This is a genomic window from Bradyrhizobium sp. IC3123, from assembly GCF_020193625.1.
GTDB lineage: Bacteria > Pseudomonadota > Alphaproteobacteria > Rhizobiales > Xanthobacteraceae > Bradyrhizobium > Bradyrhizobium yuanmingense.
The window spans coordinates 1-52,768 of the sequence record NZ_JADYVF010000025.1 but is presented as its reverse complement, the minus strand read 5'-3'; the positions used below and the strand labels follow the sequence as shown (position 1 = coordinate 52,768).

The window sequence follows — 52,768 nt, the reverse complement described above, 5'->3', positions numbered from 1 at the left end:
CCCCGAGGCCGCAGATCGAGGCCGCCCTGCCCCCGCCGCCACCGCCGGTGAAGCCGGTTGATCCCGTTCCTGCGCCGAGCACGGACGGTGGGCCGAGCGCTGCCGCCCTGGCTGACGATCCCACGATCAAGAGCCTGACTGCCAAGATTGCCGCCAACCCTGACGACGTGAACGCGCTGTACCGCCGCGGCCAGGTTTATGCCAGCAAGGGCGCCTACAGCCTCGCCATCAAGGATTTCGACGACACCCTCCGGATCAATTCGAAGGACGTCGAGGCCCTCAACAACCGCTGCTGGACCCGCACCGTGGTCGGCGACCTCCAGGCCGCGCTGAAGGATTGCAACGAGGCGCTGCGGCTGCGGCCGAACTTCGTCGATGCACTGGACAGCCGCGGGCTTGTCAATCTCAAGTCGGGCGCGGTGAAGAATGCGATCGCCGATTTCGACGCGGCCCTGAAGATCAACCCGCGCCTGACGTCCTCGCTCTACGGACGCGGCCTTGCCAAGCAACGCAACGGCTCGGCCCAGGAGGGGGCGCTGGACATCGCCAATGCCAAGGCGATGGATCCGAACATCGTTCAGGAATTCGCAAGCTACGGAGTGCGCTAGTATTTTTTTGAGTCGGGCCCCCGTCCAAGGCTCGAACCTTGAACAGCCCTGGGAAGACCAATGGGCGGATGCCGCAACAGGCTTTTTCGGGGGCGTGTTGCTTGAATTTTGAGAGCACGTGAGCTGGCTGCGCAGGAGGGACTGGGAATGAGATCGGCTGCAAATTGGCTTACCGCGATTCTGTCCATCATCACCGTCGGCGCCGCGCTGTCGCTGCCGACCTCGGCCGCATATGCGGGCGATGACGGCAACAGCAAGAATGTCACCGAGGACGAGATCGTCCGCGCGCTGGCGCCGGCGCCGAAGAAGCCCTTGACGCGCGGCCTCTCGATCGGTCCGCAGACCGCCCCTGCACCGAGCGCGACCGACTCCAAGCTGATCCAGTCGGTGCGCGGCCGCTCGACGCGTTCGCTGTCGTCGACCGAGCGCGAGGAAATCGCCTTGGCCGCCAAGGACAAGCCGAACATCGATCTCGAGATCACGTTCGACTACAACTCCGCCAATATCAGCGCCAAGTCGCTGCCCTCGGTGCAGGCGCTCGGCCGCGCCTTGACCAGCCCGGATCTGAAGGGCTCGACCTTCGTGGTCGCCGGTCATACCGACGCCGCCGGCGGCGAAGCCTACAACCAGGACCTCTCGGAGCGTCGCGCCGATTCGATCAAGCGCTACCTGGTCGAGAAGTACAGCATCTCCGCGACCGATCTCGTCACCGTCGGCTACGGCAAGAGCAAGCTCAAGGACCCGAACCAGCCGCTGGCGGAGGCCAACCGGCGCGTGCAAGTCGTCAACATGGAAAACAAGACCACCGCATCGAAGTGAGCACGACGAATCCATTGCCAGTGACAAGTCGTGATGTCGTGTAAGGTCTCGTTTCCAAAGCGCGTCCCGCAGCCTTGCGGGACGCCGCTTCATGTCAGAAAAGCGCTCCGTTTGGGCCTCGCGCGGATGGCCGTGAGCCAGGTCAGGATGATCCGGCGATGAATTTGACTGAATATCTCAAGCCGGCCGGAACCGTGCTGTTCGTCGCCGCGCTCGGCATCGGCTATTATCTGTTCGAGCATCGCAAGCGTCCCGAGCCGAAGGAGACGCAAAGCGAGGCGCTCGTCATCGTGACGAAGTCAACCAATGCCTGCTTCTCCGATCTGGTGCGGGTGACCGGCTTCTTCGTACCGCGCCGCGAGGCGGTGGTCGTTGCCGATCAGGAAGGCTCCAGGGTCACCGACCTCCTGGTCACCGAGGGCACGATCGTCGCCGACAATCAGGAGCTAGCGCGCCTGACCGCGCCGCCGCAGATTCCGGGCCAGCCGCAGCGGCCCGGCCCGCAAGGCCCGATCTCGCTGAAAGCCCCCGCGCCGGGCCTTGTCACCGAAGTCCGCACCATCGTCGGCGCGCCGGCCTCGCCGCAGGCCGGTCCGATGTTCCGCATCGCCGTCAACAACGAGATCGAGCTCGACGCCCAGGTTCCGGCGGTGCACATGTCCAAGCTCACCTCCGGCGCCACCGTGCGGATCAGCCGCGACGATGCGCCCGACCTGATCGGGCGGGTCCGGCTGGTTGCACCCGAGATCGACCGCGCCACGCAACTCGGGCGGGTCCGCATCAGCGTCGCCAACAACCCCTCGCTCAAGGTCGGCGTGTTCGCTCGCGCCTCGATCGACGCCAAGCGAAGCTGCGGCGTCTCGATCCCGAAGACCGCGATCGATCACCTCACGGTGCAGGTCGTCAAGGGCAATGTCGTCGAGACACGCAAGGTGCGGGTCGGATTGTCGTCCGACAGCGCGACGGAAATCCTGGAAGGGCTGCAGGTCGGCGAAATCGTCGTGGCCGACGCCGGCTCTTCGCTCCATGACGGCGACCAGATCAAGACCATGTTCGCCGATGAACTCGATCGCACGCGGGTACGCTGATGGCTCTCAATATCTCGGCATGGTCGATCCGTAATCCGCTGCCGTCGGTCGTCTTCTCCATCATCCTGCTGGTGCTGGGTTGGGTGTCCTTCACCAAGCTTGCGATCACACGGCTGCCCTCGGCCGACATCCCCGTGATCTCGGTGGCGGTGTCGCAGTTCGGCGCCGCACCGGCCGAACTGGAATCCCAGGTCACCAAGACGGTTGAAGACGCGGTCTCCGGCGTCGAGGGCGTCAGGCACATCACCTCGTCGATCACCGATGGCCTGTCGGTCACCACGATCCAGTTCGCGCTCGAGACCAACACCGATCGCGCGCTCAACGACGTCAAGGACGCGGTGACGCGCGTGCGCTCCAACCTGCCGCAGAACGTCACCGAGCCGCTGATCCAGCGCGTCGACGTCATCGGCCTGCCGATCGTGACTTATGCAGCGATCTCGCCCGGCAAGACGCCGGAGCAGCTCTCCTATTTCGTCGACGACGTGGTCAAGCGCGCGCTGCAGGGCGTGCGCGGCGTCGCCCAGGTCGAGCGCATCGGCGGCGTCGAGCGCGAGATCCTGGTCTCGCTGGATCCCGATCGCCTGCAGGCGATGGGCCTGACCGCGGTCAATGTCAGCCAGAGCCTGCGCGGCACCAATGTCGACGTCGCCGGCGGCCGCGCCGAGATCGGCAAGAACGATCAGGCGATCCGCACGCTCGCCGGCGCCAAGACGCTTGGCGATCTCGCCGGCACCATGATCCCGCTGTTCGGCGGCGGCGAGGTCCGGCTCGACGATCTCGGCACCGTCACCGACACCATCGCCGACCGCCGAACCTTCGCCCGCTTCAACGGCGAGCCGGTGGTCGCGCTCGGCATCAAGCGCTCCAAGGGCGCCAGCGACGTGAAGGTGGCCGAGGCCGTGCAGAAGCGCATCGATGCGCTGAAAGCCGCCTATCCCGACGTCGACCTGAAGGTGATCGACACCTCGGTCGAATACACCAACGGCAATTACCACGCGGCGATCTCGACCCTGTTCGAAGGCGCGATCCTCGCCGTGATCATCGTGCTCTTGTTCCTGCGCGACCTGCGCGCCACCATCATCGCCGCGATCTCGCTGCCGCTGTCGATCTTCCCGGCGTTCTGGGCGATGGACCTGCTCGGCTTCTCGCTGAACCTCGTCAGCTTCCTCGCCATCACGCTCTCGACCGGCATTCTTGTCGACGATGCCATCGTCGAGATCGAGAACATCGTCCGGCACATGAACATGGGCAAGTCGCCCTACCGGGCCGCGCTCGAGGCCGCCGACGAGATCGGCCTCGCCGTCATCGCGATCTCGCTGACCATCATCGCCATCTTCGCGCCTGCGAGCTTCATGTCGGGCATTGCCGGACAGTTCTTCAAGCAGTTCGGCATCACCGTTTCGGTGCAGGTGTTCTTCTCGCTGCTCGCCGCGCGCTTCGTCACGCCGGTGCTGGCCGCCTATTTCCTCAAGCACAGCACGCACGAGGAGCCGCCGCCCGGCCTCATCCTGCGCTCCTATCACCGCATCGTGGCCTGGTCGGTGAAGCACTATTTCGTCACGGTGCTGATCGGCCTCGGCGTCTTCGCCGCCTCGATCTGGAGCATCACGCTGCTGCCGCAGGGCTTCCTGCCGGCCCAGGACAGCGCGCGCTCGCTGCTTGCGCTCGAGCTGCCGCCGGGCACCCAGCTCGCCTACACCGAGAAGGTCACCGAGGACATCGTCGCGCGCCTGCGCAAGCGGCCCGAGGTCAAGAGCATCTTCGTCGACGGCGGCCGCGTCCCGCCGGGCACCCAGGAGGTGCGCCGCGCCGCCCTGATCATCAATTACACGCCCAAGGACAGCCGCGACATCACCCAGCGCGAGCTCGAATTCTCCATCAGCCAGGAGCTGGAGAACGTTCCCGATATCCGCTTCTGGTTCCTGGACGAGAACGGCCTGCGCGCGATCTCGCTGGTGGTGACCGGCGTCGACCCCAACATCGTCAACAACGTCGCGAGCGAGCTTGCGACGCAGATGAAGCGCATTCCCACCATCGCCAACGTCATCTCCGAAACTTCGCTGGAGCGCCCCGAACTGCGCATCGAGCCGCGCGCCGATCTCGCCGCACGGCTCGGCGTCTCCACCGAAAGCCTGTCGCAGACCATCCGTGTCGCCACCATCGGCGACGTCGGACCGGCACTCGCCAAGTTCGACGTCGGCGACCGCCTGGTGCCGATCCGCGTGCAGCTCGAGGACGCCGCCCGCGGCGATCTGAAGACGCTGGAGCAGCTCCGCGTGCCGCTCGGCGAGCGCGGCGAGAAGGGCGGCGTGCCGCTTTCGGTCATCGCCGACGTCAAGCTCGACCAGGGTCCGACCAGCATCGGCCGCTACGATCGCGAACGGCAGGCGACCGTTGCCGCCGACCTCGTCGGCTCCGCCGCGCTCGGCGATGCCACCAAGAAGATCTACGACCTGCCGGTCATGAAGACCCTGCCGAAGGGCGTGAAGGTCTCGCCCTCGGGCGATGCCGAAAGCCTGAACGAATTGTCCGAGGGTTTCGCGACCGCCATCACGGCGGGGCTGATGATGGTCTATGCGGTGCTGGTGCTGCTGTTCGGCACCTTCCTGCAGCCGATCACCATCCTGTTCTCGCTGCCGCTCTCGATCGGCGGCGCGATCGCGGCCCTGCTCGTCACCGGCAAGCAGCTCACCACGCCGGTGTGGATCGGCATCCTGATGCTGATGGGCATCGTCACCAAGAACGCGATCATGCTGGTGGAATTCGCCATCGAGTCCATCAAGGCCGGCACGCCGCGCGAGGAGGCCATGATCGACGCCGGCATGAAGCGCGCCCGTCCGATCGTGATGACCACGATCGCGATGGCCGCGGGCATGATGCCGAGCGCCCTGGCCGTCGGCGCCGGCGGCGAATTCCGCTCGCCGATGGCGCTCGCGGTGATCGGCGGCCTGATCTTCTCGACCCTCCTGTCGCTGGTGTTCGTGCCCGCGATGTTCATGGTGATGGACGATTTCGGCGCCCTGATCTGGCGCTTCGCCAAGCGGCTGATCGTGCACAGCGAGGATGCGGAGACGGACCATCATGGGGCTGCGGAGGCGGAAGCCAGGCCGGCGGTGACGAGCGTCGCACGGCCCGCGGCGGAGTAGGGTCCACGCCGCTTGGAAGCCCACGGTGGCGCAAGTCGTTTGCGTCCGCTAGCCTATGGCATGGCCTTCGCGCATCACGATGGACCCTGCCGTCTGCACTGGCAAAGCTTGCATTCGCGGGCTGCGTTTTCCGGTTGCGCGGCTGCTCGGCCTGCTGGCGGCCGGCGAGACGCGCGAATCGATCCTCAATGAATATCGGTATCTCGAGCGCGAGGACATCGATGAGGCACTGCGATACGCGGCGTTCCTCGCCGAGGATCTAGCCGTCGATCTGTCTCCACTCGCCGAGCAAGAGTGAAACTGCTCGCCCTACTCGTTCCGCGCGATCGCGGTCAGCTTGGTCATGTTCCGCAGCAGGATCCGGCCGCGCTGGAGATCGAGGATCGCTTCCTTGCGCCAGGCCTGGAGCTGGCGGTTGACGCTTTCGCGGGCGGCGCCGACGAAGACGCCGAGCTGCTCCTGCGAGATATGGACCTCGGAACCGAAATCGGCGGCGAGCGCGCAGAGCCGCCGCGCCAGCCGCACCGGCAGCGGCTGCAGCATGGATTCTTCCATGCGCTCGCTCTGCCAGCGGATGCGCTGGCACAGCAGCGCGATGATCTTGATCGCGACCTTGGGCTCGCGCTCGAGGAAGCCGAGGAAGTCTTCGCGCCGCAGCACGAACAATTCGCTGGCCTCGCCCGCGGTCGCGTCCGCCGTCCGGTTCTGGCCGTCCAGCACCGCGACCTCGCCGAACAGGTCGCCCGGCCCCATGAAGTTCAGCGTCAGCCGGCTGCCGTCGGCGGCGCCGGTCTCGATGCGGACCTGGCCGCGGCGCACGCCGAACAGCGCATTGCCGGGATCGCCCTTCTGGAACAGCACCTCGCCGCTGGCCAAATGCTGGGTGTGGCAGAGATTAGACAGCCGCTGGAGCTCGTCTGCGCCAAGATCGGCGAACATCGGGTTCATCTTCAGGATGACCGCAAATTCGGCCTGCTTGCTCATGTCAATGTCCTTGTGAACGTGCTGGTCATCGTCTCTTGGCAAATCGTCTTGGCAAATCGCTTGAAACCATCAACCTCAGGATCGCGTAAAACAGCGCCGGAGAAGTGTGTCATAAGTCACATAACTTTGCAGCACCCCCTGACTATTTTTACGCGCTTGGAGCCGCTTCCCGTCCGGGGATAAACTCCGGGCGCAAAGGACGGGTGATCGGCCGGGTTCGGCGCGGATTGTCCGTTGCTGGAAAGTCGACATGAGAGCATTGAAATTCGTCGGCGGGGCTTTGGCCGCCGTCATCGTCGTGATCGCACTTCTGCTCGTGGTCGGGATCCCCTCGGGCTTCCTGACCTCGACGATCGCCTCGCGCCTCGAGAGTGCGACCGGCTATCGGCTGTCGATCGACGGCACCACCAAGATCAGCCTATGGCCGACGCTGAACGTCACGCTGAACGACCTCACGCTGGCCGACCCCAAGGACCGCAGCGGCATCACGCGCCTGACGATCGATCGCGTGCAGGCCGACATGTCGCTCGTGAGCGTGTGGTCCGGCAGGCCCGAGATCAGCGAGCTCGTCGTCACCCATCCCGTGCTCTACCAGCCGCTGCTCCGCGAACGCCTGCCGAATGCAGCCGCGCCTGCGAAGCCGCTCGCGCTCGACACCAAAGGCGCCACCATCGACCGCATCAAGGTCACCGACGGCGAAGTGGCATTCTCGCGCCTGCGCGACCGTGTCGAGGGCCGCATCAGCGCCATCAACGCCGACGCGACCCTGGACCGCGACCGCAAGGTCAATATCACCGGCACCGCGCGCGTCGGCGATCACCCGACCAAGTTCGACATCAAGGCGGCCTCGCCGGCCGAACGGCCGGCGTTTCATGTGGATTTCGCCATCGATATGCCCAGCGTGCTGAAGTCCCAGCTCACCGGCCAGGCCGAGATGCGGCTGAGCGGCAATGTCGTGATGATCAACGGCGTGAACGGCAGGCTCGGCGATGGCGCCTTCAATGGCTGGGCTTCCGTCGACATCGCGAGCAAGCCGCTGGTCAAGGTCGATCTCGACTTCCATCGGCTCGCCATGCCGCTGGCGAAATCGCCGGAAGGCGTGTCCGGGCAGCCCTGGAGCAATGCGCCGATCGACGTCTCGGGGCTCAACTATGTCGATGCGCAAGTGCGGATCTCCGCCAACGAGGCGGTGATCGGCGATGCGCGCATTGCGCCGCTGGCGCTCGACGCCAAGCTCGCCGGCGGCGTGCTGAAGGCCGGCACGGCCAATCTCGGCGCCTATGGCGGCCAGGTCTCGGGCGAGGTGATCCTGGACGCGACGACCGGCGCGCCGAGCTTTGCCATGCATTCCGACCTCGTCGGCGTGCGCGCGCTGCCGCTGCTCCAGAGCCTTGCCGAGTTCGATCGCATCGACGGCAAGCTGCAGGCCAAGCTCGCCCTGCGCAGCGCCGGCAACAGCCAGCGCGCGCTGATGGCGAACATGCAAGGGACGGCCTTCGTCAATTTCCAGGACGGCGCCATCCGCGGCATCAATGTCGCGCAGATGATCCGCTCGCTGACGACGAGCACGCTCTCCGGCTGGCAAGGAAACCAGAATGGAAACCAGAACGGAAACCAGGACCCGAGCCAGGAGCAGAGCACGGATCTGTCGCAGCTCTCGGCCTCCTTCCGCATCGACAAGGGTCAGGCGGTGACGACCGATCTCAACCTGATCGGGCCGCTGGTGCGCGTCACCGGCGCCGGCACCATCGCGCTCGACACCAAGATGATGGGCTTTCGCGTCGAGCCGAAGCTCGTGATGACGACCGAAGGCCAGGGCCGCACCTCCGAGCCGGTCGGCTTCGGCATTCCCGTGATGATCCAGGGCTCCTGGTCGCAGCCGCGGATCTATCCCGACATGGCCGGCATGCTGGACAATCCCGACGCCGCCTATGCCAAGCTGCGCGAGATGGGCAAGGGCCTGTTCGGCCCCGACGGCGCCGGGCTCGGCAACATCCTGGGCAGCCTCGGTAGTAACCTTGGTCTTGGTGGCGCCGCCGCGCCGGGCAGTGGCAATGCAACCGGCAATGCCAATCCGCAAGGCCAGCAACCGGGGCAGAACAATCTGCTTGGCGGCCCGCTCGGGGAGGCGATCGGCAATCTGATCCAGCAGGGTCTCTCCAGCGGCGCGGGGAGCGGCACTGGCACCGGCACCGGGCGCAACCGCAGCCTGCCGGCAACGCCCTCGACGCCGGCGCCGCAGGCCTCCCCTGCGGCCCCCGCCCTGGAGGATCCGCCGGCCGCGCAGCAGGACAGTCAGCCAATGAACGACGTGCTGCGGCAGCTCTTCAACCGCTAAGCTCCCTCCTTCGAACAGATCGGGCTGCGACCATCGCCGCCCGTCCACCTGCCCAGGAGGCCACAGGGGGTAACCACACCGGCCGGTCCCCGGCCGCGCGACGGCCCTTCGGTCCAAATTGTGCTAGAACGGCTTGGAAGGGCCTGTACGGCCCATAGCGCGCAGCGTCAGTGGCGGCGCGAGAGGATCGGGATGGCAGGAGCGAACGACAAGACACGATCTCTGCGCGAGGGCCTGTTCGCCAAATACGTCGTCTCCCTCGTCGGCCTCGTCGTGTTCGTCCTTGCCGTCAACGGGGCGATGGAGACCTGGATCTCCTACCGCGCGACGCGGACACAGCTGACCGACGGCCTGGAGGACAAGGCGCAGGCGGCCGCCCGGCGCATCGAGCAGGCGATTTCCGAGCTCGACCGCCAGATCAGCTGGGTGACGCGCGCGAGCCAGGACACGCTGGAGAAGCGCCGCGCCGACTATGCGTCGCTGCTGCACCAAGTCTCGGTCGTCAACCAGCTGTTCCAGCTCAACGGCGACGGCCGCGAGGTGCTGCGCGTCTCCAGGCAATCGACCACGACCGGCGGCAATGCCGACCTCTCCCGCGACGTGCGCTTCACCGACGCCGTCGCCCGCGGCGTCACCTACGCGCCGGCCTGGTTCGCCGACCGGACGCCGTTGATGTCGATCTCGGTGGCGCATTCCGGCTTCAATGCCGGCGTCACCGTGGCCGAGATCGACCTCGGTTTCCTCTCCGACTTCCTGTCCGACGCGCAAGTCGGCAAGGCCGCCTTCGCCTATGTCGTCGATCCGCGCGGCCGGGTGCTGGCGACGTCATCGAAAGGGCCCGAGATCGGCAAGGACCTCTCCAAACTGCCGCAGGTGGCGGCCGCGATCGCGCCCGGCCACGAAGCCGAGACGTCGGGCACCGACTTCAACGGCCATGCGGTGATGAGCGCCGCGAGCATCGTGCCGAAGCTCGGCTGGAGCGTGCTGTTCGAGCAGCCGACCACGCAGGCCCTGATGCCGATCCGCGACCAGCTGGTGCGCATCGCGCTTCTGATCGGCATGGGCCTGATGGTCGCGATCCTCGCCGGCACGCTGCTCGCCCGCCGCATGATCATCCCGATCACGGCGCTGCGCGACGGTGCGCATAAGCTCGGCGAAGGCGATTTCAGCCACCGCATCGACGTGCACACCTCCGACGAGCTGGAAGACCTCGCCGGGCAGTTCAACCGCATGGCCGACCAGATCCAGGAGACCTATTCGAACCTGGAGAGCAAGGTCGAGGAGCGCACCCGCGATCTCGCGCAGTCGATCCACGAGCTCAAGGTGCTGGAGGAGGTCGGCCGCGCGGTGGCCTCCTCGCTCGATCTCAACGCGGTGCTTGCAACCATCGCCGCCCGCGCCATCGAGATCACCCGTGCCGATGCGGTGCTGATCTACGGCTTCGACGCCGAGACACGCCGCTTCAACCTGGTCGAGGCCAACGGCATCGACAAATCCGCCGAGGGCGCGCATGTCACCATCGCCCAAGGCGGCAACATCCTGAGCGATGCCGCCGACAGCGGCGAGCCGATCGCGCTGGCCGAGCTCGGCGATGCCGCCGAGCAGCCGCTGCGCGAGGCCGCGCTCGCGGCCGGCTTCAACTCGGTGCTGGTGGTGCCGCTGATCGACCAGCAGGGCACGCTCGGCTCGCTCGTGGTACTGCGCCGCGCCACCGGGGCGTTCGCGCCCAGCATCATCGGCCTGATGCGCACCTTCGCCAACCAGGCCGTGCTGGCGATGCGCAATGCGCAGCTGTTTACCGAGGTCGACCACAAGAGCCACGCGCTGGAGGCGGCGAACACGACCGTGCGCGCGCAAGCCGACAAGCTCCGCGAGCAGACCGAGCAGCTCAAGGACTGGAACAAGTCGCTGGAGGAGCGCGTCCGGACCCAGCTCGGCGAGATCGAGCGCATCCGCAAGCTCGAGCGTTTCCTGGCGCCGCAGGTGGCGCAGCTGATCGCCTCCTCCGACAGCCCCGAGGGGTTGCTCACCAGCCAACGCCGCGAGGTCACGGTGGTGTTCTGCGACCTGCGCGGCTTCACCGCGTTCACGGAGGCGACCGAGCCGGAAGAGGCGATGAACGTGCTGCGCGAATATCACGCCGCGCTTGGCCAGCTGATCTTCAAGTACGAGGGCACGCTCGACAAATATGCCGGCGACGGCGTGATGATCCTGTTCAACGCCCCGATCCAGTTCGAGGACCACACCAAGCGCGCTGTGAAGATGGCGGTGGAGATGCGCGACACGATCGGCCCCCTGACCGAGCGCTGGCGCAACCGCGGTCATAGCCTCGGCTTCGGCATCGGCGTCGCGCTCGGCTATGCCACGCTCGGCCAGGTCGGCTTTGAGCAGCGGCTGGAATATGCCGCGATCGGCAGCGTCACCAACCTCGCCTCCCGCCTCTGCAGCGAAGCCAAGCCCAACCAGATCGTGGTCAGCCGCCGCGTCTACGGCATGGTCGAGCCTTTCGTCGAAGCCCGCGCCCTCGACGATCTCCAGCTCAAGGGCTTCAATCACCCCGTGCTGGCGATGGAGATCCTGAGCTGGCGCGAGGAGGTGGAGAACGTGGTGGATGCGGCGGCGGTGCGGCGAAGGGGGTAGCCGCAAACAAAACTGCGAAAACAACCCCATGCACAGTAGGCAGGGGCTTTGGGATAAATGACTTACGGCAGGCCGCGTGCCGCGCAATTTGACACGTCGGGCAAAACACCGGCAGATTGGCAGCATCCCAGCTCCCTCTCACGAACCACATCCCTCCTCCCCGCGACCAACCATCGCCTCAACGGCGAGGCGGACTTCGTGGGAGACGATTCGTGACGCTTGCCCTGCCTTCGCGTGCCTATGATTTGCAGATGCTGGACCGGCCCGCGGATCGCGCGCGTGATCAGGGCTGGGTGTTTGGGCTGCCGCCGGGCATTGCATCCGAGCAATGGCCGCTCGATCCCGTCACCGGCTATCCCTTGATGCACGGCTTCACGCTAAAGCTGCCGGAGGATTACCGGGTGCATGGCGCGGACATCGTCGCGTTGTCGTTCTTCGCCACGGCGCCCGATCACAATGACGGCGGCGCGCCCGACGATCCCGAGATTCGCGAGGCGGTGCTGGCGCGGCCGTCGCATCCGCGCCTGTCGCGCATGACCGACATTCTCGACTACGCCTATGCCGCGCTGCTCTTGACGAAGGCCGAATATGACGGCGCGTTCGCCGCGCCGCCGGCGCCGCTTGCGCTGGCAACGGTGGAGCGGCCGCGCTGGCTCGATGTCGGCGGTGCCAGCGCCTTCTTCGAGGCCGCACCTAGCTACGCCAAGAAGATGTTTGCAGCCCCGCCGCGTGCCGATCTCAGCGAGACGCGCGCGATCGCGCTGTCGCCGCGCGCTGATGATCCCAACGCCGGCAAGGGCCCGCAGGATGAGCACGTGCGCGAAAATCCGCCGACCGGCTATCAGCCATATTACTACTATGTCGGCGGCAAGCCGGGCCGCGACAATTTCCGCCTGCACGACTGGGCCAAGGATCACGCCCACAACCACCTCGGCGGCACCATGCGGCCCTGCCAGGCCGTGCCGGAGATGAGCCCGTTCTATATCGAGTTCGAGGAATATTTCGGCGGCTACAATTTCGGCGGCGGCAACGCGCAGCTCGACTTCAAGGACATGAAGTTCGACTGGGCGTGCGGGTGATCATGGAAGCCGCGCAAGGATCCGGACTTTGCGATGATGCGAGCGTTCACGGAGCCATGCCGAGGAACGGATTGACGATGGTGAGCCCGCCGATGCTGCGGCCGTGCTGAAGGTCCCAGAATCACCGCTGTCAAAGAACGCGATCACCGCTCGTTCGCCTCGTCCCGATCGAATTTGTAGCCGGCGGGCAAGGCCGCCCAATTGCGCGCCTCCATGTTCTCGATCGCACGCCGACGCTGCTCCGCCTTGGTCTCGATTTCGATCGCGCCTTTGCGAGTGGCCACGATATCGATTTCGTCGCCCTCCTTGAGGCCGAGTTCATCAACTAGCGCTTTGGGCAGGCGCACTGCGAGGCTGTTGCCCCATTTGGAAACCAGCACCAGCACCCTCCGTGATGTGCATCCCTATCTGCATATCATAGGGAGATATGATGGCATTCCAAGCTGGCGTCCCCTCACGCCCCTCGCTTTGGCCCGATCGCCTCGAATCCGGCCTTTTGCTCGTCGCTGAGATCGGCCTGGAAATCGTCGAGCGCGTCGGCGATGGCGCCGACGGCTTGCAGCATGGTCTGCAGCCGCGTCTTCACGGCGGCGAGGCGGGCCTGCGGGGTTGCGGCCGGCTCGGTCGGGCAGGCGCTGAGCGTCTGCATGGTGCGGAGCGTGGTGTCCTGCAGCACCTCGAAGCGGGCGCGGGCGACCTCGTCGAGTTGGAGCGTGGTGGCGATGTCGGCGGCGGGCCATTGCTGCTGGAGCAGCTGCTCGTATTGGCGCTGGGCGTTCTCGTCGGAAACAGGATCGTAGTCCGCCTGGCAGGCCTTGGCCGCCTGCGCGTCCTTGGAAGCGTTCTTATCAGCGTTCTTGCTCGCGTTCTTGATATCGTTCTTGTCAGCGTTTTTGGACTGGTAGGACGCCAGCGCGGCGCGACGCTCATTGGCTAAGGCGTTGAGCCGGGCTTTCTGGTCGTCATTGAGCAGGCCGACGAATTTCGACAACGGCGCTTCCATGGTGTCGATGGCCTTGATCATGGCCTCGACACGCTCGCGCATCAGGCCGAGGCGCTCCGCCGCATTCCCTGGCGTTTGCGCCGGGCAGGCGGTGCGGATGGTGTCGCGCGCGGCAAGCCAGGCGGATGAGAGTTCGTCGAGCGCGGTGCGCTGAGCTTCGTTCGGCGCAACGGCGCTCGCGACGCGCTCGACCGGCAGGCCGCCGGTGTCGCTGGCCTCGCACAGCGTCTCCGCGGTCGGGACCTTTCGCGCGCGACGGCCTTGCGGCACGGTGTAGGCGGCAAGCTCGGTGGCGGCATAGGGCGTGAACAGCGCGGCGTAGATATCGCCGTAGCCGTAGAGCGAGAGGCTGGTGGTGTCGCCGAAGACGATCGCATTGGTGAGATCGTCATGGGCGAACGGCCAGAACACCGGGCCGACCCAGCCATAGCTGCCATCGGGATGACGCCACCAGCCCTGCGGGCGGCGGCCGCCTTGCCAGCCCGCCAGCGCAGCCTGCGCCGTGAGGGCCGCACGCATCACGTAAGGGTTCGACAGCTGGCTGCGGTCGGCCCCGCGCGGGTCCTGCGACCTCAGCGCCGCGGAGCGGTAGCGGCCGCCGCGCACCGCCATGCGGGAATGGCGCAGGCGCGACAGGCCGATCACGTGGCCGACGGCGAAGCGCGCAACCCCAACCGGACCGCCGCGCAAGCCGAACTGCGCCTCGGCTCTGTCAGGCAGCAGCACTGCTGCAACCACCAGGATCGCGCCAGCCAGCGCCAATCCCATGCGTCCCGGCATGATCGTTGACCTGACGACCAATTTGGCCAGGTCTTGTTTGGCCACGTCTTGTTTGGCCACGACTTGTACGGCCACGTCTTGGCCCTCCCACCCGCGCCAAGTGCGCAATGCGTCGCATCACGAAGACGCGCGAGGGAACCGAATGTTCCAGAGAGACACAGGACAATGCGTCGCAACGCGCCGGCCGTGCCGTGTCACTCCGCCTTTTGCGGCATCACGAAGGTCTGGCCGGGATAGATCAAGTTGGGATTCTGGATCTTGTCGCGGTTAGCGTTGAAGATCACGGCGTAGCGGGAACCGTCGCCGTAAGCGAGCCGGCTGAGCGCCCACAGGCTATCGCCGCGGGCGATGATCCGGCTGCCGCCGGCCTCGGCCGGCGCGGCGGTGAGCGCCTCCGCCGGCGAGGCCGATGCAACCACGGTGGCCCTCGGCGCCTGCGCGAAGGCCTTGGGTTTCGGCGCGCCGATCAGTTTCGGCCGGGCCGCTTGCTTCTCAGGCACCGACGCCAGCCGCGGCGAGGCCGACGGCAGCGCGGCGACGACATCCGATTTGTCGTCGGGCTTCTCGGCCGGCTTGGCCTCCTGCTTCGCAACCGGCGGCATGCGCACGGGCGGCGGCGCCGCCGCGGCGATTGTGACCGGCATGGTCCGGCCGGATTCGGTGACCGTGCCGTCCGGCGCCCTGGCGCGGAGCGTCAGGTCATATGAGCCGGCCGGCAGCTGCGGCGGGGTCATCACGAATTGGCCCGAGGCGTCGGCGACCACGCTGTCGAGCGGCTTGCCGTCGCGCAGCAGCTCGACCCGCGCACCCGGCGTGGCGCGGCCGGCAATCACCGCCGCCTCGCCGTGATCGTCGATGCGGGCGACGTCGAAACGGGGGCCGGCATCTGCAGCCGGCGCCGGCGGCTTGACCGGCACGAGGTCACCGAGCGCGACCACCTGCTTCTGGGTCTCGGCCAGCGCGCCCGCCTTCGGCTCGGGTGCAGGCGGCGCGCTGTCGACGAACTTCGGCTGTTCCGGCTTCAGCTCTGGCTTGGATTCAGGCTTGGACTCAGGCTTGGACTCCACCTTGGGCTCGACCTTGGCTTCAAGCTTGGGCTCGACCTTAGCTCCGACCTGGGGTTCGACCTTGGCCTCCGGCTTGGCGGCGACGGTGACCTTCGTCCCATCAGGCAGCAGGCGGCGCAGCTCGGTCGGGCCGATCACCAGCGCGGTGCCGACCAGCGCGAGCAGACAGAAGGCAATGAAGGCCTTGGAGGCGGTGATCATTTGAAAAGGACCTTGGGTGGCAAATCAGCCGAGGCCGGCAAGGTGCGCCGATTTGGCTGCCGCAGCAAGACTGTCGATAGGATTATGCTTCCGTCCAGGCGCGCGGGATGAACCGGCGCGACCACGCGGGTGTCCAAGTATCAAGGCCGCCTGGCGGCATTCTTCAAGGGAATTCCTCCCGTGACCGTATTCTCCCGTGCCGCGGGATCCCTAGCGGTTGCTCTGACGCTGGCCGCTGCACCCGCTTTGGCCGCCTCCGGCCCGCCGCCCGGCTTCACGCTTTCCGACGATGCCGATCTCGCCTTCACCTCGCCCGACGGCGCCACCAGGCTCGAGCAGTATATGAAGGAGGGCGAGGATTTCGACATCAAGTGGCAGGTCTGGGCGCGACGCGGCGGGGAGATGCGCGAGCTGAAGCCCGAGCAGGGTTATCCGGCCGGCTTCCGTTTCACGGCCGACTCGCGATGGCTGGTGCGGATCCAGAAGACGGGCTCGGGCGAGCAGGACCTCTTTCTCTATCATTTGGAGAACGGCGCCTTCGTGAGCGCGACCAAGACGTCGCTCGGCGATCTGGCCTGGGCCTACTTCCGCAGCCGGCCCGACACCAAGAGCATGAAGCTCGACTATCACATCACGGCGAATCTGGTGAAGGGCACCGAAGATGCGTATCGCTGGCTCGGCGTCGACTGGACCAACAACCGCTATCTCCTGATCTCGCTGTCGGGCGAGACGGACAAGCATCCGAAGAACGTCGCGGTGAAGGGCCTTGCGGATTGGAAATGCCGCTATGATCTCGAGACCGGCAAATTCGATGTGCCGAAGATGTTCGCCAAGGGCAACGCGGAAGCCTTGAAGTGGAAAATCAGGCGCTGAAGGTCCTGCGGTCTCGCCGCGGTCTCCTGTACGATGGAACCAACCCTCTGATTCCATTCCGATTCATATTTTCCTAACCGTCAATGGTAACCGGGTCTTGTCGGTTTTGCTGCATCTTGCATCCCACGGGAGGGCTGGATGGGCGCATCGATCCGATGGACCGCGCGAACGCGCGCGTTGCTCCGCCGTTGGCGCGGAGCGCCGCTGACGTGGCTGATCGCCGGCGGCTTCGTGCTGATGCTTGCGACCGCCATCGGCACCGCGCTCACGGTCGACCGTTTCCGGCAGAATGCCATCGAGAGCGGTCGCGACAGCCTTGAAAACGCCGTCCGCATGCTCGCCCGGCATTTCGACCGGCAGTTCGAGGACTTTGCGGTGCTGCAGAAGAGCATCATCGCCGAGCTCGAGAGCCACGGCATCCAGTCCGCCGAAATCTTCCGCAGCGAGATGGGCACGCTCGCCGTGCATGAGGTGCTGCGCGCGAAAGCCAGCGGCTGGTCCGACGTCGCCGGCGCCAATGTGTTCGATTCCAGGGGCGTGCTGATCAACTCGTCGCGGCAATGGCCGGTCGCCGATATCTCGATCGCCGATCGCGGCTATTTCGCCCGTCTCAAGGACGATCCGGCCGCACAGGAGGAGGTGGAGGTCGTGCCCGGCCGGTTTGGCAACGGACCGGCGATCGTGTTCGCGCGGCGCATCTCCGGCCCGCACGGCGAATTCCTCGGGCTGGTCTCGCGCGCGATCACGCCCGAGCAGCTCGAATCCTTCTTCGCCTCGACCGGGCTCGGCGAGGATTCCTCGATCGCGATGCACCACCAGAACGGCCAGCTGCTCGCCCGCATTCCACACGTCGAAGCGATGATCGGGCAGAACTTCCGCACCGGCACGCCGGAGCAAATGGCGGTGTTCGAGCGCACCTTCGTCACCACCCAGCTCGCAAGCCCGATCGACGGCAAGGACCGCATCGTCGCCTCGCGCCTGCTCACCGGCGAGCCGCTGGTCGTGGTCGCGACCAAGTCGCTCGATGCGACGCTGGCGACCTGGCGCACGCAGACGAAATTCTTCGTCACCATTGCCGCGCTGTCGATCGGCCTGTTGGTGCTCACGCTGTTTCTGATCTTCCGCCAGGTGACGCACCGCCTGTCGCTCGAGAAGCAGCGGCTCGACATCGCGATGAACACGATGACGCAGGGCCTGTTGATGTTCGATCAGGACGAGCGGCTGATCGTCTGCAACCGCCGCTACATCGAGATGTATGGGCTCTCGGTCGCCGTGGTGAAGCCCGGCGTCCACTTCCGCGACGTGATCCGGCACCGCCGGGACACCGGCTCGTTCGAGGGCGACATCGATGCCTATTGCGACGACATCCTGAGCAATGTCGGCCGCACCAAGAGCGCGATCGTCGAAACCGCCGACGGCCGCCTGATCGAGATCAAGAACCAGCCGGCCGCTGCCGGCGGCTGGCTCGCCACCCATGACGACGTCACCGAGCGCATCCGCGCCGACGAGCGCATCGCCCATCTGGCGCATTACGACGCCCTCACCGATCTGCCCAACCGCGTGCTGCTGCGCGGGCATCTGGAACGCCGCGTCGCCGAGCTCGCGCAAGGCAAGCCATTCGCGATCCTCTATATCGACGTCGACGAGTTCAAGGGCGTCAACGATTCGCTCGGACACGAGGTCGGCGACGAACTGCTGCGCCAGGTGGCGAACCGCCTGCGCGCCTGCGTCAGCGGCAACGACATGGTCGCGCGGCTGGGCGGCGACGAATTCGCCATCGTCAAGGCCGGCACCTCCGATCCGGCCGAGCTGACGGCACTGGCGGAAACCATCCTCAAGGCGTTGCGCGCACCGGTGGATTGCAGGGGGCACGAGGTTCCGACCGATGCCAGCATCGGCATCGCCGTCGCGCCCGATCACGGCGACAATCTCGACGATCTGCTCAAGCGCGCCGATCTGGCGATGTATGCGGCGAAGTCGGAAGGCCGCCGCACCTTCCGCCTGTTCGTGCCCGAATACGACGCCAAGGCGCGGCAGCGCCGCCAGCTCGAGCTCGATCTGCGCCAGGCGCTCGCACGCGGCGAGTTCGAGGTGCACTACCAGCCGCTGGTCGACCTCACCGCCAATGTCGTCACCGGCTGCGAGGCCTTGCTGCGCTGGCGCCATCCCGAGCGCGGCATGGTTTCGCCGGCGGAGTTCATCCCGGTCGCCGAAGACACCGGCCTGATCGGCGAGATCGGCGAATGGGTGCTGAAGCAGGCCTGCGTCGAGGCTGCCTCGTGGCCGGGACGGATTCACATCGCGGTCAACGTGTCGCCGGTCCAGTTCCGCTCGCGCACGCTGGCGCTCAAGGTCGCCGCCGCCCTCGCGGAGTCCGGGCTCGCGCCGGGCCGGCTCGAGCTCGAGATCACCGAGACGGTGCTGATCCGCGACGACGAGGAGGCGCTGGCGATCCTGCAGCAGCTACGCGAGCTCGGCGTGCGCATCGCGCTCGACGATTTCGGCACCGGCTATTCCTCGCTCAGCTATCTGCACCGCTTCCCGTTCGACAAGATCAAGATCGACCGCAGCTTCATCAGCGACATCGGTCAGTCCGAGGACTCCTCGCCGATCGTGCAGGCCGTGGTGCGCATGGCCGCCGCGCGCCATATGGCGACCACCGCCGAAGGCGTCGAGACCGAAGCGCAAGCCGAGGTGCTGCGCCAGCTCGGCTGCAGCCAGATGCAGGGCTGGCTGTTCAGCCCGGCGGTACCGGCGACGAAGCTGAAGCAGCTGCTGGCGGCGCAGGCGGTCGCGGCCTAGCCGGCGACGCCACGTCTGGCCCGGATGTCCACTGCGAGGAAAGCGGCGCCGCTGAGTGTTTGGTTCGAGGTCGTGCGGCGATTTGACAATCAGCGACCGACAGCTATCAATTCATTGAATTCTGCGCACCTGGCTCGTCGAAATGGTGAGCCGCCGATCCGCCTCATTTTCGAGACGCGGGCAAGAAACGCTCAAAATACCGATGGTTTGCCTCCATTGGCCGCCGCAACGAAGAGTCGCATCGAGTCCCAATCCAAGCGCAAACCACAGGCATTTTGGAGCCGCTCAGCGCAATTTGAACCAGGGATTTCCGCATGCCGAATGATGGGTCGAGGACGGGGACGGAGCGTCTGAGACACTGGCTTGAAAGCGTTGGGCTCAGCCAATACACGGACCTCTTCGTCCGCCATCGCATCGATCTCGACATCCTGCCCCACCTGACCGAACCGGATCTGGCACAGATTGGACTGCCGCTCGGAGACCGCAAGCGGCTTCAGCGTGCAACGGCGTCCCTTTCCGGAATGGCCGCGCCAGCCGCGGGCCACACATTGCCCGCTACGGCAATCGTTGCGGAACGTCGCCAGCTCACCACGATGTTCTGCGACATGGTCGATTCCACCGCGCTCTCCGCACAGTTCGATCCCGAGGACGTGCGTGACATGATCGCGAGCTTTCGCGAAACCTGCGTGGGTGTGGTCAAACACTATGAAGGATTTGCCGCCCGCTTCGTCGGCGACGGCATCCTGGTCTATTTCGGCTACCCGAAGGCGCATGAGGACGATGCCGAGCGAGCGGTGCGGGCTGGTCTCGAGATCGTGCGGACATTGTCGACCGCGCCTGCGATCGAGCCGCTGAGTGCGCTCAACCAAGCGCCCGCCGTCCGGATCGGCATCGCGACGGGACTGGTGGTCGTGGGCGACTTGGTCGGCCAGGGGACCGAGGAGCGCGATTCCGCGGTCGGCGAGACCGTCAATCTGGCGGCGCGATTGCAGGGCCTGGCGCCGCCGAACGGGGTGGTCATCTCGTCGTCGACGCAGTCGCTGTTGAAGGGAAAGTTCGACTATCGCAATCTCGGGGTCCATGCACTCAAGGGCATAGCCGGAAGAACACAGGCGTGGCATGTGGTACGGCCGTCGCGCGTGGAGACCCGCTTTGCCGCAGCCATCGGCTCCCGGCTGACGCCACTCGTCAATCGCGACGACGAGATCACGGTTCTGCTCGGCCGCTGGGAGCAGGCCAAGGCGGGCGACGGCCAAGTCGTGGTGCTGTTCGGGGAGCCGGGCATTGGCAAGTCGCGCATCGTCCAGGAAATCTTCGTGCGGATTGCGGGGGATCGGCACGGGCATGTCTCGTTCCAGTGTTCGCCCTACTACAGCTCGACGGCGTTCCATCCCTTCATCGAGCAGCTCAAATTTGCCCTGGGCCTCGACCGCGACGATGCTTCGGCCTCGTCTCTGTCGAGTCTCGAGCGGACCGTTGCGGCCGCGCATGGCGACATCGAGCAGATGACGCCGCTCTTTGCGGCGCTGCTGTCGATCCCGACCGGAGGTCGCTATCCTCCGCTCGATCTGTCGCCGCAGCAGCAAAAGGACGCCATCGTCTCCGCCCTCATCAATCATCTCCTGGGCCTCGCGCACGATCAGCCGCTGGTGATCGCCTTCGAGGACGCCCATTGGATCGATCCGACATCCCGGGAGGTCATCGATCTGCTGGTGGAGCGGGTCCAGTACACGCCCATTCTCGTCGTCATCACTTGCCGTTCCGAATTCAAGCCGAGCTGGAGCGCTCACTCTCACATCACGACGCTGGTGCTGAACAGGCTGAGCCGGCAGCAGCGGACGACCTTGGTCGAGCGGGTTGCCGGCAGCCGCAAAATGCCGAAGGAAGTCGTCGAGGACATCATCGTCAAGACCGATGGCGTGCCGCTGTTCGTCGAGGAGCTGACCAAAGCCGTTCTCGAAAGCGACCTTCTGACCGAGGAACGGGGAAATTATGTGCTCTCCGGTTCGTGGCGACCGCTGGCAATCCCGGCGACGCTGATGGATTCGCTGATGGCGCGTCTGGATCGGCTGGGCCCGTTCAAGCGGGTCGCACAGATGGGAGCCACCATCGGCCGGCAGTTCTCCTACGAGATGCTGAACGCTGTCGCCTCCGTACCAGCCGACCAGATCGAGGCGGCGCTCGATCGCCTGGAGGAGGCAGGGCTGATCGTCCGGCTGGGCCATCCGCCGGATGCGCTCTACTCGTTCAAGCACGTGATGATCCAGGATGCAGCGCATGCGAGCCTGTTGCGCAGCGAGAGGAGACGGCTCCACGCGCGGATCGCGTCGGTGCTGGCTCAGAACTATCCGGAAAAGACCGAGCGCGAGCCGGAGCTTCTCGCCTATCATCTGACCGAATCCGATCAAAGCCAGCCGGCTGCAGCTTCCTGGATCAAGGCCGGCAGGCACGCCGCAAGGTTGGGAGCCTATTTGGAAGCGATCGGCCACCTGCGCCGTGGCCTAGCGGTCGTCCTCGGCAGTCCCGAGATGCCCGACCGCGATGAAATGGAGCTGGAGCTTCGCATTGCGCTGGGTAACGCGCTGATCGCTGCCAAAGGTTACGGCACACAGGAGGTGGAAGACAATTTTGCCCGAGGCCTCGAGCTCGGACGGCAGCTCGATGATGAAGACAAGGTGCTAGCGGCGATAAGAGGCCTTTGGATGCACCACTTCATTCGGGCTGACCTGACCAAGGCGCACGGTCTGAGTGCCGCACTCCTGAAATTCGCCAAACGGGAACGCCCGAGCGAGTTGCTGTCGAAGCAGACGCTGTACCTCGTGGAGGCCCACAGGTCGATCGCGGCGACCATGCTTTACCGCGGGCGGTTTCTGGCGGCGCAACATCATCTTCGTCGCTCCATCGAACTCGATGATCCGGTTCTGCATCGCGGTTCGGCGGAAAGGCTCCTCAATCCAGGCGTGATGTCGATGTCGTACCTCGGATACCTGCTATGGTTCCTGGGCCAGCCCGACACCGCGCGGCAGCACAGCGAGCAGGCGATTTCCGATGCCGAGCAAATGCGCCATCCTTTTACGCTGGCATTCGCGCAAGTGTTTGGCGCGTACCTTTGTCAGCATCTGCGCGACGTCACGGGCACCAGAGATTATGCCAGCCGCGCGATGACCATTTCATCGCAACACGGCTTTCTGCATTGGAAGCAACAGGCCACCATTCTGCATGGATGGGCGCTGACCGAGCTCGGGGACATGGATGCAGGTCTGAGCGAAATGCGCACGGGCGTCGAGGGTTATGAGGCGCAGAATTCCTGGCTCGCCAGTTGCTGGTTCAGATGCCTCCTCGCGCAAGGCTATGCGAGGGCCGGTCTGTCGGAAGCGGCCTTGCGCGCGCTCGATGGTGCCTTGACGGTCGCGAAGAGGACGGGCGATCACTTCTATCTGGCGGAGATCTACCGCCTGCAAGGGGAGTTCATCCGGGCCCATGCCGGACCAGCGGCCGACTCCGAGGAATTGTTCGTGCAGTCGCTGGAAGTCGCGCGCGGACAGAATGCTCGCTCGTGGGAGCTGCGGACAGCCGTCAGCCTGGCCCGCCTCTGGCGAGATTCCGACAAGCTTGAGCAGGCGGCGGACCTGCTTGTGCCTGTTGTCGGCAGACTCCGTGAAGGGCTCGTCACGCCGGACGTGAAAGAAGCCATCGCGCTCGCAAGCGAGCTCGATATGCTGTCATCCAGAGATCAGCCATGGATCGCGCGAATCAATTCGATCCGACAGTGCCCGTGACCGGCATCGACATGCGACAGCGCACGCCGCCCGGTTCGAAGGCGAGATCGAACTCGCCGCCGAGGTCCGCCTCGACACAGCGCTCCATCAGCCGCGTGCCGAAGCCGCGGCGCATGGGCGGCGTGACTTTCGGGCCGCCGGATTCCACCCATTCATAATCGAGAATGGTGCCGTGCCCGGCATTCCGCAGGCTCCATCGCATCAAGAGCGTCCCATCCGGCGCCGACAAGGCACCGTACTTCGTCGCGTTGGTCAGGAGCTCGTTGAGAACCATCGTAAAGCTGAGCGCCGAGCGCGCATTGAGCGCGACGGGTGGACCTTCCATCCTGATCCGGCCATCCTCCGCAACAGCCGCCGTGATGTCCTCGACGAGCCGCTGGAGCGGAGCGTCCTGCCACTTGCGCTCGGTCAAGAGATCATGCGCACGAGAGAGCGCCAGCAACCGGCCCTCAAAGGTTCGATTGAAGTCGTCCAGACTGCTGGTATGGCGCGCGGTCTGGCCGGCGAGCGATTGCACCATCGCCAGGGTATTCTTGACGCGATGATTGAGCTCATCAATCAGGAGGGTTTGCGCCATTTCCGCGCGCTTGCGTTCGGTGATGTCGACCAGCATGTTGACTGCACCGATCAGCCTGCCCCCCGAATCGAATAGCGGCGTCGGATAGGGAATGAACGGCACGCGCGTGCCGTCCGGTCGCTCCGCGACAGCCTCCACTCCACGCACGGGCCGACCCTCCCGGAGCGCGATCGCCATCGGACATTGGTCGTGCGGCAGAGGCGTGCCGTCGGGCCAATAGAGCTTCCAGGTCACGCACCATTCGTCGCCGGGCAGCGGCGTGCGCCCGGCCATCTCGACGGCGGTCTTGTTGTAGAAGGTGATGCGGCCGTTTGCGTCGGTGGTGTAGAGCGCGGCGGGCAGCGCCTCGAGCAGATCGCGCATATGCTGCTCGCTCTCGCGGATCCGATCCTGCAATCGCTTCGCTTCCGTGACGTCGTGACTGACGCGAACGCCGTAACGGAAGCGTCCCGCGCTGTCCCTGACCGACGAGCTGAAAATCTCGAGATGACGCACGCTGCCGTCGGGGCGAAGGACGCGCTTGCGGTAGGTATAGCTGGGGAGGTCGCCACGCACCTGCTGCTCGTAGAGCGCAAGGTCCGCGGCGCAATCGTCGGGATGAGTGTAGTCGGAAAAGCTCATCCCCAGCAGCTCCTCACGGGATCTCCCGGTGATCTCGCTCAGATAATCGTTGACCCGGAGCAGCCGCCCATGTTCATCGGCCTCGGCGATGCCGACCTTGGCCGCTTGGTAGGTTGCAGCGAGGCGAGTCTCGCTCGCCTCGCGCGCCAGCTCGGCCACGCGCAGCCCGGTGACGTCAGTTGTAAAGCAGCGCGTGCTGACGAACTTGCCGTCCTCGACACGACTGTTGGAGGTGATCAGTACGTGCTTGATCGAGCCGTCCTTCGCGCGCAGGCGGGCAGGATAACGGTCCAGCCTTTCGCCGCAGGACAGTCGGTGGAGAATGTCGCCGATGACGGGGGCGTCCGCGTGAAATTCGGCCACATGGTGACCGATATACTCTTCGGCGCTGTAGCCCAGCAGATCGAGCTCGGCCTGATTGGCCCTGCGAATGATGCCGTCGCCACCCACGATATGGAGCCCGACCGCACTGTTCTGGAAGAAGTCCTCGAGATCCTTGGTCTTTGCACGAACCTCTTCCTCGATCTTCTTGCGATCTGAAACGTCCTGAAAGCAGTTGATTGCGCCCTGGATGCGGCCGGCATGATCGCGCAGGGGACGGATGTTGACGAGCGCTGTGATCCGCGAGCCGTCCGGCCGTTCGATGGTGACCTCCGTGTTACGCGCGGGGAGGCCGAGCCGGACCGCATTGGCCATGGGGCACTCCGAATGCGGAAGCAGGGTGCCGTCCATCCTGTAGAGACGATGCGACCCGCAGAACTTTTCGACGGAACCAAGCTCCGGAGTTCTGCCCCACAATTCCGCGGCTTCGCCGTTGTAGGTCACGATCCAGCCTTCACTATCGCAGACATAGACCGCGCCCGGAATGGCCTCGAGCGCTGCAGGAGCCGCCGCCACCAGGGCCTCGAATTCGGTCAGCTTGCGGGCAGAGAGCGGAAATTCCTCGACATTCGACATACTTAGCCCCGACGTGCCGCAGGCGGGCGCCTACGCAATCAGCTTGAACGCATCCAAGCCCAGAGCGTTCCAAGGCCCGCCAACCGCTGGTTGAGATTTGGCGGCGCCGAGTGCGGTCCCCCCTGTTGTGCTGATGCCGACAGCACGGCGCTCGACGACGGGCGCACCATGGTCTGGCCCTATTACGTCAACGGCCGCCCCAAGATCCGCTGCTTCATGCCCGGCAGCATGACGTGATCCGGAACGGGCTCGGCAAAGGTAAGAGAAGCTCACATCGATTGTCGGGCCGCCCTCACTTCGGCGAATTCGGCGTCGGGGTGGCTGACGATGGTGGCGACCATGATGCCGCTGATGATCAGCGACCAGGCGGTGTTCCAACAGATCCAAAACACGAGCCAGCCTCCCTTTTCCCTCTCTCGCGCCCCGAGCTAACGGCAGAGCGATGCCGCCGTTCCCGGCGCGGGGCCTGCCGCGAGGGCGGCGGCAAGGAACTATTTTGGTTTGGTCGGCGGCGCCGCCCGATCGGTTTGGCCGGTGTGGCGCTTTGCCACGACATCCGCATCGCGCTCGCCCTCGTGCGGGCGCGGCGGAAGCTTGGGCTGGCCGGCTTGACCGCCATGCTTGCCGCCCATGTCGGGCTTGCCTTCGAGATCGTTTGCGCGGGACATGTCGGTTCAATGCGTTCGCAGCGCATTGGTTCGCGACAGCATCGGCCGTTTTCGCCCTGTGAACGGCCTCATAGAACCGCCGCTCTTTGCAGTGCAGGATCGCTGACGCGGCCCTTGGCCTCGCGGCTTGCACCGATGGATTGGCCTGATGCGAAAACGACTCATCCTCTGGACCCTCATGACCTCCGCCCTGGTCGCGATCACCGTGTGGACTATGCTCGGGCCGCCGGACCAGCCGTCCGGGTTGCGTCTGCCCTCCCGAACCGCAGCGGCGCGCTGACCCGGCATCCCGCGACCGATGCGATTTCGGCATCGATCGATCCCCATTGGATTTTGGTGCGGCGTCGCTCCGCCCGCTATGCTCGCGGCAAAAACGATAATACCGCGAGCCAGCTTTCAGGAGGAGCCCATGTCGAGACCGATGTCGAGACCGATCCGACGCATCGCATCGCGCGCGCCACGCGCTGCGATCGCCGCCGCCCTGTTCGCTTCGCTTACCCTCATTTCTGGAGTCCGTGCCGGTATGGCCGAAACCTTCGCCTATGTCGGCAACGCCGACAGCAACGACATCAGCGTGTTCAAGATGAGCGAGAGCGGCGAGATGACGCTCGTGCAGACGGCCCCCTTCAAGGGCGTCGAAAAGCCGGGCTCCTCGACACCGCTCGCGATCACGCCCGATCGCCGTACGCTGATCGCCGGCATCCGCTCGCAGCCCACTCTCGCGGTGAGCTTTGCGATCGATCCCCGCACGGGCGAGCTCAGCCATCTCGGCAACGGACCGCTCGCGGACAGCATGGCCCATATCGCCATCGACCGCAGCGGCAAGTTCCTGTTCAGCGCCTCCTATGGCGGCAACAAGGTCGCGTTGAATCCGCTGCTTGGCAACGGGGTTGCCGGCGAGCCCAAGCAGGTGATCCCGACCGGGCTGAACGCCCACGCCTTCCTGCCCTCGCCCGACAACCGCTTCGCATTCGCGACCAATCTCGGCTCCGATCAGGTGCTGGCCTTCGCATTCGATGCCACGACCGGCACGCTGACGCCGAACGACCCGCCGGGGCGCAAGGTGCCGGAGAAATCGGGGCCGCGGCACTTCGTGTTTCATCCCGGCGGCAAGTTCGTCTATCTCCTCCACGAGCTGAACGGCGACGTCGCGGCCTTCACTTATGAAGCCAGGAGCGGCGCGTGGGACGAGATCCAGCGCACCACCGCGCTGCCGGAAGGGTTTTCGGGAAAACCTTGGGCGGCCGACATCCACATCACGCCGGACGGCCGCTTCCTCTACGCTTCCGAGCGCACCACCAGCACGCTCACCGCCTACAGGGTCGATGGCTCGAGCGGCAAGCTGACCACGATCGGCAGCGTGCCGACCGAGAAGCAACCGCGCGGCTTTCAGGTCGATCCAAGCGGCCGCTATCTCGCCGCGGTCGGCGAGCTCTCCGACAGCATGACGGTTCATGCCATCGACCAGGGCAGCGGCGCGCTGACCAAGCTGAAATCCTACCCCACCGGCAAGAAACCAAACTGGGTCGAGTTCCTGAAACTGCCGTGAGGAGCCATCGCCGACCTACGTAAACATCCGTAATTTCGCGAGGCCCGGCTTGGCGTCATATCTCGGTCATGGACCGGCAGATTGTCTTCAAATGTCCCCAGACGGGCCTGAACGTGCAGCATCGGCTTACCGACGAGCCGAGCGATCGCACGCACGTGTCGGTGTCGTGTCCGGCCTGCACGCGGCTGCATCTGATCGAGCGGGCCAGCGGCAAGCCGGTGGGTGAGCGGCGCCGCTGACGCCCGCCGCGCGCGACTCGAGCTCTTCGGAGCGAACCTGTTCTCCAATCCCGCGACTCATCAAAGACTTGCTTGTCAAAGACTTGCTTGCCGCGACTGCCGGCGGCGGCACGGCGTCCTGTTTCGGGACGACGCGGCCGTAGTGCGGGCGGCGGCCATCTGCTATCGATTGGAGGCATAGCCCAAGTGGAATTTACCCAATTGGAATTTCCGATGCGTCATTTGCCCCGCGCCGTTGTTCGAAACCTGTGCCCCGCAGCCGTCGCCGGCCTGCTCGTCCTCAGCCCCCATCCGGCCGGTGCCGCCGATGACGACGCGCCGAAGGGGCCGGCGGTCACGGTGCTGAAGGTCGCGAAATCCTGCTTCTCCGACGTCGTCGAAGCCACCGGCACGATCATCGCGCGTGAGGAAACCTCGGTGCGGCCCGAGCGGCCCGGCCTGAAGGTCACGGACGTGCTGGCGGAAGCCGGCGACACCACCACCGCCGGCCAGGTGCTGGCCCGGCTGGCGCTGCCCGAAGGCGGCACGCTTCAGGTCACCGCGCCCGTGGCGGGGGTGATCGCGACCTCGACCGCGCAGATCGGCAACTTCGCCTCGGCCAAGGGCGAGGCGCTGTTCACGATCGTGGCGCGCAGCGAGTACGACCTCGTCGGCCTCGTGGCCACCACCGATGTGCGCAAGCTCGCGGTCAATCAGCAGGCCACCGTGCGGATCCCAGGTGGCGGCGACATCAGCGGCAAGGTGCGCCGCATCGGACCGACCGTCGAGCCGAACATCCAGCAGGGCATGGTCTATATCGGCATCTCCTCGCAGAAGCGGCTGCTGCTGAATGGGAGCGGGCGCGCGCTGATCAAGACCGGGCAGAGCTGCAACGTGGCGGTGCCGCTGACCGCCGTGCAATATTCGTCCGCCGGCACCGTGGTGCAGGTGATCCGCCGCAACCGCGTCGAGACCAAGCGTGTCGAGGTCGGCTTGATGTCCGGCGGCAATATCGAGGTCCGCGACGGCCTCAGCGAGGGCGACGTCGTCGTCGCCCGCGCCGGTGCCTTGCTGCGCGAAGGCGATCCGGTGCGTCCCGTGATGGCGAGCGCGGAAGCGGCGAAGTAGGAGCAACGTCGTAGGGTGGGTTAGCCGAAGGCGTAACCCACCTCTTTGCTTTCCAAGCTGACGCGAGAGAAGCGGTGGATTACGCCTTCGGCTAATCCACCCTACAAGAGCCGCGAACTAACCGCCGGCTTCGCCGAAACGGACGTCTTCGAGCAGCGACGACGATACGGTCGGGACCTGGTCGCCTTCGCTGGCGCGGGAGATGGCGAGGCGGGTCTTGTTGAAGACGCTCTCGGCGCTGCCGGGCTTGCTGAGGTTGTTGAGGAACTCGCTGACCAGCACGCTGTGCTCGCCCTTCCCGTCGTCGACGACCTTGCCGGGCGAGGCGGAGGTGAGGATGAGCGCATTGTCGGACGCGCTGATCGGCGCGAGACCGTGGCTGTAGGAGCGGAAGCGGCGCTCGTAGGGATTGCGGCGGGAGGCGTCGACCACGACGAGCTTGGCCTTGGCGCCCTGCTCCTTCATCATCTCGAGCACGCCCTCGATCGACACGCCTTGGCGGCGGACGTCCTTTTCCTTCCAGATCACGGCATCGACCGGCAGCATGTAGCTCTCGCGGCCGGCCTGCACGCCGTAGCCGCCGAAGAACAGCATGACGACGCTGTCGCGGGTGATCCGCGACTTCAGGCGGCTCACGGCGCGGACCATGTCGTCGCGGGTCGCATCTTCCACCATGTCGACGTCGAAGCCGTTCTTGCGCAGGGACGAGGACAGCGCACGGGCGTCGTTGATCGACTGCGTCAGCGGCGCGCTGGCGTCGGGGTAATGTCCATTGCCGATGACGAGCGCCAGGCGCGAGCTCTGGCCGATCGAACCGGTGATCTGATCGGTCGAGACCGCCTTGGCGGCATCGATCGCACGCATGTTGAGAGCAGCATGGGCGCCGATCACCAGCGACACCGTGCCGATGAGGGCCGCGGCGAGGGCGATCGTACGTCTGGAAAGGTCGAGCTGCTTTAGATTCATCTCGCTTCGTTTCCTGTGCCAAAGACCTACCAAGCGCGCGCACACTGTTTGAGTAGCGCGATAGCGTCTTTAGGTTTGAGGGATTGGCCGGGGATGTGACCCCGAATTGCGCGCAATTTGCGGCGCCGCACCAAACAAACCCTTAACCGGATATAGGCCCTGGGGCAATAGATTGCTCAAAATTTGAACTAAGCGTCTGAATATACTTGATAATTCTCCGATCCAAATTGCCGCCTTTACGGCTTCCCCGTAGCCTTCCGGAGAGCGATCATGCAGCCTTCGTGCCGGCTTTTCCGTGACTTCCATCACATTTGTTTTTCCCGCGAATCCGGGTAGCTTTTTCAACGACTTGCAGGGGGTGGCGCGCAGATGGCAGCGTGCCTGATGTCCCCGACCAAGGCCCCCGCGACCAGGTATTTCATGAGCTTTCATTATTTTGCCGGCGCCGCCTGCCGGGCGCTGACGGCGCGGAAGGACGGCCCCTCGCTTTACGACGTCTGCGATCCCGTATTGTCGGATACGGCCAGCGGCGATCCGCATCTCGCCAAATTCTACAGGACCGCCCTCGGCAATCCCGCGCTGCGGATCCTGCTCCGCCGCGCCGGCCTGCCCGAGCTGCGCGACGAGGGGATGCTGACGCGGCTGCGCGCGGCCCTCGCCCAGGCCCGCGACGAGGCCGAGCCCGACTGGGCGGCGGTCGGGCAGCCGATCGCCGATCTCGTCGACAGCATCGCGCTCGACCACCCCAAGCCGCCGCCGGTGCCGTTCACCGCCACCATGCCGCAGAGCGCTGAGATCGACGGCGTGATCCGCGATTGCGCGCAGCATCTGCTCGGCTCGTACCGCCGCAACGGCTTCCTGCCGACCTACGCCGCCTTCAACCTGATCGGCGATCCTGATGTCCGCGGCCGCGAGCTGATCATGGCGCTCACGGGCCTCAACGCGCGCGGCTACAAGAATTCCTCGCTGCTGTTCAACCTCGCCCGCGTCTTCATCGCGCGCTCGCCCGCGCGCGCCGTGGTCAATCCGCCCTGGAAAGGCATTGCCGAGCCGATGTGGGAGCCGGTGCAGATCCGCCACCGCTCGGCCTATTACGACGCGTTCTTCATCGAGGCCCTGCTCGGGTTCGTCGAGACCGGGCTCGCCTCCCCGGCCGACAAGGTCGCGGCGGAGCGCGCGATCGCCGACATGGTCGATTTCTGCGTCAACATCAGTCGCGAGGAGGTCGAGGGCTTGGGCGGCGCGCGCTTCAACGTCGTCACCGCACTGGCGCCGGCGCCGCATCCGCGCTTCTCCCGTTACTTCGCGCAGATCAAGCAGGACCTCGGTTTCGGCATCTACGTGCCGGATTGCGACACCACGGCCTGCTCGATCTCCGCGGCGACGCAGGCCGGCTGTACCGACGCGATCATCGACCAGCCGCTCCTGGACTTCTATGCGGGCTATCAGGTGCGCGCCGGCGTCAACGAACCGCGCGTGACCGTGCCGCTCAACGACAATATCGACTATGAGGGCGGGGTTGCGACCTGGATCGACAATCTCAAGGGCGAGCGCCCTTACGGCAACGATCTCGATCCGACGCTCAATCTCGACATTCTCGAGGTAAGCTTCCGCAACCTTGAGCGCTGGAAGGTGCTGGAGACGCCGTCGCGGCTTGCAACATTGCACCGGATCATCGGCTTTCAGAAGCGGCTGGCCGCCAGCGGCGCCTTCGCCAATCCGCGCTCGCACATCTATTATCTGCCGGAGCTCTACAGCGCCTATTTCGGCCGCTGCTATGCCGCCTTCCTGGCGCTGCCGCTGGCGGCGCAGGCCGCGATCGATCCCGCCGGCGATTTCGATTTCATCCGCCATCGCGTGCTGTCCTACGTCAAGGGCGAGCTGATGGCGGCCGAGATGAACGTGTTCGACGCCGCGCTGGCGCTGATCGCGCTCGGCCATCTCGGCGCCGACCCGCGCGCCTTCGCACCGGCGCTGAACGTGATCGTCGCCGGGCTCGGTGAAGGCGGCCGCCGCGGCCCGTTCCGCGCCTATGAATGGAACAAGATGAAGACGCCGACGCGGATCCTGGTCGGTGGCCCGGAGGTGACCTCGGCGTTCGTGCTGATGGGGCTGGCGGTGGCGAAGCGGGCGATGGCGCGAGGGTGAGGGGTCTCGTAGGGTGGATTAGCGAAGCGTAATCCACCATCTAACCTCCGCGGATACGAACAGTGGTGGGTTACGCCTTCGGCTAACCCACCCTACGAGACTGTCGCAAAATGACAGGAAGTTGAAAGCCTATCTGTTCGGCATGCGCTGGCCGCGCGGCCAAAAGCCGACCACAATTGCGCCGTCTATCGAGATTTTCATCACAACTGGACGGGCATGTTGCGAAAGGTCCTGATTGCGCTGTCTTTGTTCGCCATCCCTTCGCTGGCGGATGCCGCCGAGATCACCGGCACGGCAAAGGTCCGCGCTGGCGATGCGGTGGTGATCGGCACCACGCGGATCCGGCTCGGCGGCATCGACGCGCCTGCAATCGACCAGCTCTGCCTTAACACCAAGTCCGAGCGCTGGACTTGCGGCGTCGCGGCCCGCGATGAGCTCGCCAGATACGCCGAGGGCAAGACTTGGGTCTGCCGCCCGAGATCGGTCGACCGGCGCGGCCGCACCGTGGCGCGCTGCGAGGTCGGCGGCGAGGACATCCAGAAATGGCTGGTGCGCAACGGCTGGGCGCTGGCCTACGCCCACATGTCCCGCGACTATGAAGCCGATGAAAAGGCCGCGCGGGAGGCCAAGGCAGGGATGTGGCAGGGCGCCTTCATCGCGCCGTGGGACTGGCGCGTCCGCAACAAGAAGACCGCGATCCTCGGCGCGACCAAGCCGCCTGACGGCGCGCACGCGGTGCTGCTCGCTTCGGCCTCGGGGCCGGTCGCGCCGTCGCCGGACTGCACCATCAAGGGCAACGTCAACAGCTCCGGGGAGTGCATCTTTCACCAGCCGACCAGCCGCTGGTACACGCAGATCAGGATGAAGATCAGCAAGGGCACCCGCTGGTTCTGCTCGGTCGAGGAGGCCGAAGCGGCCGGTTGCCGGGAGACGAAGCGATAACCCAGCCCTGCATTTTGCGCGCTTTTCTCGGGACGCGCCGGCACGTAAAAGCATGATTCAGCGACCCACCATCCTGTTCTCAGGCAATAAGGACCGACAGCAATGACCGTTCGCGCGGGCCGGGAGTTTCTGGCCATCCCCGGGCCCACCACGATGCCCGACGAGGTGCTGCGGGCGATGCACCGTCCGGCGATCGACATCTACTCCCAGGAGATGCTGGATCTCACCGAGAGCCTGCTCAGCGACATCTCCAAGCTGTTCGCGACCAAGGGCAAGTCCTACATCTACATCGCCAACGGTCACGGCGCCTGGGAAGCGGCGCTGAGCAACGTCCTGTCGCGCGGTGACAAGGTGCTGGTGCTGGAGAGCGGTCGGTTCGCGATCGGGTGGGGCAACGCGGCGGCGCTGATGGGCGCCGAGGTCGAGGTGCTCAAGGGCGATTGGCGCCGCGCGGTGCGGCCGCACGAGGTCGAGGAACGCCTGCGCCGCGACAAGGAGCACAGCATCAAGGCCGTCGTCGTGGTCCAGGTCGACACGGCCTCCGGCGTGCAGAACGACATCGAGGCGATCGGCAAGGCGATCAAGGCGAGCGGCCATCCCGCGCTCTACATGGTCGATACCGTCGCCTCGCTCGGCTGCATGCCGTTCGAGATGGACAAATGGGGCATCGACGTTGCGATGTCCGGCTCGCAGAAGGGCCTGATGACGCCGCCCGGCCTCGGCTTCGTCGCCGCCAATGCGCGCGCGCTCGAGGTGCACAAGAAGGCCAACATGTCGACGCCCTATTGGAGCTGGAGCGAGCGCGAGGGCACCGAGAATTATCGCAAATATGCCGGCACCGCGCCGGTGCATCTGCTGTTCGCGTTGCGCAAAGCGATCGACATGCTGCACGAGGAAGGCCTGGAGAACGCCTTCCGCCGCCACAGCCTGCTCGGCGAAGCCGCCCGCCGCGCGGTCTCGGTCTGGTCGGAAGGCCAGGTACTCGGATTCAACGTGGCCGAAGCCAGCGAGCGCTCCAACACCGTGACCACGGTGACGATGAGCAACGGCCACGATCCGGCGGTGCTGCAACGCTATTGCAAGGACAAGTGCGGCGTCGTGCTCGGCACCGGCATCGGCGATCTCTCCGGCCAAGCCTTCCGCATCGCCCATATGGGCCATGTCAATGCGCCGATGCTGCTCGGCACGCTCGGGGTGATCGAGGTCGGGCTGAACGCGCTGAAGATCCCGCACGGCAAGGGCGGGCTGGAGGCGGCGGTCGCGTATCTCGGGGAAGAGGTGGCGGTGTAAGTCGCGCGCGCCTCTTCCTTCTCCCCTTGTGGGAGAAGGTGGCGCGAAGCGCCGGATGAGGGGTTCTATCCGCGATTCCCGACTGCCAGGACTCGCGGAGAGAACCCCTCACCCGTCTCGCCGCTGCGCGGCGAGCCACCCTCTCCCGCAAGGGGAGAGGGGAAGATCAGCGCTCCACCCGATACGCCTCCACCTGTGCCTTCAGCTCATTCAGCGGCGCGAGCGGCGCTTTCGGGTCGACGCGGTGCTCCCCGCTTGCCAGCCATCTCAGCACCATCGCGTCCACGGCCGGCGAATGGCGGATAACGTCGCTGTAATTGTTAAGATCGTGCGTCACCGCCTTGAGCGCGCGGAAATCGTGCAGGCGGACGTTGGGCAGTTGCGTCAATCGCTGCGCAATGTGCGCCGTGAGATCGGTGACAACCTTCAGCGTTTCGGGCGAGGCATCGCGCATCGCGACGAATTGCAGGATCGAATAGGGCGGGAGGTAGATGTCGAAGGTCACGTCGGGGTGGCGCGCGATCAGGCCGACGGCGTCCTGCTCGAAATGCCGGACCATGGCTTCGTAGCTGTAGCCTTCGCCGAGGAAGCGGCTGCGTACGGGGCTGGTAATGTAGGCAAAGGCGGCGAGCGTCTTCTTTGCGTTGTAGTCGCGCGCGACGTCGAAATCCCGCGGCAGGGCGTAGATGTCGTCGACGTCTGACAACGCAAACTTGACCGGCAGATAAGGCGACGCCCGGGTCAGCGGCTCCCGCAGCAGCGGGACGGACCGCAGCAGCGCGAACACCGATTCCTTCGCCATCGCCGCGCTGAACAGATAGGAGGCGATGCCCTTGGCGGTTCGGCGATAAAGATCGACGGACAAATAAGGGTCGGTCTCGATGTCCGCGGCATCGATGAAGATGAAATCGTCCATTTCCCAGATCACGCGCCTTGCGCCGCGGTCGATCGCCTGCTCCAGCACGAAGGCCTGCTGACGCGAGTTGGAGCCGGTCATCGCTAGCTTGAGCGAGCGGACACGAAGCGCGCGATCGATGTCGCTCTGGCGGAAATGGATCGCAAGCGAGGTGCCCATGAAGGCGGTGTCGAACGGCTGGCTGCTGATCAGCCCGGCATTCTGCACGCGCGTGTCCTCCGAGTAGAAGGCCGGGACAAGGCGCGAGGGGCGGAACAGCTGCAGGGGATCGACGATGAAGGTGAGCGCCGCGGCGCTCAGTACGCAGGCCGCGCTCGCCAGCAGAAGACGCCCGAGATTGGTGAATGCGCCCTGCATCAGAACCGGAAATAGATGAATTCGCTGTGGCTCTGGATGCCCAGGAAGCCGAAGGCGAGCAGCAGCGAGGCCGCATAGAGCACCAACGGCCGCGTGCGCCCTGCCCGCAAGGCCTCGCCGACCTCGCGGTTGCCGTGGTCGTATTCCATCAGCGCTTGTGTGTTCGGCGCCAGCCACACCAGCGCCGCATAGATCGCGACTTGCACCAGGGCCGCGATCTCCTCGCGGCCGAGCACGAGGTTCGAAGGGGCAGCCATGGCGTGGAGCACCCGCAATGCCCAGGCGACGCTCTCGGCACGGAAGAACACCCAGGCGATGACGACAGCGAGGAAGGTCAGCACGGCGCCGGCGATGCGAGCTGGGCGTGCAATCAGCGGCGGACCGTTCGGCACCAAAGCATTGAAGGCATGATTGACGCAGAGATAGGCGCCATGCAGCGCGCCCCAAATGACAAAAGTCCAGGCCGCGCCGTGCCAGAGCCCGCCGAACAGCATCGTGATCATCAGATTGACGTAGCGCAGCACGCGGCCTCTGCGGTTGCCGCCGAGCGGGATGTAGAGATAGTCGCGCAGGAATTGCGACAGCGTCATGTGCCAGCGCCGCCAGAACTCGACGATGCTGGTGGCCTTGTAGGGCGAGTTGAAATTGACGGGCAGGAAGATGCCGAACATCAGCGAGATGCCGATCGCCATGTCGGAATAGCCGGAGAAGTCGAAATAGAGCTGGAAGGTGTAGGCGAGTGCGCCGAGCCAGGCCTGGTCGAAGCTCGGCGAGCGCGCCTCGAAGGCGAGCGCGACCAGCGGCTGGATGCCGTCGGCAAGGCAGGTCTTCTTGAACAGGCCGATCGCGAAGATGATGATTCCGCACAACATGAGATGCCCGTCCGGGCGCTTGGTCTCCTCGTGCTCGAATTGCGGGATCATGTCCTTGTGATGGAGGATGGGCCCCGCGATCAGATGCGGGAAGTACGTCACGAACAGCGCGTAATGCGGCAGCGCATAGGCCGCGACCTGGCCGCGATAAGCGTCGACCAGAAACGCGATCTGGGTGAAGGTGTAGAAGGAGATGCCGACCGGCAGCAGGATGTGGAGCGCGACATCCGTGCCGAGCAGCGCGTTGACGTTCTCCGCGACGAAGCCGGCATATTTGAAGATGCCGAGCATGAGGAGATCGCCGACGACGCCGAGCGCGAGTGCGGCCTTTCGTTGCGGGTGCGTGAGCTCCGCCACGATGAGAAGATGGCCGACGCCGTAGTTGAAGGCGATCGAGAGCAGCAGAAGGGCGACGAACTGCCAGCTGCCGATTGCGTAGAAGGTGATCGAAGCCAGCGCCAGCCAGACCACCGGAGCCAGATTGCTGCGCCGGCCGAGCCGGAAATAGCCGGCGAGCACGACCGGCAGGAACAGCAGGATGAACGCATAGGAATTGAACAGCATCGGGCTGGACCGGCGGCGGGATATTGCCCCTCAAAGCACACAAGGGGCCGATCAACAACCCGGCAGCATGGGCGGTCGTGCTGGCAATCCGCGGAATCGGAACGATATAAGGTGGGACACGGCGAGCCGCTTTTTCTTCTCCCTCTCCCCGTTCTTAAGGGGAGAGGGTCGGGGTGAGGGGCTCTCTCCACAGATGAGACCATAGCGAGACCTGTACCCCCTCACCCGGAATTTGCTGTCGCAAATTCCGACCTCTCCCCGCAGGCGGGGAGAGGTGAAGGAGGCCGCGCCACATATTTGAACGAGGACCGAGTGACCCAAGCCAAGACGCCTTCGAAGCCCCCCGTCGCCCCGCGCCGGCTGCATTCCTTCACGCGGCACGGCATTACCGTGACTGACGATTATGCCTGGCTGAAGGACGCGAACTGGCAGGAGGTGCTGCGCGATCCCGCCGTGCTCGATCCTGACATCCGCAAATATCTCGACGAGGAGAACGCCTACACCGAGAGCCTGCTCGGCCACACCTCGGGCCTGCAGAAGACGCTGGTGCGCGAGATGCGCGGGCGGATCAAGGAGGACGATTCCAGCGTGCCGTCACCGGATGGGCCGTTCGCCTATTTCCGCAGGTTTCGCGAGGGCGGGCAGCACGAGCTGTTCGGCCGCATGCCGCGCGACGGCGGCGACGGCCAGATCGTGCTCGATGGCGACGCGCTCGCCAAGGACCACCAATATTTCAAGTTCGGCGGCAGCCGCCACTCCTACGATCACAAGCTGCAGGCCTGGAGCGCCGACACCAAAGGCTCCGAGTATTTCTCCATTCGCGTCCGCGACTGGGCGACGGGAAAGGACCTCGACGATCTCGTCGAGGAGACCGACGGCGGCGTGGTCTGGGCTGCGGACTGCAAGAGCTTCTTCTATGTGAAGCTCGACGACAATCACCGCCCGATGCAGGTTTGGCGGCACAAGCTCGGCACCAAGCAAGCCGACGACACGCTGGTCTATGAGGAGCAGGATGCGGGCTGGTTCACCCACCTGCATGAAAGCACCAGCGGCCGCTTCTGCGTGATCGCGGGCGGCGATCACGAGACCAGTGAGCAGCGGCTGATCGATCTCGCCAATCCCGAGGCGCCGCCGCGCCTGGTCGCTACGCGCGAGGAGGGCGTGCAGTATTCGCTCGCCGACCGCGGCGACGAACTTTTCATCCTCACCAATGCCGACGATGCCATCGACTTCAAGATCGTCACCACGCCGCTTAGCCAGCCCGAGCGCAAGAACTGGCGCGATCTAATTCCGTATCGGCCCGGCATCTACATCATCGACCTCGATCTCTATGCCGGCCATTTGGTGCGGCTGGAGCGCGCCAATGCGCTGCCCTCTGTCGTGATCCGCGACCTCGCTAGCGGGGAGGAGCATGCCATCGCCTTCGACGAGGCCGCCTATTCGCTCGATACGATGGGCTCCTACGAATTCGACACGACGACACTGCGCTTTGCCTATTCGTCGATGACGACGCCGTCGGAAGTCTATGATTACGACATGGTCAAGCGCACGCGCGTCTTGCGCAAGCGGCAGGAGATTCCGTCAGGCCACGACCCGGCCGACTACGTCACGACGCGCATCATGGCGAAATCGTATGACGGCACCGAGGTGCCGGTCTCGATCCTCTATCGCCGCGGACTGAAGCTCGACGGCGCAGCGCCGCTGTTACTCTACGGCTACGGCTCCTACGGCATGGCCATGCCGGCCTCGTTCAGCGCCAACCGCCTGTCGCTGGTCGACCGCGGCTTCGTCTATGCCATCGCCCATATCCGCGGCGGCGCCGACAAGGGCTGGGGCTGGTATCTCGACGGCAAGCGCGAGAAGAAGACGAATTCGTTCGACGATTTCGCCGCCAGCGCCCGCGCGCTGATCGATGCAAAATACACCAGCGCCAAGCGCATCATCGGCCATGGCGGCTCGGCCGGCGGCATGCTGATGGGCGCGGTCGCCAACCGCGCCGGCGAATTGTTCGCCGGCATCGTCGCAGAGGTACCGTTCGTCGACGTGCTCAACACCATGCTCGACGACACGCTGCCGCTGACGCCGCCGGAATGGCCGGAATGGGGCAACCCGATCGAGAACGAGAAGGATTTCCGCACCATCCTGTCGTATTCGCCTTACGACAACGTCGCGGCAAAGGACTATCCGGCGATCCTGGCGATGGGCGGGCTTACTGATCCCCGGGTCACTTACTGGGAGCCCGCCAAATGGATCGCGCGCCTGCGCGCCACCATGCGTGGGGGCGGCCCGGTCCTGCTCCGCACCAACATGGGCGCCGGCCACGGCGGCGCCTCGGGCCGCTTCGACCGGCTCGACGAAGTCGCGATCGTGTACGCGTTCGCGCTGTGGGCAGCGGGGGTGGCGGAGGCGTGACGTCGTAGCCCGGATGGAGCGGAGCGCAATCCGGGATTCGCGCAGAGATCAACACTGTTCCTGGATTACGCTCCGCTCCATCCAGGCTACGAGAGCGCTACCTCCCGTTCTTCTTGCGCCATTCCGCGAAATCGGTGAGCGTCCGCGGATCGGTGGCGGGATAGAGACCGAAGATGCCGCGGCCCTTGCCGACTTCCTCGGTGACGAAATCTTCGAACGCGGTCATCTCGAAGGTTTCGTTGGCGATCTCGTCTGCCAAATGCGCGGGTATCACGATGACCCCGTCGGCATCGCCGAGGATGACGTCGCCGGGAAACACCGGCGCATCGCCGCAGCCGATGGGCACGTTGATGTCGATCGCCTGATGCAGCGTCAGATTGGTCGGCGCCGAGGGACGATGGTGGAAGGCGGGAAAGCCGAGCCTTGAGATCTCGGCGGAGTCGCGAAAGCCGCCGTCGGTGACGACGCCGGCGACGCCGCGCTTCATCAGCCGCGTGACCAGGATGGCGCCGGCCGAAGCCGCGCGCGCATCCTTGCGGCTGTCCATCACCAGCACCGCGCCCGGCGGGCAATCCTCGACCGCCTTGCGCTGCGGATGGGAGCGGTCCCTGAACACGTCGATGGTGTTGAGATCCTCGCGCGCCGGCATGTAGCGCAGCGTGAAGGCCTCGCCGACCATGGTCGGCTGGTCCGGGCTCAAGGGGCGGACGTCCTGGATCATCTGGATGCGCAGGCCGCGCTTGAACAAGGCGGTCGCGACGGTGGCGGTGGAGACGGATTTGAGTTTTGTGCGGGTGGCTTCGGAAAGTTTGGTCATGTCGTGCTCTCTCTCGTTCGTCATTCCGGGGCGCGCCACTTGGCGCGAGCCCGGAATCCATACTCCCTATCGTGGTTATGGATTCCGGCCCATCGCTTCGCGATGCCCCGGAATGACAGGTGCTAGTAGATCGACGGCTCGCCGATCGGCGCGCCGAAATCGGTCTCCAGGAAGTCGAAGTCGCAGCCGTCATTGGCCTGCTTGATGTGCTTGGTGAACATCCAGCCATAGCCGCGCTCGAAGCGCCGCGCGGGCTGCTTCCAGGCGGCGCGGCGTTTTGCGAGCTCGGCCTCGCTCACATCGAGATTGATGGTGCGCGCAGCGACATCGAGCGTGATGCGGTCGCCGTTCTGCACCAGCGCCAGCGGGCCACCGATATAGGATTCCGGCGAGACGTGCAGGATGCAGGCGCCGTAGCTGGTGCCGCTCATGCGCGCATCCGAGATGCGCACCATGTCGCGCACGCCCTGCTTCACGAGATTTGTCGGGATCGGCAGCATGCCCCATTCCGGCATGCCCGGTCCGCCCTGCGGCCCCGCATTGCGCAGGATGAGGATGTGATCCTCGGTGACGTCGAGATCGGGATCGTCGACCGCCTTCTTCATCGAGGGATAATCGTCGAATACCAGCGCGGGGCCGGTGTGCTTGAGAAAGCGCGGCGCGCAGGCGGAGGGTTTTATGACGCAGCCGTCCGGCGCGAGATTGCCCTTGAGCACGGCGAGCGCGCCCTCCTTGTAGATGGGATTGTCGATGCCGCGAATCACGTCGGCATTGTGGACCTCGGCCCCCTCGATGTTCTCAGCCAGCGTCTTGCCTGTGACCGTGACGCAATCGAGATGCAGATGCGGCTTGATCTGGCACATCAACGCCGGCAGGCCGCCGGCGTAGAAGAAGTCCTCCATCAGGTACGCATCGCCGCTCGGGCGGACGTTGGCGATGACGGGCACCTTGCGGCTGGCCGTCTCGAAATCGTCGAGGCCGATGTCCTGGCCGGCGCGGCGGGCCTGCGCGATCAGATGGATGATGGCGTTGGTGGAGCAGCCCATCGCCATCGCGACCGCAATGGCATTCTCGAACGCTTTGCGGGTCTGGATCACCTTCGGCGTCAGATCCTCCCACACCATCTCGACGATGCGGCGGCCGCATTCGCTGGCCATGCGGATATGGTTGGCGTCCGCGGCGGGGATCGAGGAAGCGCCCGGCAGCGTCATGCCGATCGCTTCCGCAATGGCTGTCATGGTCGAGGCGGTGCCCATGGTCATGCAGGTGCCGTAGCTGCGGGCGATGCCGGCCTCGATGTCGAGCCAGTCCTTGTCGGAGATCTTTCCGGCGCGGCGCTCGTCCCAATATTTCCAGCCGTCGGAGCCGGAACCCAGCGTCTTGCCCTTCCAATTGCCGCGCAGCATCGGGCCTGCCGGCAGATAGATCGCCGGAATGTTCATCGAGGTTGCTCCCAGGAGCAGCGCCGGCGTGGTCTTGTCGCAGCCGCCCATCAGCACCACGCCGTCGACGGGATGGCTGCGGAGCAGCTCCTCGGCGTCCATCGCCAGCAGGTTGCGATAGAGCATGGTGGTGGGCTTGAGCAGCGATTCGGACAGCGACAACGCCGGCAGCTCCAGCGGCAGGCCTCCCGCCATCAGGATGCCGCGCTTGACGTCCTCGACGCGCGACTTGAAGTGCATGTGGCAGGGCTGCGCGTCCGACCAGGTGTTGAGGATCGCGATGATCGGACGGTCCTTCCACTCCTCCGGCGCATAACCCATCTGCATGGCGCGGGAGCGATGGCCGAACGAGCGCAGATCGTCGGGCGCGAACCAACGCGCGCTGCGGAGCTGGTCGGGCGTTTTCTTCTTCATGATGGGGCCCCATTTTTGGATGGTATTCCGCTCGATCACGCGGAAGATCAGGGCTCGACAAAGAGCCGGATGATGATCTCGGTCAAGAGGCCTGTGAAGACTGCAGGTATGCCGAGGAGGGCAAGGGGAGCTTTGGGCGCTGGCGTGCAGCCGCAGCGGGTAGATCGACCGGCTGCGCCGGCTACATCTGTCCTCACCCGGGTGCGGAAGGCGGCCTACGCCGCTCCCGCGACGATCGAATTAGCCGGAGCCCATTCCGTTTTAGGCCGCGTTGCGGCCGCTGCACCGTTCCGGCCCGTGGTAATCGGCATCGCCGCTCTTGCGGCGGTCCATCGGACCGGTGCGCAGCCTGACGAAGAAGGCCTGGACCTCGGCGGCGAGGCGTTCGGCCGCCCCCGCGACGTGGTTCGCGGCACCCATCACCTCGTCGGCCGAGCGATTGGTTTTCGCGATGGCGCCGGAAACGGTGCCGATGCTGGTCGCCAACGTCTGTGTCCCCGACGCCGCCATCTGAACGTTCTGCGAGATCTCGCGCGTGGCGGCCCCCTGCTCTTCCACGGCGCTTGCGATCGCCGCGGTCACCTCGTCGATCCGGCGCATGGCGGTTGCGACCTCCTTGACGGAGGCGACCGCGCTGCCGGTCGCGTTCTGGATCGCGACAATGTGCTGCGCGATCTCCTGCGTCGCCTTGCGGGTCTGTTCGGCCAGCGCCTTGACCTCGGACGCCACCACGGCAAAGCCGCGACCGGCCTCGCCGGCGCGCGCGGCCTCGATGGTGGCGTTGAGCGCCAGGAGGTTGGTCTGGGCCGCGATCGCCTGGATCAGGTCGACCACCGAGCTGATGCTCTGTGCGGCGTGCGCGAGCCCTTCGATCTCACTCTCCGAACGCGCGGTCACCTCGCCCGCGGAGCGCACGGTCGTGTTGGACAGCTCGATCTGGCGGCCGATCTCGACGATGGAGCCCGCGAGCTGCTCGGCCGCCGCGGCGACGGTCTGGACGTTGCCCGCGGTCTGTTCGGAGGTGGTCGCTGCGGACGCGGCTTGGCTCGTCGCATGATTGGCGATGCCGCTGAGGCTCTCTGCGGTCTGCCGCATGGTGCCCGCATTCTCGCCGACTAGGGCGAGCAGGTCGCGCGAGGTCGCGCGAAATTCCTCGACCGCCCCCTCCACGTTGCGGTTGGCCGCTTCGCGTGCCTCCGCCTCGCGCGCGAGGGACGCCGCCGCCCGTTGCTGGGCAATCACATTGTCGCGGAATTTGGCTACCGCCTGCGACACCACGCCGATCTCGTCGCCGCGCTCGGCCGTCCTGAATTCGACGCTGGTGTCGCCGCCGGACAGGCGCGCAGAATCGCCCACCAACTCGATGATCGGACGGGTGATGGAGCGCGCAACCAGGATCGCAATCGTTGCCCCGAGCGCAAGCGCTGCGGCGAGCAGGATCCATTGCAGCAGGAGCAATCTCTCGACTGCGTCGGCCACACTGCGGGCGTCGTCGGCGAGCTTCGATTGTTGATCGCTCTTGAGACCGCCCGAGCGCTTGCCATCGGTGTCCTTGCGACCGTCGAGCAGGTCGAGGATCCGGGCGGCGCGCGGCGCGGCCTCGGTCGACAGGATGAAGACCGGCATATTCCATTGCGGCGTCTGGCGGATGGCGAAGATCTTCTGCGGCAGCGGTATGAACGCCTCGTTCGCCTTGACGATGGCCCGATAAGCGGTCGCCTGCCGTGCGGTGAGCAGATCGGTCTGGGTACCGACCGACGCAAGCGCGGCCCTGAAGGTCGCCAGCGGCTTTTCGAACTTGTCACGATCGGCCGCCTCGCCCGAGGCAACGTACAGGCGCAATTGAGATCCCGCGGCGGCAAGATTGCCACGCACATCGGCAAACGTCTTGAGCAGGCGCTTGCGCGGCGGCGTCGCCTCCAGCGCCTCTTCCTCGTCGATCATGCCGGTGATCTCGGCGAACATGGCCGAGATCAGCGGCGCGGCTTCCTTCGCCAGCAATTCGCTCGCCGGATAGGCCGAAGGCGTGAAGGCGGCCGCTTCGGCCTTGTCCTGGGCCTTGCGGAATTCCGCCATCAACGTTCTGGCCTCGCTCCAATTGGTCTTGTTCTGGGGGCTGGAAAAGCCCTCTGCCATGCGGTCGACTGCAGCGGCCGTGCGATCCAGCTCGGCCCAGACCGCGGCCCGGTCGCGCTTGCCCTGCGCATCGCCAGTCAGCAGATAGCCGCGCAGCGTCGAAAGCGTGGAATAGAGATTGCCGACGAGCTCCGTGCTCGCGATCGCGACCGGCGCGCGTTGATCCACGACTGTCCTGATCCGCGACGAAATGTCCGAGACGGCGGCGACGGTGTAGATGACGGTCGCTGCGAGCAGGCCGCAGATCAACGCGAAGCCGCCGAGCAGCCGGGTGCGAATTCCGGTGTTCGCGATCGATTTGAACATGAGAGATCTCGAGCTGGTGGCCGGTTGGGGGAACCGGCTTCGTCGGGTAAAGGAATGCCGAAATTGAAATACGCGAGGTACCGAGATGGAACTCGCGGAGATAGTAGTTCGCCCTCTTTAATTCGCGGTGAAGATCGGGTTCCGTACAACTACGGCGAGAAGAATATCTCCTGTCTTTGAAACGACTTATTGCGTTCGGACCGGATCGCATATGCACGCAAGCGTGCGTACCGGCCACAGCGCCTCGTCTGTCGCCACGCCAGGAAGGCATTCGCGGCAAACGCGAAGTGCTTGCAGCGCGGCCAGAATCCGCGCAACAATTTCGCATTTGTTGCTTTGATTTGGGGCCGCTGGAACGCCAAATGCGGCCGGAGGATTTTAGGCGTGGCCAACATCCTGATCGTGGATGACGATCCGGCCGTCCAGTTCACCATCCGGCTGCTGCTGGAACGGGCGGGTCATCACGTGACGGTCGCCGAGGATGGCCGCAAGGGGGTGGCGCTGTTCGAGGCCAGCCGGTTCGACCTGCTGTTTCTCGACATCTTCATGCCCGGCATGGACGGACTGGAGACGATGCGTCACATTCGGGCGCTCGCCCCGGCCGTTCCGATCGTCGTCATCTCCGGCCGTTCGATCACGCCGGATGCCTATGCGGAGCCGGACTTCCTGAAGATGGCGACCAAGCTCGGCGCCGTGGCCAGCCTGCAAAAGCCGTTCCGGCCCGATGCACTGCTTGCCGTGGTCGCAGATTGCCTGAAGGCCGACGCGCCAGAGGGGTCCGATGTCCGCTCCGGCCGCCGATGACAAGAACGCCTCTGCTGCAAGCCAAAAATGGCGCAGCGCTGCGGCAGGTCCGGCGAAACTCCCCATGCGAGCAGCAACGACGCTGGCCACGCGGCTGGCCCTCGCGATGATCCTGCTGGTTGCGGTCACCGTGGCCGCGGTCGGATGGTTGGGCTATCGCAACACCACACAGGCCGTCATTCCGCGGGTGCTGGAGCGGGTCGAAGCCCAATCGCGCCTGCTCGCAACCAATCTAGAATCCTACGTTGCCGGCGTGCGCGGCGATCTGGTCGGCTATCGCGCCGCAGCGGCAATCAACGGCCTGATCCGCGCTCATGCCGGCGGCGGGATCGATCCTGTGGACGGCGTCTCGCAGCAGACCTGGCGCGAGCGTATCGCGGCCCGGCTCGCGGCCGAGATCGACGCCAAACCCATCTACGGGCAGTTCAGGATCATTGGCGTCGAGAACGACCAGCGCGAACTGGTCCACGTCGATCGTTCGGGTCCCAACGGAGCAGCCCGGATCGCTCCGGACAGCGAATTGGAGCGCAAGAGTGGCCGCGCCTACTTCCAGGAAACCATACGGCTCGGGCCCGGCGAGATCTATGTGTCTCCCATCGAGCTCGCGACCCGTCAGGGGGGAACGACGGCGCCTCACGCGCCGACTTTGCGCGTGGCGATGCCGCTGTTCACGGCCGACGACAAGCCGTTCGGCATCATCGTGGCCAATATCGACATGCGCCCGGCACTCGAGCGGGTCCGCGCGGCGACAACCTCGGGCGGAGATATCTACGTCGTGAATGCGCGCGGCGACTATCTCGTCCATCCCGACCGGACGCGGGAGTTCGGGTCATCGCGGGGCCATCCGACCGATTGGCGCAAAGACCTTCCGTTCTTGTCAGAACTGGCCGGCACGTCGGACGTGGCCACGCGGGTCACAACCGACGAGGCGGGCCGGACGAGCGGCGCGGCATTCGTGCCGTTATCGCTTGCGGGCAAGGAATGGGTCGCCATCGTCGCGACTGTTCCCCCGTCCGTGTTCGGCCGCGTGCCGGCCGCCATTCAAAAAACGTCCCTGCTCGTCGGCGTGCTGGCTGTTCTCGCCGCGGCTGCGCTCGCGGTGCTGCTGGCGCGCTCGTTGACCCGCCCGATCGGGCGTCTGACGGAGGCGGTGCAGGCCATCGGCAGCGGACGTCCCGCGGAGATCCCCGTCGATGCTAGCGGCGAGACCGGCGTGCTGGCCCGGGCCTTTGCGCGGATGGTGGAGGAGATGCGCGCGAAAACGGCCGCGCTCGAACGCGAGATCGAGGAGCATCGCCGCACCGAGGCCGCGCGGAGCCATCACGCGGCGCGCGAGAACCTGTTCAGTGCCGCGGTGGAATCGTCCGACGATGCGATCGTCATGCAGACGCTCGATGCCATCATCACCGGCTGGAATCCGGCCGCCGAACGCCTTTACGGCTATACGGCGGAGGAGGCGATCGGCAAGCCCACCTCGATCATCGTCCCGTCCGACCGCCGCGAACAGGGCAAGGACTATCTGCGGCGGATCGCGCGGGGCGAGCCGATCGAACGCTTCGAGACGGTCCGCCTGCGCAAGGACGGCACGCCGGTCGAGATTTCGCTCGGCCTGTCGCCGATCAAGGGACCGTCGGGCGAGATCATCGGCGCGTCCGGAAGCGCGCGCAGCCTGACCGAGGCGCGGCGCGCCGAGCGGGCGCTGCAGCACCAACTCGAGGAGCGGCGTCAGATCTTCGAGACGTCGCAGGATCTGATCATGGTCATGGACGCGCGGGGTCATGTCGCGCAGATCAGCCCGAGCAGCGAGACCATTCTCGGCTATCGGCCGGACGAGATGATCGGCCGCAGCGGCGCCGACTTCATCCATCCCGATCACCTGGAGCAGTCCCGTGCCGAGATGCGGGCGATGCGACACGGCGAGCGCGTCAGGCTGGCCGACACCCGCTGCTACCACAAGAACGGGCACGAGGTCTGGCTGTCCTGGCTCGGCAGTTGGTCCGAGCGCGCCAAGCGCTTCTTCTTCGTCGGGCGCGACATGACGGAAGCGCGGCTCGCGCAGGAATCGCTGCTCGAGAGCGAGCGGCTCGCCCGCAACATCGTCGAGACCTCGCTCGACGCCTTCGTCCAGACCGACGAGACCGGAAGCATCCTGAACTGGAACTCGCAGGCGGAACAGCTGTTCGGCTGGCGCCGCGACGAGGTGCTCGGCAAGAGCACGATCGACCTCATTGTCGCCGAGAGCGAACGTGGCCGGGTCCGAGCCGGCCTGAAACGCTTCCTCGAAGACGAGGGTGGCCGGACGCTGAACCGCCGCCGCGAGCTGATGTGCTGCCGCCGCGACGGCAAGGAATTCAGGGCCGAGCTGAGCGTCACCGCGCTGAAGCGGCGCGAGGGCCTGCTGTTCAACGTCTTCTACCGCGACCTCACCGACAAGATCGCCGCCGAGGAGCGCATCCGCCATGCCGAGAAGATGGAGGCCGTCGGCCAGCTGACCGGCGGCGTGGCGCATGACTTCAACAACATTCTCACCGTCATCACCGGGACCATCGAGATTCTCGCGGAGGCGGTCGCCAAGGAGCCGCAGCTCGCGGCAATCACCAAGATGATCGACGAGGCCGCCGCGCGCGGCGCCGACCTGACCCAGCACCTGCTCGCCTTCGCACGCAAGCAGCCGCTCCAGCCGCGCGAGATCGACATCAACTCGCTGATCGTCGACACCGCGAAATTGTTGCGTCCGACGCTCGGCGAGCAGATCCAGATCGAATCGGTGTTCGAGGACGAGAATTGCGTTGCCATCGTCGATCCCAACCAGCTCACCACCGCGATCCTCAACCTCGCGCTCAATGCGCGCGACGCCATGCCCGGCGGCGGCAAGCTGATCGTGGAGACCGGCGCCGCCTATCTCGACGAGGTCTATGCCAGCGCCAACGACGTGCCGCCGGGGCACTACGTGCTGATCGCCGTGAGCGACACCGGCACCGGAATCCCTGCGCACATGCTGCCCCGGGTGTTCGATCCCTTCTTCACCTCGAAGGGGCCCGGCAAGGGCACCGGACTCGGGCTTTCGATGGTCTACGGCTTCATCAAGCAGTCCGCAGGTCACATCAAGATCTACAGCGAGGAGGGCCACGGCACCACGATCAAGATGTATCTGCCGCCCGGCAAGACGCCGACGGCGGTCGGCGAGGGCGTGACACCGGCGACGATCGAGGGCGGACACGAGACGATCCTGGTGGTCGAGGACGACCGGCTGGTGCGCGACTACGTGCTGGCGCAGTTGCATTCGCTGGGTTACGTCACGTTGCAGGCCGCGAACGCCGCGGAGGCGCTCGCGATCGTCGCAGCCGGCAAGCCGTTCGACCTTCTGTTCACCGACGTCATCATGCCCGGCAAGATGAACGGACGGCAGCTCGCGGACGAGCTGATGAAGACGCGCCCGGATCTCAAGGTGGTCTACACGTCAGGCTATACCGAGAACGCGATCATCCATCACGGCCGGCTGGATTCCGGCGTGGTGTTGCTGGCCAAGCCCTATCGCAAATCGGATCTGGCGCGGATCATCCGCAAGGCGTTGAGCGGGTGAAGGCCCGTAGCCCGGATGGAGCGCAGCGCAATCCGGGAACAATCGTGCGGCGCGCGAAATCCCGGATTACGCTTGCGCTCCATCCGGGCTACGAAACCGTCGGTGAGGAGAGATGGACCCGGCTCAGCAACGCATCATTGCATGATGCGCTGCTGAGCCGTGGCACGAGACCATGTTACGACGCGCGCTGGGCCGCGGTCATCACGATGCGGATCAGGTCGGCGGCATTGCGCGCGCCGAGCTTCTTCATGATGTTGGCACGGTGGTCCTCGATGGTGCGCGGACTGATGCCGAGCGTGCGGCCAGCCTCCTTGTTGGAGGCGCCGGAGGCGAACTGCTCCAACACCTCGCGCTCCCTGCGCGTCAGCGGCTCGCGGCCGGGGAAATGCAACGAGCCGAATTTCGGCGACGCGTTCTCCGCCTGCCTGCGTGCATAGGCACCGATCGCCTCGTCGAGACGGCCGACGATCTCGCTGCCGCGGAACGGCTTCTCGATGAAGTCGAGCGCGCCGCTCTTGATCGCGCCCACCGCCATCGCGATGTCGCCCTGCCCGGAGATCATGAAGATCGGCGCAGGATAATCCTCGCCGTGCAGCTCCTTCAGGATGTCGAGACCCGACTTCCCGGGAATATTCACGTCGAGCAGGATTGCAGCCGGCGTGCGGTTTCGCGCGACGGAGAGCAGCGCTGCACCGTCCGCAAAACAGATCACTTCATAGCCCGCCGCCTTCAACACCATCGACAAGGTGTCGCGAACGGCAGGGTCGTCATCGACCACGAAGATTTCACCGCGAGAGCTTTGTTCGGCCATGTGCCACATCCGGTTGGCATGAAGGACTCGCGTCCGCGCCATTCGTTATGGCGCTCGGCGCGGATTCGGCCCACCCGTATTTGTACGGGACATGGACTTAACGCACAAGTAGCGGCATGGCGCCTAATTGCATTGGACGGAGAATATCCATGCTAAATTTGGCCGACACGCCGCCTCCTGTCGCAACGTCCGAAGTCGAGAGCCGTGAGCTGATTGCGGCGGACCTTCGTTTACTGATCGCACAGATCGAGACCAGCATGCGCCGGATCGCCGCAGCCATGGATCAAGAACACGGCAGCGATCCGGAAGGTTCCGCAGATGTCGTCTTGCTCGACGACGTCACGCCCCGCTACGCCAGCGCGAGCGCGGCCCTCAATGTCTGCCGGGCGGGCCTCGGCCACGCCCTGCAATGTCTATCGGAATCCGGCAACGCGGCCGGAAGCCGCGTCTGACCGTATGGCGGCTCCGCAAGCTCAGGCGCGGTGCCGTTCCACGATCGCGTCGGTGGCGACACCACCCCAGGTGTGAATCGCCGGCAGGCCCATCGCGGTCTTGCCGAGATTGGCGAGGCTGATGCGCAGCGCCGCGAGATCCAGCGGCTTCGGCAGGCTCTGGAGCTCGATGCCGACCGAACGGGCGAAGCTGCGGGCGGCACTGCGGCGCTTGCCGTCCATGCCGCTGATGACGATCACGGAGCCTGCAAACTTCGCGCTCGCCATCTCGCGCAGCACGTCGACGCCGTCGCCATCCTCCAGCACGAGATCGAGCGTCACGCAGTCGAAGCGCGCGGCGCGCAGCTTCTCGATCGCGTCCGCCACCGATGGCGCCACAGTGACCTCGTGGCCCGCCTGCTTGGCCGCGACCGTGATCAGGCGGCGCTGCGTGGCGTCGTCATCGACCACCAGGAGCTGAAGTGCACGCCGCTCGGCGCCGTCGGGCAGGTTTGACGAGATCGGGGAAAGAGAACTTCTGGGCATTGCCGTATCCTGGGATTGAGAGCGTCAATGGATACACGGCTCGCGCTGAAGCCGCGTAAAGCTGCCGCGAGCAATTGACTCGGAAACGTTCAGCAAATGTGAAGCAAAGTGCGGGAAAGCGCAGCGACGGCGGCGGCGAGATCAGGCCGCGGCGTCGTGGCCACCGGCCGCACCGCGCTTCTTCCGGTTCTTGCCGCGCAGGAACTGGATGTCCATTTCGGCGCCGTTGACACGGACCAGCTCGCAGCGACGATAGGCGAGACCCGTGGACGACAGCAGCAGGAAGAACTCCTTCAGGTTCAAGCCCTGGATCGAGCCCTCCACCGTGAGAACCGCGTCGGTGTCGGAGATCGCGTTGAGCTTGCAGTCGCGCCGCCAGGTGCCGTCGATGGCCATGATGCAGACATCATAGCCACGGCTGAAGGTCACACGCTCCGCGCCCTTGCCATCCTCGGCCATGATTATCGTCCCGCCATCGCCGCCATGCGCGGCGCCGCACCGGCGAGAACCGGCTTGGCCGCGGCCGCGCGCGGATCATTCGGCTTGTAGAGGCCGCGCCGCTCCGGAATCGGCCGGAACGTGTCGGTCAGTCCAACCACGGTCTCGGCGGCGCCGAGCACCAGGAAGCCGTCGGGCTCGATCTGGCGCGCCAGGCGGTTGAAGATATTGATCTTGGTGTCCTGATCGAAATAGATCAGCACGTTGCGGCAGAAGATGACGTCGAAGGTGCCGAGCTGGGCGAAATCGTGCAGCAGGTTGAGCTGGCGGTGCTGGATCATCGCCCGCAATTCGGGATTGATCTGCCAGGTCTCGCCGGTCTGCCTGAAATATTTCACCAGCATCTGGATCGGCAGGCCGCGCTGCACCTCGAACTGGCTGTAGACGCCGGCCTTGGCCTTCTCCAGCACCTCTTGCGACAGGTCGGTCGCGATGATCTCGACGCGCCAGCCGGTGAGGGCCGCGCCCATCTCCTTCAGGCACATCGCCAGCGAATAGGGCTCCTGCCCGGTCGAGCCGGCGGCACACCAGATGCGCACGCTGCGCTTGGCCGCACGCGCCTTGATGACCTCCGGCATGATGTGGTCGCGGAAATGATCGAACGGGACCTTGTCGCGGAAGAAGAAGGTCTCGTTGGTGGTCATGGCCTCGACCACGTCGGTGATCAGCTGGCGCGAGCCGCCTTGCAGCTTCTGCACGAGTTCGGCGATGCCGGAGAGCCCGGCCTTGCGAGCCAGCGGCAATAGGCGGCTTTCGATCAGATATTGCTTGTCTGCGGACAGGTCGAGACCGGAATTATCCTTCAGGAACTTACGCAGGTACTCATACTCGGTCGGGGTCACGGATGGCCTCTCGAAAGCTGTACTGGAACACTCTGGCCCAAGCGCTTTGGGCCTGACACTCAGACCATGACTTGTCCGACCGGGATCAAACCAACTTCAGCGAACTTGTCGGCGATGATGTCTTTGTCGAAGGGCTTCATGATGTACTCGTTGGCACCGCCGCTGAGCGCCTGAGCGATATGAGCCACGTTGTTCTCAGTGGTGCAGAACACCACTTTCGGCTGGTCGCCGCCTGGCAGGCGGCGCATGTGGCCCATGAACTCGAAGCCGTCCATGACCGGCATGTTCCAGTCGAGCAGCACCGCGTCGGGCAGCTGCCGCTGGCAGATCTCGAGCGCCTTCGAGCCGTCTTCGGCCTCGGTGACCTCGAACTCCAGACCTTCCAGGATCCGGCGCGCGATCTTGCGCACCACGCTGGAATCATCGACCACCAAACACGTCTTCATTTCTGTTCTCCGGCTTCGATGTTTCGTCGGCTCAGGCGGCCATTTGCGTCTTGGTTTCGAGCTCGAGGACGCGGTCGACGTCGAGGACGACCATGAGCTGGCCGTCGAGGCGGTGGACGCCGCCGGCGAGCTTGGCCATGCGGGGGTCGAGGTTGACGGGGTTTTCTTCCTTACCGTCCTCGGGCAGGCGCAGCACCTCGCCGATCTGGTCGATCAGGAGGCCATAGGATTCGCCGCGCAGGTCGACGCCGACCGCCATCGCGGTCTTGCCGTCCTCGTCCTTGGGCAGGCCGAGGCGCG

General features: G+C 65.5%; 41 protein-coding genes. 22 read left to right on the top strand and 19 right to left on the bottom strand.

Features of this window, described 5'->3' with window-relative positions; translation table 11 throughout:
- From I6F20_RS36545 to I6F20_RS36525, 5 genes are all read left to right on the top strand, one after another.
- On the top strand, positions 1 to 608 hold a 608-nt coding region (locus I6F20_RS36545), incomplete at its 5' end, for a tetratricopeptide repeat protein (protein WP_225131196.1).
- Positions 609 to 755: 147 nt separating this feature from the next.
- A complete protein-coding gene (locus I6F20_RS36540) occupies positions 756 to 1,427 on the top strand; it encodes an OmpA family protein (RefSeq protein ID WP_036015976.1) in 672 nt (223 codons plus the stop codon).
- Between the two features lie 158 nt (positions 1,428 to 1,585).
- A complete protein-coding gene (locus I6F20_RS36535; protein ID WP_036015974.1) occupies positions 1,586 to 2,515 on the top strand; it encodes an RND family efflux transporter in 930 nt (309 codons plus the stop codon).
- On the top strand, positions 2,515 to 5,661 hold the full coding sequence (locus I6F20_RS36530; protein WP_109141777.1) for an efflux RND transporter permease subunit: 3,147 nt from the start codon (positions 2,515 to 2,517) through the stop codon (positions 5,659 to 5,661). Before I6F20_RS36535 ends, I6F20_RS36530 begins: the two co-directional genes overlap by 1 nt.
- A 79-nt stretch (positions 5,662 to 5,740) precedes the next feature.
- On the top strand, positions 5,741 to 5,959 hold the full coding sequence (locus I6F20_RS36525) for a DUF433 domain-containing protein (protein ID WP_249787995.1): 219 nt from the start codon (positions 5,741 to 5,743) through the stop codon (positions 5,957 to 5,959).
- Positions 5,960 to 5,970: 11 nt separating this feature from the next.
- Here I6F20_RS36525 and I6F20_RS36520 read toward each other — a convergent pair whose 3' ends face one another.
- A complete protein-coding gene (locus I6F20_RS36520) occupies positions 5,971 to 6,645 on the bottom strand; it encodes a Crp/Fnr family transcriptional regulator (protein WP_036044931.1) in 675 nt (224 codons plus the stop codon).
- Between the two features lie 250 nt (positions 6,646 to 6,895).
- Between I6F20_RS36520 and I6F20_RS36515 the strand changes: the two genes are divergently transcribed.
- The 3 genes from I6F20_RS36515 to I6F20_RS36505 all read left to right on the top strand — a co-directional run bounded on the left by I6F20_RS36515 (position 6,896) and on the right by I6F20_RS36505 (position 12,702).
- A complete protein-coding gene (locus I6F20_RS36515) occupies positions 6,896 to 8,983 on the top strand; it encodes an AsmA family protein (RefSeq protein ID WP_225131192.1) in 2,088 nt (695 codons plus the stop codon).
- Between the two features lie 192 nt (positions 8,984 to 9,175).
- Entirely contained in the window at positions 9,176 to 11,623 is a 2,448-nt protein-coding gene (locus I6F20_RS36510; protein WP_225131171.1) for an adenylate/guanylate cyclase domain-containing protein, read from the top strand.
- Positions 11,624 to 11,835: 212 nt separating this feature from the next.
- Complete coding sequence (locus tag I6F20_RS36505; RefSeq protein ID WP_036015956.1) at positions 11,836 to 12,702, top strand: hypothetical protein; 867 nt, start codon at positions 11,836 to 11,838, stop codon at positions 12,700 to 12,702.
- A 143-nt stretch (positions 12,703 to 12,845) separates the two neighbouring features.
- Here the strand turns inward: I6F20_RS36505 and I6F20_RS36500 are convergent, their stop codons facing one another.
- The 3 genes from I6F20_RS36500 to I6F20_RS36490 form a co-directional block, all read right to left on the bottom strand.
- A complete protein-coding gene (locus I6F20_RS36500; RefSeq protein ID WP_036015962.1) occupies positions 12,846 to 13,082 on the bottom strand; it encodes an AbrB/MazE/SpoVT family DNA-binding domain-containing protein in 237 nt (78 codons plus the stop codon).
- 74 nt (positions 13,083 to 13,156) lie between these two features.
- A complete protein-coding gene (locus I6F20_RS36495; RefSeq protein WP_225131170.1) occupies positions 13,157 to 14,485 on the bottom strand; it encodes a Spy/CpxP family protein refolding chaperone in 1,329 nt (442 codons plus the stop codon).
- Positions 14,486 to 14,679: 194 nt separating this feature from the next.
- A complete protein-coding gene (locus I6F20_RS36490; RefSeq protein ID WP_225131168.1) occupies positions 14,680 to 15,753 on the bottom strand; it encodes a LysM peptidoglycan-binding domain-containing protein in 1,074 nt (357 codons plus the stop codon).
- A 180-nt stretch (positions 15,754 to 15,933) separates the two neighbouring features.
- Here I6F20_RS36490 and I6F20_RS36485 point away from each other — a divergent pair, with 180 nt between their 5' ends.
- The 3 genes from I6F20_RS36485 to I6F20_RS36475 all read left to right on the top strand — a co-directional run bounded on the left by I6F20_RS36485 (position 15,934) and on the right by I6F20_RS36475 (position 23,207).
- Positions 15,934 to 16,626 carry a hypothetical protein gene (locus I6F20_RS36485; protein ID WP_225131166.1) on the top strand — a complete coding sequence of 231 codons (693 nt, stop codon included), beginning with the start codon at positions 15,934 to 15,936 and terminating at the stop codon, positions 16,624 to 16,626.
- A 138-nt stretch (positions 16,627 to 16,764) separates the two neighbouring features.
- Positions 16,765 to 19,428, top strand: a complete 2,664-nt coding sequence (locus I6F20_RS36480) for a bifunctional diguanylate cyclase/phosphodiesterase (protein ID WP_225131164.1) — start codon at positions 16,765 to 16,767, stop codon at positions 19,426 to 19,428.
- 314 nt (positions 19,429 to 19,742) lie between these two features.
- Positions 19,743 to 23,207 (top strand): ATP-binding protein, encoded by a 3,465-nt coding sequence (locus I6F20_RS36475; RefSeq protein ID WP_225131162.1) that lies wholly within the window; start codon positions 19,743 to 19,745, stop codon positions 23,205 to 23,207.
- Here I6F20_RS36475 and I6F20_RS36470 read toward each other — a convergent pair.
- The 3 genes from I6F20_RS36470 to I6F20_RS36465 form a co-directional block, all read right to left on the bottom strand.
- Positions 23,182 to 25,362 carry a PAS domain-containing sensor histidine kinase gene (locus I6F20_RS36470; RefSeq protein WP_225131161.1) on the bottom strand — a complete coding sequence of 727 codons (2,181 nt, stop codon included), beginning with the start codon at positions 25,360 to 25,362 and terminating at the stop codon, positions 23,182 to 23,184. The two genes, I6F20_RS36475 and I6F20_RS36470, sit on opposite strands and share 26 nt — an antisense overlap.
- 269 nt (positions 25,363 to 25,631) lie before the next feature.
- Entirely contained in the window at positions 25,632 to 25,754 is a 123-nt protein-coding gene (locus tag I6F20_RS38115; RefSeq protein WP_260345449.1) for a hypothetical protein, read from the bottom strand.
- A 99-nt stretch (positions 25,755 to 25,853) separates the two neighbouring features.
- The gene (locus I6F20_RS36465) at positions 25,854 to 26,030 is read right to left on the bottom strand and encodes a hypothetical protein (RefSeq protein WP_156447317.1); all 177 of its coding nucleotides are present in this window, start codon (positions 26,028 to 26,030) and stop codon (positions 25,854 to 25,856) included.
- 148 nt (positions 26,031 to 26,178) lie between these two features.
- Here I6F20_RS36465 and I6F20_RS38110 point away from each other — a divergent pair, with 148 nt between their 5' ends.
- The 4 genes from I6F20_RS38110 (at position 26,179) to I6F20_RS36450 (ending at position 28,925) form a co-directional block, all read left to right on the top strand.
- Positions 26,179 to 26,310, top strand: coding sequence for a hypothetical protein (locus I6F20_RS38110; RefSeq protein WP_260345447.1), 132 nt, complete (start codon positions 26,179 to 26,181; stop codon positions 26,308 to 26,310).
- 243 nt (positions 26,311 to 26,553) lie between these two features.
- A complete protein-coding gene (locus I6F20_RS36460) occupies positions 26,554 to 27,579 on the top strand; it encodes a lactonase family protein (protein WP_225131158.1) in 1,026 nt (341 codons plus the stop codon).
- Between the two features lie 68 nt (positions 27,580 to 27,647).
- Positions 27,648 to 27,818 carry a hypothetical protein gene (locus tag I6F20_RS36455; protein ID WP_167361671.1) on the top strand — a complete coding sequence of 57 codons (171 nt, stop codon included), beginning with the start codon at positions 27,648 to 27,650 and terminating at the stop codon, positions 27,816 to 27,818.
- Between the two features lie 213 nt (positions 27,819 to 28,031).
- Positions 28,032 to 28,925 (top strand): efflux RND transporter periplasmic adaptor subunit, encoded by an 894-nt coding sequence (locus I6F20_RS36450; RefSeq protein ID WP_036015950.1) that lies wholly within the window; start codon positions 28,032 to 28,034, stop codon positions 28,923 to 28,925.
- Positions 28,926 to 29,042: 117 nt separating this feature from the next.
- On the opposite strand, the gene I6F20_RS36445 is transcribed toward I6F20_RS36450, so the two are convergent.
- On the bottom strand, positions 29,043 to 29,891 hold the full coding sequence (locus I6F20_RS36445; RefSeq protein ID WP_036015927.1) for a caspase family protein: 849 nt from the start codon (positions 29,889 to 29,891) through the stop codon (positions 29,043 to 29,045).
- A 420-nt stretch (positions 29,892 to 30,311) separates the two neighbouring features.
- Here I6F20_RS36445 and I6F20_RS36440 point away from each other — a divergent pair, with 420 nt between their 5' ends.
- The 3 genes from I6F20_RS36440 to I6F20_RS36430 all read left to right on the top strand — a co-directional run bounded on the left by I6F20_RS36440 (position 30,312) and on the right by I6F20_RS36430 (position 34,271).
- On the top strand, positions 30,312 to 32,039 hold the full coding sequence (locus tag I6F20_RS36440) for a hypothetical protein (RefSeq protein WP_036030586.1): 1,728 nt from the start codon (positions 30,312 to 30,314) through the stop codon (positions 32,037 to 32,039).
- Between the two features lie 216 nt (positions 32,040 to 32,255).
- Positions 32,256 to 32,981, top strand: a complete 726-nt coding sequence (locus I6F20_RS36435) for a thermonuclease family protein (protein ID WP_036015924.1) — start codon at positions 32,256 to 32,258, stop codon at positions 32,979 to 32,981.
- A gap of 102 nt (positions 32,982 to 33,083) precedes the next feature.
- Positions 33,084 to 34,271, top strand: a complete 1,188-nt coding sequence (locus tag I6F20_RS36430; protein ID WP_036015923.1) for a pyridoxal-phosphate-dependent aminotransferase family protein — start codon at positions 33,084 to 33,086, stop codon at positions 34,269 to 34,271.
- Between the two features lie 166 nt (positions 34,272 to 34,437).
- On the opposite strand, the gene I6F20_RS36425 is transcribed toward I6F20_RS36430, so the two are convergent.
- Both I6F20_RS36425 and I6F20_RS36420 read right to left on the bottom strand, forming a co-directional pair.
- Entirely contained in the window at positions 34,438 to 35,544 is a 1,107-nt protein-coding gene (locus I6F20_RS36425; protein ID WP_225131156.1) for a hypothetical protein, read from the bottom strand.
- Entirely contained in the window at positions 35,544 to 36,980 is a 1,437-nt protein-coding gene (locus I6F20_RS36420; RefSeq protein WP_225131153.1) for an MBOAT family O-acyltransferase, read from the bottom strand. The genes I6F20_RS36425 and I6F20_RS36420 overlap by 1 nt, the downstream gene beginning before the upstream one ends.
- A gap of 312 nt (positions 36,981 to 37,292) precedes the next feature.
- Between I6F20_RS36420 and I6F20_RS36415 the strand changes: the two genes are divergently transcribed.
- Complete coding sequence (locus I6F20_RS36415) at positions 37,293 to 39,392, top strand: S9 family peptidase (protein ID WP_225131152.1); 2,100 nt, start codon at positions 37,293 to 37,295, stop codon at positions 39,390 to 39,392.
- Positions 39,393 to 39,489: 97 nt separating this feature from the next.
- Here the strand turns inward: I6F20_RS36415 and I6F20_RS36410 are convergent, their stop codons facing one another.
- The 3 genes from I6F20_RS36410 to I6F20_RS36400 all read right to left on the bottom strand — a co-directional run bounded on the left by I6F20_RS36410 (position 39,490) and on the right by I6F20_RS36400 (position 44,507).
- Positions 39,490 to 40,209, bottom strand: coding sequence for a ribonuclease activity regulator RraA (locus tag I6F20_RS36410; RefSeq protein ID WP_225131150.1), 720 nt, complete (start codon positions 40,207 to 40,209; stop codon positions 39,490 to 39,492).
- A 122-nt stretch (positions 40,210 to 40,331) separates the two neighbouring features.
- Entirely contained in the window at positions 40,332 to 42,065 is a 1,734-nt protein-coding gene (gene araD, locus I6F20_RS36405) for an L-arabinonate dehydratase (protein WP_225131148.1), read from the bottom strand.
- Between the two features lie 261 nt (positions 42,066 to 42,326).
- Positions 42,327 to 44,507 (bottom strand): HAMP domain-containing methyl-accepting chemotaxis protein, encoded by a 2,181-nt coding sequence (locus I6F20_RS36400; RefSeq protein ID WP_225131146.1) that lies wholly within the window; start codon positions 44,505 to 44,507, stop codon positions 42,327 to 42,329.
- 384 nt (positions 44,508 to 44,891) lie between these two features.
- Between I6F20_RS36400 and I6F20_RS36395 the strand changes: the two genes are divergently transcribed.
- Both I6F20_RS36395 and I6F20_RS36390 read left to right on the top strand, forming a co-directional pair.
- On the top strand, positions 44,892 to 45,311 hold the full coding sequence (locus I6F20_RS36395; protein WP_225131138.1) for a response regulator: 420 nt from the start codon (positions 44,892 to 44,894) through the stop codon (positions 45,309 to 45,311).
- 64 nt (positions 45,312 to 45,375) lie between these two features.
- Positions 45,376 to 48,894 (top strand): PAS domain S-box protein, encoded by a 3,519-nt coding sequence (locus I6F20_RS36390; RefSeq protein ID WP_518513087.1) that lies wholly within the window; start codon positions 45,376 to 45,378, stop codon positions 48,892 to 48,894.
- A 175-nt stretch (positions 48,895 to 49,069) separates the two neighbouring features.
- On the opposite strand, the gene I6F20_RS36385 is transcribed toward I6F20_RS36390, so the two are convergent.
- A complete protein-coding gene (locus I6F20_RS36385) occupies positions 49,070 to 49,705 on the bottom strand; it encodes a response regulator transcription factor (protein WP_026202588.1) in 636 nt (211 codons plus the stop codon).
- 149 nt (positions 49,706 to 49,854) lie between these two features.
- Between I6F20_RS36385 and I6F20_RS36380 the strand changes: the two genes are divergently transcribed.
- Positions 49,855 to 50,157, top strand: coding sequence for a hypothetical protein (locus tag I6F20_RS36380; RefSeq protein WP_036015912.1), 303 nt, complete (start codon positions 49,855 to 49,857; stop codon positions 50,155 to 50,157).
- Positions 50,158 to 50,178: 21 nt separating this feature from the next.
- Here I6F20_RS36380 and I6F20_RS36375 read toward each other — a convergent pair whose 3' ends face one another.
- From I6F20_RS36375 to I6F20_RS36355, 5 genes are all read right to left on the bottom strand, one after another.
- Positions 50,179 to 50,682, bottom strand: coding sequence for a response regulator (locus I6F20_RS36375; RefSeq protein WP_036015910.1), 504 nt, complete (start codon positions 50,680 to 50,682; stop codon positions 50,179 to 50,181).
- Positions 50,683 to 50,823: 141 nt separating this feature from the next.
- Positions 50,824 to 51,141 carry a hypothetical protein gene (locus I6F20_RS36370; protein WP_036015908.1) on the bottom strand — a complete coding sequence of 106 codons (318 nt, stop codon included), beginning with the start codon at positions 51,139 to 51,141 and terminating at the stop codon, positions 50,824 to 50,826.
- A gap of 2 nt (positions 51,142 to 51,143) precedes the next feature.
- A complete protein-coding gene (locus I6F20_RS36365) occupies positions 51,144 to 52,022 on the bottom strand; it encodes a CheR family methyltransferase (RefSeq protein WP_036015907.1) in 879 nt (292 codons plus the stop codon).
- A 59-nt stretch (positions 52,023 to 52,081) separates the two neighbouring features.
- A complete protein-coding gene (locus I6F20_RS36360) occupies positions 52,082 to 52,468 on the bottom strand; it encodes a response regulator (protein WP_036015905.1) in 387 nt (128 codons plus the stop codon).
- Positions 52,469 to 52,499: 31 nt separating this feature from the next.
- On the bottom strand, positions 52,500 to 52,768 hold a 269-nt coding region (locus I6F20_RS36355), incomplete at its 5' end, for a chemotaxis protein CheW (protein ID WP_225131134.1).

What these genes read in the sequence shown, in the direction of transcription:
- I6F20_RS36390 (WP_518513087.1), top strand. Translation starts at nt 45,376, where the DNA reads ATGCGAGCAGCAACGACGCTGGCCACGCGGCTGGCCCTCGCGATGATC.
- I6F20_RS36360 (WP_036015905.1), bottom strand. Translation starts at nt 52,468, where the DNA reads ATGAAGACGTGTTTGGTGGTCGATGATTCCAGCGTGGTGCGCAAGATC.
- I6F20_RS36420 (WP_225131153.1), bottom strand. Translation starts at nt 36,980, where the DNA reads ATGCTGTTCAATTCCTATGCGTTCATCCTGCTGTTCCTGCCGGTCGTG.
- I6F20_RS36495 (WP_225131170.1), bottom strand. Translation starts at nt 14,485, where the DNA reads ATGCCGGGACGCATGGGATTGGCGCTGGCTGGCGCGATCCTGGTGGTT.
- I6F20_RS36535 (WP_036015974.1), top strand. Translation starts at nt 1,586, where the DNA reads ATGAATTTGACTGAATATCTCAAGCCGGCCGGAACCGTGCTGTTCGTC.
- I6F20_RS36510 (WP_225131171.1), top strand. Translation starts at nt 9,176, where the DNA reads ATGGCAGGAGCGAACGACAAGACACGATCTCTGCGCGAGGGCCTGTTC.
- I6F20_RS36460 (WP_225131158.1), top strand. Translation starts at nt 26,554, where the DNA reads ATGGCCGAAACCTTCGCCTATGTCGGCAACGCCGACAGCAACGACATC.
- I6F20_RS36385 (WP_026202588.1), bottom strand. Translation starts at nt 49,705, where the DNA reads ATGGCCGAACAAAGCTCTCGCGGTGAAATCTTCGTGGTCGATGACGAC.
- I6F20_RS36520 (WP_036044931.1), bottom strand. Translation starts at nt 6,645, where the DNA reads ATGAGCAAGCAGGCCGAATTTGCGGTCATCCTGAAGATGAACCCGATG.
- I6F20_RS36450 (WP_036015950.1), top strand. Translation starts at nt 28,032, where the DNA reads ATGCGTCATTTGCCCCGCGCCGTTGTTCGAAACCTGTGCCCCGCAGCC.
- I6F20_RS36445 (WP_036015927.1), bottom strand. Translation starts at nt 29,891, where the DNA reads ATGAATCTAAAGCAGCTCGACCTTTCCAGACGTACGATCGCCCTCGCC.
- I6F20_RS36455 (WP_167361671.1), top strand. Translation starts at nt 27,648, where the DNA reads ATGGACCGGCAGATTGTCTTCAAATGTCCCCAGACGGGCCTGAACGTG.
- I6F20_RS36430 (WP_036015923.1), top strand. Translation starts at nt 33,084, where the DNA reads ATGACCGTTCGCGCGGGCCGGGAGTTTCTGGCCATCCCCGGGCCCACC.
- I6F20_RS36525 (WP_249787995.1), top strand. Translation starts at nt 5,741, where the DNA reads ATGGACCCTGCCGTCTGCACTGGCAAAGCTTGCATTCGCGGGCTGCGT.
- I6F20_RS36490 (WP_225131168.1), bottom strand. Translation starts at nt 15,753, where the DNA reads ATGATCACCGCCTCCAAGGCCTTCATTGCCTTCTGTCTGCTCGCGCTG.
- I6F20_RS36475 (WP_225131162.1), top strand. Translation starts at nt 19,743, where the DNA reads ATGCCGAATGATGGGTCGAGGACGGGGACGGAGCGTCTGAGACACTGG.
- araD (WP_225131148.1), bottom strand. Translation starts at nt 42,065, where the DNA reads ATGAAGAAGAAAACGCCCGACCAGCTCCGCAGCGCGCGTTGGTTCGCG.
- I6F20_RS36400 (WP_225131146.1), bottom strand. Translation starts at nt 44,507, where the DNA reads ATGTTCAAATCGATCGCGAACACCGGAATTCGCACCCGGCTGCTCGGC.
- I6F20_RS36375 (WP_036015910.1), bottom strand. Translation starts at nt 50,682, where the DNA reads ATGCCCAGAAGTTCTCTTTCCCCGATCTCGTCAAACCTGCCCGACGGC.
- I6F20_RS36530 (WP_109141777.1), top strand. Translation starts at nt 2,515, where the DNA reads ATGGCTCTCAATATCTCGGCATGGTCGATCCGTAATCCGCTGCCGTCG.
- I6F20_RS36435 (WP_036015924.1), top strand. Translation starts at nt 32,256, where the DNA reads ATGTTGCGAAAGGTCCTGATTGCGCTGTCTTTGTTCGCCATCCCTTCG.
- I6F20_RS36425 (WP_225131156.1), bottom strand. Translation starts at nt 35,544, where the DNA reads ATGCAGGGCGCATTCACCAATCTCGGGCGTCTTCTGCTGGCGAGCGCG.
- I6F20_RS36370 (WP_036015908.1), bottom strand. Translation starts at nt 51,141, where the DNA reads ATGGCCGAGGATGGCAAGGGCGCGGAGCGTGTGACCTTCAGCCGTGGC.
- I6F20_RS38110 (WP_260345447.1), top strand. Translation starts at nt 26,179, where the DNA reads ATGCGAAAACGACTCATCCTCTGGACCCTCATGACCTCCGCCCTGGTC.
- I6F20_RS36515 (WP_225131192.1), top strand. Translation starts at nt 6,896, where the DNA reads ATGAGAGCATTGAAATTCGTCGGCGGGGCTTTGGCCGCCGTCATCGTC.
- I6F20_RS36540 (WP_036015976.1), top strand. Translation starts at nt 756, where the DNA reads ATGAGATCGGCTGCAAATTGGCTTACCGCGATTCTGTCCATCATCACC.
- I6F20_RS36465 (WP_156447317.1), bottom strand. Translation starts at nt 26,030, where the DNA reads ATGTCCCGCGCAAACGATCTCGAAGGCAAGCCCGACATGGGCGGCAAG.
- I6F20_RS36470 (WP_225131161.1), bottom strand. Translation starts at nt 25,362, where the DNA reads ATGTCGAATGTCGAGGAATTTCCGCTCTCTGCCCGCAAGCTGACCGAA.
- I6F20_RS36440 (WP_036030586.1), top strand. Translation starts at nt 30,312, where the DNA reads ATGAGCTTTCATTATTTTGCCGGCGCCGCCTGCCGGGCGCTGACGGCG.
- I6F20_RS36380 (WP_036015912.1), top strand. Translation starts at nt 49,855, where the DNA reads ATGCTAAATTTGGCCGACACGCCGCCTCCTGTCGCAACGTCCGAAGTC.
- I6F20_RS36410 (WP_225131150.1), bottom strand. Translation starts at nt 40,209, where the DNA reads ATGACCAAACTTTCCGAAGCCACCCGCACAAAACTCAAATCCGTCTCC.
- I6F20_RS36480 (WP_225131164.1), top strand. Translation starts at nt 16,765, where the DNA reads ATGGGCGCATCGATCCGATGGACCGCGCGAACGCGCGCGTTGCTCCGC.